This is a genomic window from Pseudomonas sp. Fl4BN1, assembly GCF_009908285.1.
GTDB lineage: Bacteria > Pseudomonadota > Gammaproteobacteria > Pseudomonadales > Pseudomonadaceae > Aquipseudomonas.
Genome location: NZ_JAAARM010000003.1, coordinates 57,672 through 114,842, shown reverse-complemented (window position 1 = coordinate 114,842; position 57,171 = coordinate 57,672). Strand labels below are relative to the sequence as shown.

Below are 57,171 nucleotides of genomic sequence, written 5' to 3'. Positions count from 1 at the left end.
GTGATGGCCAGGGTCAGCACCGGGGTATCCGCGGGGTTGACCTTGTTGTACACCGGCGGTGCCGGCAGGTCCTTGGGCAGCAGGTTGCTGGCGGCATTGATCGCCGCCTGCACCTGCTGCTCGGCCACGTCCATATTGATGTCGAGGCTGAAACGCAGGGTCAGCACCGAGGCACCACCGGAACTGGTGGAGGCCATCTGGGTCAGGCCGGGCATCTGCCCGAACTGGCGCTCAAGCGGCGCGGTGACCGCGCTGGTCATCACGTCCGGGCTGGCCCCGGGGTACAGGGTCATGACGCGGATGGTCGGGTAGTCGACCTGGGGCAAGGCCGACACCGGCAACAGGCGGTAGGCGATCAGGCCGGCCAGGACAATGGCCAGCATGCTCAGGGTGGTGGCTACCGGACGAAGGATGAACAGCCGCGAGAAATTCATGCGCCGACCTTTTGCGCCTTGGCTGCAGCCGACTTGCCATCGGCTGCCGGCGCACTGGCCGGACCGCCTGGCTGGCCTTGCAGGTGTTCGGTCGGAGTGCTCGGCAGCTCGGCGCTGTCGTTGACCACTTCGACATCACTGCCGTCCTTGAGGCGGTCGGTGCCTTCCATCACCACCCGATCGCCAGCCTGCAGGCCTTCCTTGATCACCGTCGAATCGCCGTTGCTGTCACCGACTTTCAACTGCCGGATCTTGACCTTGTTGTCGCCATCGAGGGCATAGACAAAGGTTCCGTTGGTGCCGAACTGGATGGCCGCCGACGGTGCCAGTACCACGTTCTTCAGGGTATCGGCCAGCAGCCGCACATTGACGAACTGATTGGGGAACAGGCCCTGGTCGCGGTTATCGAAGCGCGCCTTGAACTTCAGGGTGCCGGTGGTGGTGTCGATCTGGTTGTCGAGACTCTGCAATACACCACTGGCCTGCAGCTTCACATCACCACGGTCCCAGGCTTGCACCGGCAGCTTGGCCCCGCTGTGGTAGCGCCCGAGCACGGTCTCCAGGCTGTTTTCCGGCAGGGTGAAGGCCACGCTGATGGGTTGGGTCTGGGTGATGATCACCAGCGCGGTGGTGTCGTTGGCGGCCACCAGGTTGCCCACGTCCAGCTGGCGTAGGCCCAGGCGTCCGGCAATTGGTGCGCGGATATTGGTGAATTCAAGGTTGAGCTTGGCGTCGTTGACCGCCGCCTGGTTGGTCTTGACCGTGCCCAGATACTGGCCCACCAGCGCCGCGGCGGTGTCCAGGGTCTGCTTGGCGATACTGTCTTGGGCGTACAAGCCGCGATAACGCTCAAGATCGACTTGGGCGTTCTTCAGTTGGGCCTGGTTCTGCAGCAAGGTGCCTTCGGCCTGGAGCAAGGCATTCTGATAAGGCCGCGGGTCGATCTGCGCCAGCAAGTCGCCGGCCTTGACCATTTGCCCTTCCTCGAAGTTGACCTTGACCAACTCCCCCGCCACCCGGCTGCGCACATTAATAGTGTTCAGCGCCGTTACCGTGCCCAGGGCCTTGTAGTAGACCGCGAAGTCGCCCTGGGTCACCGGCGACACCCGTACCGGGATCGGCCCGCTGGCGCCGCCGAAACCCGGGCGCATGCTGCCGCTGCGCCCGGTATGCCCGGTCGCGGCTTTCTGCCCGGCAGCCTCCTGGTGGGTACTGCCGGCCGGCCAGAATTTCCAGCACAGGCCAGCGACCAGCAGCAGGACAAACAGACCGAACAGCCAGCGACGGGAGTTGCGGGGAGCAGAGGATTGCATGGAGTGATCAACCATTGGGCGCGTGGGAGTCTTCTTTTGAGAAGGCTGAAAGATAAGCACTGAAGCTGTTTTAGCAAAGCGCCTTTACCGGCAATTTACCTTTGACTGACGTTTTAACGTGCAGCGCTAAGCCACTGAAGCACAAATAAAAACGGCCTGGACAGGGCCAGGCCGTGAATAATTGTAAAACCGCTTACTTGAGTACAGCCAACGCCGCGTCGTAGTTCGGTTCTTCAGCGATTTCCTTGACCAGCTCGCTGTGCAGCACGGTGTCATTTTCGTCCAGTACCACCACGGCGCGGGCAGTCAGACCAGCCAGGGGACCGTCGGCAATCGCCACACCGTAGTTTTCGATGAACTCGCGGCCGCGCAAGGTCGACAGGTTCTGCACGTTTTCCAGGCCTTCGGCGCCGCAGAAGCGTGCCTGGGCGAACGGCAGGTCGGCGGAGATGCACAGCACCACGGTGTTGCTCAGTTCGTTGGCCTGGGCGTTGAACTTGCGAACCGAGGTCGCGCAGGTCGGGGTATCAACGCTTGGGAAAATGTTCAGCACCTTGCGCTTGCCGGCGAGGCTGCTCAGCGCAACATCAGCCAGACCGGCGCCCACCAGGGAGAACGCAGGGGCTTTGGAGCCCACTTGTGGCAGCTGGCCGTTGACCTGTACCGGGTTGCCTTTGAGAGTGACTTGAGCCATGAACGGAGTCCTTTATTGAACAGTGATGATGGAACAGCAATGAGAAATTGTTGAGAGGCCGAAGTTAAGCATGAAACGGCGCGAGCACCTATTGCCGGGCGGATAAATTGTCCGACAAGCCCCGTCGACAGCGCCCAGGCGGAGCGCGCAATGATCACCGATCACCGATCGGTAATCGGTAATCGGTAATCGGTAATCGGTAATCGGTAATCGGTAATCGGCATCGGCAATCGTAGGAGCTGGCTTGCCAGCGAAGGCGTCCGCAAGAGCGCCACAAGACTCAAGGGCCCCTTCGCCGGCAAGCCGGCTCCTACAGGTGCGCCAGCAGCAGCTGCGCGACCGGGCCGCCGGATGCCGGGTTCTGCCCGGTGATCACTCGCTGGTCCTCTACCGCAAAGGGCGCCCAGGGTGCGGCGGCCTTCTGGTACAGGGCACCACGCTTGACCAACTCGGTTTCCGTCAGGTACGGCACGTACTGGTCCAACTCGGCAAGCTTCTCCTCTTCGTTGGAAAAACCGGTGACCTGCTTGCCGGCAATCAGCCGCGAGCCATCGCTGAGCTTGATGTTGAGCAGGCCCACCGCGCCATGGCAGACCGAACTGACATAACCGCCCTGCTCATAGATGTCACGGCTCAAGGCCTGCAACTGGCTGTTGTCGGGAAAATCCCAGACTACGCCATGGCCGCCGGCGTAGTAGATCGCCAGATAATCCTCGGCCTTGACCTGCTCCGGTCGCAAGGTTGCCCCCAGGCGGCTCATGAAGGCGCTGTCCTGATACCACTGCCAATCGGTCTCGTCGGCCATCGCCAGGCTGTGGGGGTCAATCGGCACATAACCACCCTTGGGGCTGACATAGTCCACCTGGAAGCCGGCGGCTTCGACTTTCTTCACAAAATGCACCGCCTCCCCCAGCCACAAACCGGTGGCGCGGTTCAGGGTCGGGTATTTGGCCACGCTGGTCAGGACCACCAGAATTTTCTTGCTCACGGCATGCTCCTTGGTATCTGCAAAAGAAGACAAAGAAATGCAACGGCGACTCTCAGCTCAGCAAGCGCAACATGTTGCGATGCCGGGCATCGAAAATGCGCGCCATGTAGACGTCGACCATCAGCCACTCCAAAGGTGCACCGCCAATGGCCCTGTAAGTCACCCGGTCGGTGTACAGGGTGCCTCCTTCAGCGGCCTCGACCCGGTGTTCGTGACGAAAGGCGCGCAACGGGCCCTTGAGCATCTCGTCGACGAAATGACAATCGCTGACCTCACGTATAACCACTGTCCATTTCGCCGGTATGACACCCCACATCCAGTGCAGGAAACTGAACTGGCGCCCGACGCTGATCCGCAGGTCATTGATGTCGACGCCACCGAGAGGCGTGATTCGCTCGGGAAAGATCTTCGGAAAGTTGGCCCCCTCAAGGCAGAAATCCAGCACCTGAGCCGGACTGTAGCCGGCAATAAATGTCCTGCGCTCAACGACTGGCATACCTGAAAGCCTCCTTACTCAGCCAATAAATATAGATAAATCACATTAGAAAATAACTATAAACATATGATTTATAACGTTTTTTATTAATCAATAAATCACATTAACTTAACCACTCAAAATACATGGAAATGGTTACATTCCACATTAAGACAGATCAGCGCCAGCCCCGCCCTCATATACCCCGTGACCGCCAACCAGCAGCAAACCACCGTCTGCTGTGCGATATCCTGTGCAGCCAGAAACGCCACCCTCGACACGGCCAATAGTGCCTGCACCATGAACAAGACGTTCACCGGCCTGGGACTTTTAACCGAGAAACCGCTAGGGTGCGCAGTTTCACCCGGCCATCGCTGGATTTCGCTGTGGGTTTTCATGGAGTCGTACCGCCCAATGAGTTGCTGGACCCTGCTTGGCCTGCCGCCCACCGTTGATACCCGGACCATCAAGCGTCACTACGCCAGGTTGTTGAAACAGACCCGACCGGATGAAGATCCGCAAGGCTTCCAGCAGTTGCGCGAGGCTTATGAGCAAGCGCTGGATCAAGCCCACTGGCTGAGCTCCGAGGACGACCTCGAGACACCGCCCCAGACTACCGCAGCTGATGACTGGCCGGCATTGCAACAGCAACCTCAGCAGTCCCCTGCCCAGCGAGTTGCACCACTGCTGGAAGGCATCCGCATCGACCAGTTGGATCAGCGCCATCAGCAGGCTATCGATACCGACTGCCTACTGGAGTTCGAACTGGGCTTGCTGCGCCACTGCGTGGAGCGGCCCAAGCAATCGGTGCAACTGCTGGCCTGGGCCTTCGCCACCTTTCACTGGCTCAGCGCCTGGCAACGCCTGGAACTGCCGGACTACCTGCTCGAAGCGTTGTTGCAAGGTTGTCGGCAGGCGCTTGAGCAGCCCTTGTTCGAAGCGCTGCAGCAACAGGACGGCGCAGCCTTTGTGCAGCACTATGCCCAGCGCTCGCAGCATGTCTGGCTGAATAGCCTGGATCAGCGCCAGTGGTTCAACCAGCGCTTGGTCGTGTTGCTGCTGGACAGCCCTTACTGGCTCACCGAAGTGTTCGAAGCGGTCTGCGCCTGCCAAGGCTGGCAGGCAGGCGACGACAACGCCTGCCCGGCTCTGGAGTGGGAGCGCTTGCTGGCGCGCCATGAAGCACCGCAGTTCATCGCCCGCCAGCAGGCCCTGGCCGCTGAACCCTTGGCCACAGCAGAGCAACGGGCCGCCTACCTGTTGCTGGCCCCCATCAGCTTCAGTCGGCGTCGGGCATTTGCCCGGCGCTTGCGCAGCGACGACTGGGCCAGTTGTCGCCAGCTCAGCTCGCGGCTGCATGCCAACCACCCCGAGGTATCGGCCGGCATGCCCGGCGGCACCGCGTTTTTCTGGCGCGACTGGGAATTTGCCTTCGATGCCTGGCCGATGTACCTGGGGATCATCATCGCCAGCCTGGTCGGCGCCTTCGCCCGCTATGCCCCGCAAGCCAGCAGCCTGGAGGAGATCATCGGCGTAGCGTTGTTCTGGAGCGCCTGCTTTGCGGCGTTCGCGGCGCTGCTGTGGTGGCTCTGGCAACCCCTGGCCCATCGACTCTGGGCCAGGGACCAGCAGCTCAGTAGCCGCCTGCCGCACTGGCTCGATCGACAGTGCGACGTGCTGATCCTGCAGGACCTGCTGCCGGCCGTGCTGCTCGGTGCGGTCTTGGGGTATTTCTGTGGCGCGGTCAGTGGCGCAACTTATCTGCTGGTGCTGCTGGGAATTTCCATTGGCCGACGCCGGGAGCTCAAGGTCCGGGCGCCCTGGGAACAGGCCGATCCCTGGCAACGGCGCCTGCTGATCGGCCTGGGCTGCATGGTGCTGGTCGCCGCACTGAGCGCAATCAAGCTGGCCAGCAACTACGGCACCGTGACTGCCAACCAGGGCCTGCAGCAATGGAGCGAACGGCTGTGCGCACGGATGCCGATCGACGCCAGTGAATGCGCAGTACCGGCCACCGTCGAACAGTGGTACGGCAAGGAGGATGGCCGATGAACGCCAATTGGCTACTGCCCATCGGCCTGGGCCTGGGCATGACCCTCACCGTGCTGGCAATCACTCACGGGCCGCTGGATCGGCTCGACCTCTGGCTGGACCAGCAAGACAGCCCAGCCACCGCCCAGGCCAACGCCCTGAGCCCGATCATCAACTGCCTGAACCAGATGGACGTACCCTTGCGCCTGGCCCATCAGGCGTACCTGGCCGCAGGCTCACCTCGGGCCACCGCGGCCGGCGCCTATGACATCAGCCCCCACGGCGGCCAGGACATCGACTCGGTGTACCGCTTTGCCTGCCCCGGCAGCATCACCGACAAGCTGAAAATCCTCACGCCCGACAGCCCATTGCTCAGTGCCACCGAGCAATACCTTCAGGTCCTCGGACGCTTTGTCACCCTGACCAAGGGCGCCTACATGCAGCGCAAGGGATATGGCCACCCCCTGAGCGATGCGCAACTCGACCAGTTCTTGAGCCAACTTGAACCCCAGCGCCGGGACTACCTGAAGGCCTCCACCAGCGTCCGCCAGTTGCTTGAGATACTGGACGTCGAACCTCGAAGCGAACAACTGATGCGCCTGGAGCAGCGTCTGGATCGCAATGTCCACTGGGCGCTACTGGACTACATGATCCAGGCACGCAGCACCGTGGAGCTACTTGCCGAAGGCGTCCGGCAGAAGACCCTGACCCCGGAACAACTGGCCGAGACCACTCGGCAGTTGCGCCAGGCCCAGGACACCAGGCAGCAATTTCTGCACATCGAGCAGCCCGACAAGGACACTCAGAAAGCCCTGTATCTCTGGCAACTGATCGCCGAACCCAGCGACCAGTACCTGCACGCCCTAGACAGACTGCACCGGGACTGGCTCGACCACGCCGCGCCACAGCGCCTGAGCGACGACTACCACGCCATCACCCAGGGTTACGACCAGATGCTCTACCGCTACAACAAACTGGCGCGAAAACAGTACTGACGGCTGTCGGCGCACGCCGTCCATGCACAGCACAGGCACTGCTGAAAGCCGCGAACCCACGCAACGCGGGCGACGGCGCAGGCTCTTCGGTGGTTATCGTCCGAGCGGCCTGAGGCAGCGTCCGCAGGGCGTGATTCCCGAGTGTGCGGACCTCAGCGTCGGGTCATTTATTCTTCAGCAGCAGGTAGGACTGGCGCATGTCCGAGGCCCAGCCATCGATAACGTTCTTCACATCGTTGGCCTGCATCACCTGGGTGTCGTTTTCCAGCGGCTTGCCAGTGCCCTTGCGCACCACCTCGGCAATCACCGCGTTATTGCCACCGTCGAGAAACGCCGCCTCGGTTCCCAGGGTGGTCTCCTGGTCGCGTATGCCGGCGGCGGTGCTGACTGCCGCCGCCACCAGGGCCACTGGAATGACTTCATAAGGCTTCAGGCCTTCGGTCTTGCTGCTCACCGCGGTAATCGCCGCACGCACCACCACCACGCCGGGGCCGGGTCCGGTGGCCAGCGGCAAGGACTTGCTCATCTCACGCTGCAAGGCCTGGTCGTAATAACGGGTGATGTTGGACAAGGTGTTTTGCGGAATCTTCACCGTGGGATGCGGCTGCGGATAGAACTGGGTCGGTTCGATGTACACACTGGTGTACTTGCTCAGCTTGAGCTTGGGATCAATCCAGCGCATCACCTCCATCCCGGATGGCGACTTGGCTTCCTTGAGTCGGCTGTAGTCCTGGAGAAACCCGGAGTATTCGTCAGGCTGGGTCACGTTGCTGGAGCAGCCGGCCATCCCGAGAGTGGCAAGGCACAGCGTGCTGAGGGTCAGAGCAAGCTTCATGGGTAACTCCTGTAGGTGCCGCAGCCAGAAACTGGCCAGGGGAAATACAGGTATAGCCAAAAGGTCGCCGCAAGGGACTGTGTTTTTTCGGCAATGCATCGCAGCGGCAATGGGCAGGAGCTGGCGAGCCAGCAGAAACTGGCCGCCAGGCTCGCGCAAGAGCAAGAGCCCCTTCGCCGGACAGCTGGCACCTATGCTGCGGCGCAGCGTCCGTCGCCTAACGACGACGGAACAACGGCCGTGGCTCGATCACCGAACGGCCATAGAGCACGCTCATGCCCGCCAGGCCCTTGAGCGCATCCATGGCGCATTTGTCTTCACGCACGGCAAAGCTATCGAACCCGCATTGGCGCATGTGGCTCAGTTGATCGCGCAGTACATCGCCAATGGCCCGCAACTCGCCCATCCAGCCCAGGCGGGTGCGCAACAAGTACGCCTGGCTGTAACCCCGGCCATCGCGAAAACTCGGAAAATCCACGGCAATCAGCGGAATCAGCTTGAGCCAGGGCTTGAGGCTTTCCACTTCATCGTCCGGCCCGATCCATACCCCATCCCGGGCCGGGTGGTGCTCGATGCGCCGCATCAGCCAGCGGGCCAGGGGCAGGATCAACGGGCCATCGGGCAACGTGTCGTCGACCCCGCGCACCAGGCTCCAGGCATCTTCCTCGACCAATTGGGCTTCACCCTCGTGCAAGCGCAACAGGTTGTTCATGCCATCAGCTCCACGGCCTTGGGATAGACCCGCTCCTTGAACGGCTCCAGGCCAATGCGCTGCAAGGTGTCGATAAACAGCTCGTCGCTCTCGCGGTAGCGCACGAAGGTGCCGATGATGCGCTCGATCACCTGGGGAATTTCCTCGGCACTGAAGGACGGGCCGATCACCTTGCCCAAGGTGCTGTCGCGGCCCTGGGCGCCGCCGAGGGTGACCTGAAACCACTCGGCGCCATTCTTGTCGACCCCGAGGATGCCGATATTGCCGATATGGTGATGACCGCAGGCGTTGATACAGCCAGAGATGTTCAGGCTCAAGTCGCCCAGGTCGTGGAGGTAGTCCAGGTCCTCGAAGCGCTGCTGGATGGCCAGGGTGATCGGGATCGACCGGGCGTTGGCCAGGGCGCAGAAGTCACCACCAGGGCAGGCGATGATGTCCGTCAGCAAGCCGACGTTGGCACACCCCAGGCCCAGTTCACTGGCCCGTTGCCAAAGCTCGAACAGTTGCGACTTGGGCACATCCGGCAGGACCACGTTCTGTTCGTGGGCGATGCGGATTTCGCCGAAGCCGAACTGCTCGGACCAGTCGGCCACCGCGTCCATCTGCAGGCCAGTGACGTCCCCCGGTGGCGAGCTGCCGCCCGGCTTGGTCGACAGCACCACGCTGGTATAACCCGGCATCTTGTGCGGCTGCACGTTGCGCGCTACCCAGCGGGCAAACGCCGGATGCTCGGCCAGGCGGCTGCCGTAGTCGAGGTCGGTGTCCACCAGGCGCTCGTAAGTGGGTGGCACAAAGGCGCTGGCGACCCGCTGGTACTCATCATCGGTGAGCTGCGCCGGACCGTCCTTGATGTGCTGCCACTCCTCCTCCACTTCCTTGGCGAAGGCTTCGATGCCCAGGGCCTTGACCAGGATCTTGATCCGCGCCTTGTACTTGTTGTCGCGCCGGCCGTGGCGGTTGTAGACCCGCAACACCGCCTCGACATAAGACAGCAAGTGTTGCCAGGGCAAGCCTTCGCGGATCTGCAGGCCGAGGATCGGGGTGCGCCCCAGGCCTCCGCCGACGATCACCCGCAGGAGCATTTCGCCGCTGTGGGCGCGGTACAGGTAGAGGCCGATGTCATGCATCATGATCGCCGCGCGGTCCTGCTTGGCCGAGCAGATGGCGATCTTGAACTTGCGCGGCAGGAACAGGAATTCCGGGTTGATGGTCGACCATTGGCGGAGGATCTCCGCCAGGGGACGCGGGTCCAGCCACTCATCGGCGGCGACCCCGGCAAAGGCTTCGGTGGTGATGTTGCGCACGCAGTTGCCAGAGGTCTGGATGGCGTGCATTTCCACCTCGGCCAGGCGTTCGAGGATGTCCGGCACCTGGGCCAGCTCGATCCAGTTGAACTGCAGGTTCTGGCGGGTGGTGAAGTGCCCGTAGCCGCGGTCGAAATCCCGGGCGATGCTGGCCAGGGTGCGCATCTGCCGGGCGCTCAGGGTGCCGTAGGGAATCGCCACCCGCAGCATGTAGGCATGCCTCTGCATATACAGGCCGTTCTGCAGACGCAGGGGCAAAAACTCTTCCTCGCTCAGCTGGCCGGCCAAGAAGCGCTCGACCTGATCGCGAAATTGCGCCACCCGTTCAAAGACCAGGGCCCGGTCATAGTCGTCGTACTGATACATGTGCCTACCTCGTCCTCATCAATGCTCATCGTGCTCTAAGCGGCGCGTGCGGTGAGGGAGCGACTATGCGCTTGCGGCGCAGAACGTTACAGATTCAGGTAAAAACTAAAAAACCATATCAGTAGCTACCGAAGTGCCGTGGACAAACGATAAATCTGATCCGTATTAATGCAGTTTTTCTGAGCCTGTTTTGTTTCCTCGCTGATTCCTACAGTGCACCCCGTGCCAGACCGGGTGGCCTGGCAAGACTTTGCAACCGTGGAAGCATTGACCATGAACTCAGCAACAATCGGACAGGCTTACAACTACAAGGTGGTTCGCCAATTCGTCGTCGCAACCGTGGTATGGGGCGTGATCGGCATGGCCATGGGGGTGTGGATCGCCTCGCAACTGGTGTGGCCGGAAATGAACCTCGACCTGCCCTGGACCAGCTTCGGCCGCCTGCGGCCCCTGCACACCAGCCTGGTGATCTTCGGTTTCGCCGGCAGTGCCCAGTTCGCCGCCAGCTACTACGCAGTACAGCGCACCTGCCAGGTACGGCTGTACTCCGACACCCTGGCCGCCTTCACCTTCTGGGGCTGGCAGTCGGTGATCGTGATCATGCTGATCACCCTGCCCCTGGGCTACACCACCACCAAGGAATACGCCGAGATCGAATTCGCCGGCGCGGTGTGGATGGCGGTGGTCTGGATTGCCTACGCGATTGTGTTCTTCACCACCGTGGTGCAGCGCAAGTGCAAGCACATCTATGTCGGCAACTGGTTCTTCGGGGCCTTCATCGTGGTGATCGCCATGCTCCACGTGGTCAACCACCTGTCGATCCCGGTGGACTGGTTCAAGTCCTACCCGGTGTATGCCGGAGCCACCGACGCCATGGTCCAGTGGTGGTACGGGCACAACGCCGTAGGCTTTTTCCTGACCACCGGTTTTCTCGGGATGATGTATTACTTCGTGCCCAAGCAAGTCGGTCGCCCGGTGTACTCCTATCGCCTGTCGATCGTGCACTTCTGGGCACTGATCACCCTGTACATCTGGGCCGGCCCGCACCACCTGCACTACACCGCGCTGCCGGACTGGGCGCAGTCGCTGGGCATGGCCATGTCGCTGATCCTCCTGGCCCCCAGCTGGGGCGGCATGATCAACGGCATGATGACCCTCTCCGGGGCCTGGCATAAGCTGCGCACCGACCCGATCCTGCGCTTTCTGGTGCTGTCCCTGGCGTTCTACGGCATGTCGACCTTTGAAGGTCCGATGATGGCGATCAAGACCGTCAACGCCCTGTCCCACTACACCGACTGGACCATCGGCCACGTACACGCCGGGGCCCTTGGCTGGGTGGCGATGATCACCTTCGGCGCGATCTATCACATGGTGCCCAAGGTCTTTGGCCGCGAGCAGATGTACAGCGTGCCGCTGATCAACCTGCACTTCTGGCTGGCCACTATTGGCACCGTGCTCTACATCGCCTCGATGTGGGTCAACGGCATCACCCAGGGCCTGATGTGGCGCGCAGTCAACGAAGACGGAACCCTCACCTACTCCTTCGTCGAGGCCCTGGTGGCCAGCCATCCGGGCTTTATCGTGCGCTTCGCCGGCGGCGTGTTCTTCCTCAGCGGCATGCTGCTGATGGCCTACAACACCTGGCGCACCGTGCGCGTAGCCGATGAGCAGCTCGCACTGAACGACGCCCAGATCGCCTGACCCACCCTTCCCACGCCGGCCGCCATGGCCGGCGTTTCCTTTTTCCGGGAACGAGATTGCTGATGGATATCCTGTTCAACCTGCTGGGGGTGGTGTTTCTCTACCTCTGCATCGAGTACTGCCTGCGCCATCAGAGCGCCAAGAGCCTGGATGAGGCCAGCCTGATTCCCTTTGCCGACGACCCGGACGTAGCGCGCCGGGTGGAGTTGACCACGGGCAAGAAGGTCAATGCCGTGGCACCGGAGGAAGCCAAGCCGGGGTGGATCAACCTGGATATGTGAACGAACTGGCGAAGGGGCCTGCAGATTCTGCAGGCTTCTGCAGACCGCCTTCGCTGTAGGAGCCGGCTTGCCGGCGAATCGACCCGCAAGTCTTGCACATGACGGCTGACCGCTTTCGCTGGCCAGCCAACGCCTAAACATGCGGGTGCCGCGCCAGGTCAGGCGCGGTCGCGAGGGATCAGGCTCTGCAACTGGGCAGCAAGCAAGTTGCCGTCGAAGACGAAGATGTCAGGGTCTTTCAGGCCATTGGTCTTGCGCCACTGCCAGGCGCCAGACGCCTCGCCCACCAGCGACACACTGCCCAGGCGTGCAGCGGTCAAGCCCATCACCGCCAGGGAGATCTGCCCATTGGCGCCCATGATGTCCGGCACGATTTCCACCGGTTTCCCGGCAATCACAATGGTCAGCTTTTCGCTCTTGAAGGTCGAGCTTTCCACCGGCACCGCGGGACTGAAAGCCACGTAAGGCTCGCGATGCAGCGCCAGCAAGTCCGGCACCAGCACCGGCGCCAGCCACGCTTCGATCTGCCCGAACAGCTCATGGATACGCGTACTCCAGATCACTGACTGGCTGTCGAACAGCTGCTTCTTGTGGGCTTCGCTTGCCGCGTAATGCCGCAGCATCTCGCCCAGTTGCTGAATGTCATCCATTGCGTTTTTTCCCTGGCATCGACCTTGGGAACAGCAGGTCGCCGGTCTTGATCATGGCAGATGCGCAGGGCGTGCGTAGAGCTGTTTAGCGAACGCCCGACAAAACCTGTGGCCGTAGCCCCAGGCTGCGAGCAACCCGCAAGAGCGCGACATCGGTGAGATCGTCGGCTGCGTATCGCTCGATCACCGACTGCGGCTGTGACGGCCATGGGTGGCGTGATCAGCCTGCGCGGTTGTGGAACTGCAGCCGGTATTGGCGCGGGGTCAGGCCGAGGGTTTTACGCAGGGCACTGCCCAAATGTGATTGATGGGCAAAACCGCTGTCCAGGGCAATCGCGGCCAGGGGCAGGTCCGTCTGCTCCAGCAGGCGCCGGGCCGCTTGCAGGCGAACTTCGCTGATCCAGGCATGGGGCGTCATGCCCACCCCACGGCTGAAGTCCCGCAGCAGGCGCAGCTCGTTGTGACCGTAAGTCACGGCCAGTTGCGCCAGGGACAGCGGTTGGGCGTATTCATCGGCAATCTGTTGCAGGACCTGGCCCAGGCGCAGCGACGCGGCTGAGCTGGCGCGGGTCTGCTGGGGCAGGCCAATGAAGGCCAGGGCGCATTGCTCCAGGGCCAGTTCGTCGGTCTCGGACGCCAGCAGCAAGCGCCGCGCTTCACGGCCCAAGGCCAGGGCGCGGGCATGTCCCGGGCTTTGCAGGCGCTGTTGGCCGGCGATCAACGGCGCTTCGCCCTGCCAGCGTGCCAACAGGTACTCGCCGCCGCTGGCGGATTCGGAAAACACTTCAACGCCCTTCGGAGTCAGGGCCAGGGTACCGGGCCAGGTGTCAAAATCCTCGCGGCGGTCGGAGTCGATCGCATGCACCCCACGCTGGCGTTCCAGGGTCACGCCCAGGGTTTGCCACTGTGCCGGATCGCGGGCGCTGTAAGCAGCCGCAGGCAGCAGTTGCAGAACCAGGCGACCGTCCAGCAGACGGCGTTCAAGCACCTCGGGCATGTGAAATTTCCTGATAGATCGCTACCGCGGGCCACGGGAGACTGAAGGCCATTCAACACCACCCTTCAAGGAGTTGCACATGCGCACCATTGGCCTGATCGGCGGCATGAGCTGGGAATCCAGCGCCGAATACTATCGCCTGATCAATCAGCAGGTTCGTGATCGACTGGGCCCGCTGCGTTCGGCGCAGTTGCTAATGTACAGCGTCGACTTCGGGCCTGTCGAACAGGCCCAGCATGCCGGGCGCTGGGACGTCGCCGCACGGATCCTGGTGGACGCGGCCCAGCGTCTGCAAGACGGCGGCGCTGAATGCGTGGTGCTCTGTACCAACACCATGCACAAGGTGGCCGAGCAGATTCAGGCGGCCATCACGGTGCCGTTCCTGCACATTGCCGACCCCGCCGCGCAGGCTGCACAGCAGGCGACAACCCTGAGCGTGGGGCTGTTGGGCACAGCGTTCACCATGGAGCAGGACTTCTTGAAGAACCGCCTGGCGCAGCACGGGCTGAACGTGCTGATACCCGATGCGCAGGAGCGCCAGGCGCTGCACCGGATCATCTACGAGGAATTGTGCGTGGGGATTATCAGCGAGGCGTCGCGCCGGGTGTATCAGCAGGTGATCGAGTCGCTCCAGGCCCGAGGCGCCCAGGCGGTGATCCTCGGCTGCACGGAAATCGGCCTGCTGCTCAAGCCGGAGCACAGCCCCCTGCCCTTGCTCGATACCACCGAACTGCATGCCCGGGCAGCGGTGGAGTTCGCCCTGGGCAGCGGCACACCGGCAGCACAGTAGCGCTGCCAGTAACCCTGACCTGGCGCAGCGCGATCCGCTCGCGCCAGCGTCAACCCACGCGGCGTGCAACCCTGCAACGCGCTCGCCCGATCAGCGCGACAACATGAACGTCTCGTACTCCAGGTCGTCCAGCGCCGTGGACAGCCGCGCCAGCCCCAGTAACACACAGGCCAACAGCGAGAGGGTAAAGCCATAACCGAAGAAGCTCGGCCCCAGGTACAGGCTGGCCGACGTCAGCACAGCGTTGAGCACCACGAACAACAGGCACAGCTGCAGAACGATCGCGCGTTTGTCGAGGTAGAAAAACACGTTGAGAATCGCCATGAAGACCACCTGGATGCTCACCCCGATCAGGTCGATGTAGAACAACGGCAGGTAGTAGCTGGACATCCCCAGCCATTCCAGCAGCCGCGGACCGAAGAGGAACAGCAACACCACCGTCAGGCCCTGGACCTTGCAGATTTCCAGCAGTCCCTGGCGGATCGAGAAGGTCATCTCGGCCTTGAGCGAACCGATGTGTTGCAAGGTTTCACCGTCACGCACCGCGCGAAACAACCGGTCATACCATTCGGCAAAGTCGGTCTCGATCCTCACCAGAAACACCGCCATCCCCGGAATGATCGCCAGGTACGCCAGGAAGATCGGCAAGTCATAGAGAATCGAAGCCCGCAACGGGCCGATCACCTGGCTGGAGGTGCCCGGGTTGAACCAGAACATGAACTTGTCGATCCAGATTCCCAGGTTGTAGCAGAACCCCGTCACCAACAGGCTGAGGAACACCTGGCGACGCTTGAGGAAGTCGAAAGCCACCAATTTTTCCGCGCGATATTCACGCAGGATATCGTAGAGGAACAGGAACAGCAGAGCGCTGTGGCCCAGCAACAGCGCCATCAGCAGGCCTTCCATTTCCATGTAGCGCAGGAAGAACGCGCTGCCGACCATCAGCGAATAACCCGCCAGCATCACCAGCAGGATGCGGTTATAGGCTTTCATCCCGGAGAGGAAAATGATCACCAGCCACAGGTTGCACAGCACCACGAAGTTGGCCAGCACCAGCAAGCGATAAATCAGCGACTGGTCGAACAATACGGCCAATAGAATGATGCCCAGGATCCCGGAGCCGAGGGTCACCAGCAGCAACACACCAATCAGGTTGGGCAAAATCTGCTCGTACTTGCGCTCGAACAAACGGTCGGAGACGAAGCGGGTGAAAAACAGCTGCAGCCCGCCAGTGAGGATCAGCGACGTGGCCATCAGGTAGGTCACGGTAATCAGGAACTGCCGGATCAGCAGCTCCGGTACCACCAGCCCGAGGCTGATGATCCCCACCAGCATCACGCTGAGAATCGACAGCACCCAGGGCCCGGAGCTGATCAGGCCCGCGTAGACGTAGGCATGCAGTGTCGCCGTGTAGGAGTCGCGCGAGAGAATCTTGCGCAGTTCGAAACCGATACCGGCCATTTACTCGGCCCCCATGGCAGCTTGGTAGAGCGTGCGATAACGATCTAGCATCAATGTCTCACTGTAATAACGGTGCACCCGCAACAAACCCGCCTCTTGGGCCGATTTCCAGCGCTGGGGGCTACGCAGTAGATCGGTGATCGCCTGGCAGGTGGCCTGCGGATCGGCAATCGCCACCACAGCACCGGCCAAGCCCAGGTCACGGTCGGCGGCCACACCGCCTTCGATCAACTCGCGGCAAGAGCCGACATCGCTGCTGACCACCGGCGTACCGGCGGCCCAAGCTTCGAGAATCACCAGGGGCTGAGCTTCACTGATGGACGTCAGCACCATCAGGCCCAATTGCGGCAGGATGTCCTGGATACGCTGAAACCCCAGGAACAGCACCTTGTCCTCAAGCCCCAGGCTCGCCACCAGGCTGCGGCATTCGGCGACATACTCGGGGTCTTCCTCTTCCGGCCCGACAATCCAGCCCTCGACCTGCGGCATCACGCTGAGCACCCCGCGCATGGCCCGCAGGAACGTCTTGACGTCCTTGATCGGCACCACCCGACCGATCAGCCCGACCACCGGCGCAATGCCTTCGGCCCGGGCGCTCAGTGCTGTGGTCCATTGCTCCAGGTTGATGCCGTTGGGGATCACCTGGGTGCGCTCCGGCCGTGCGCCATCCTTGATCTGGCGTTGGCGGTTACCGTCGTACAGCGCAATGATCTGGTCGGCACTCTCGTAGGCCAGGTAACCGATCCGCTCGAAGAAGCGCACCCAGAGCATGCGCACATAACCGGAACCGGCGTCCATGCTGTCGTTGAAGGCCTGCTCGGTGCTCTCGGCGATCCAACTGGCCTGGGCCAGGTCGATCTTGCGTTCCTTGGTGTAGATGCCGTGCTCACTCAACAGGAAACGGCAATTCCACAACTGCTTGAGAATGCAGCCCAACAGCCCGGCGTAGCCGGTGGAGATCGCATGCAGCACCCGCGCCCGCGGCATGCGCCGGGCCGCTTCGGCCAGCATCAGCAACGGCGACTGCATGGTGCGCAGGGTCCAGAAGTAATTGACGAAAGAAGGGTCGGCGCAGTGCTGCTGGTAGCCTTCGGTCAGCGCCTCCCAACTGGGGCGGCTGTAGAGCACGTCATCCAGGGTTATCCGCCCTTGGGCCAGCGACTCGAGCACGCTGAAGCCCAATTCGGCCGCAGGTTTCTCCGGGTTGTGCAAGTACCGATAGAGGTTGCTCAGCTCTTCGAGGGACGCCTGGTGCGCGACTCGCCGATGTTTCGGATTGCGCCAGGCTTCCTCCAGGAACACCTCTTCGATGTGCACCACGTTCGGCGGAATGTCATAGCGGCGCTGGCCATAAGCCTCACGCTGCCCACCGATGAACAGCACCGAAAAGGTCAGTTCCGGCAACCCGAGGATCATCTGGTGGATCCAGCCGGACACGCCGCCTCGGACATAAGGCCAGGTGCCTTCGAGCAGCAGGCAGACATCGGCTATCGGGGTGGTGAGCGGTTTTTTCATCAGGCTCTTCATGTCCAGTTCTTGACCAGCGCAGCAAAGGGTGGCCGCTGCTGCATATCCAGCGGCAATCTTTGCAGCAGCTCCGGGATCTCTGCATAACGCCCGCTCTCAAAGGCGATTTCCGCCCGAAAAGGCAGGACCTTGGCCGGATCCATACCGGCGTCCTGGGCCTGCTGCATATGCAGCCGGGCTTTGTCGGCGTCACCCCGCTCAAGGGCGATGCGCCCGGCCAGCAGCAGCAACTCACCGCCCTCGCCCGCCGCCAGGGCCAACTCGGCGTGTTCACCGGCCTGCCCGAGCACGTGTTGCTGGACACTGCCCTGGGCCAGGCCCAGGTACGTCAGTTCCCAGTACCAGCGAGCCAGAGTGGCGTGCAGCGCCGCGGCCTTCTTCGGCACCGCCGTTGGCAGTTGCGCGAGGGCCATCTGGATCCGCATGTTGATATCGCTTTCCTGCTTGTCGAGCATCGAGTACGCCAGCAAGCGCACGTCATCGCTTGGATCGCCCAGGGCCAGCTTGAGAATCGGCACGGCTTCCTTGCCCGGCATCCGCCGGGTGGCCAGCAACGCTGCCAGGCGCTGGTCCGGATCAGGCGCGTGGCGCAGCACATCCTGCAAGCCGCTGTCGCCGAAGGTCGGCGAATGCAGTTGCACCTGTGCACGGAACGGTAGATCGGGAATGCCCACCGCCTGCCACATCTGCGTCTCGCGCTTGCGCGGCAGGTACAGCGCCGGGAAGATCGCCACCATCACTCCGACCGCCCCGATCAGCGGCACAAAAAAGGCCAGGCTGAAAATGAACAGCGGGCTCCACGGCAACGGCGTGCGATAGCGCGCCGGCATCAGCAGCCAGACCGCCCCGGCGAGCAAAGCACAGGCAATGCCATGCGTCAGTGCGTACAGCAGCGCAATCTGCAGGTCAGGCAGCTGTAATGCGATACTCGCCCAACTGCCCATTTCGAAAAGCAGCGCTCCGCTAAACAACCACTTGCTGATCATTCAGGCCACACTCGTTATGCAGGAAATTACGCAGCCCATCCCGTTGCCGGGCCGACTCCAGATCGTAGAACATGACATTGACACCCAGGCCATCCAGTTCCACCGCCATGCCGAAGTGCTCGTGAATCAACTTGCCCAGCCGTGCCACATAACCTTCGGCGCCTCGTGCACTGGTTAATGGCAGCAACACCAGGAGCAACTCATGGCCGCGCTCGTTATGCAACGGCAGGTGCAGGTCCAGGCCGCGTTGACTGCGCTCGAACAGCCGCGCCAGTTCATCATTGGGCCGGGTCATCTCGAAGGCGTAGAGACAGCCGGACAAGCCGTGCCGCTCGACGTCCATCAGCGAACGCTTGAGCTGGCGAGTGAAATGCTGGGCATCGGCGCTCTCCAGTTGCAGCACCTGGGCATCGTGATGGAGCAAATCGGCGATATGCCCGGCCAGCAAGGCCAGCAGGCTCAGGGTCCGCTCCTGGAACGCGAAGAACGGCATCTGGCGCACCGCCAGGATCGCCAGGACCTGCCCCTCGGTGTCGATCAGCGGGATACAGGCCTGTAACGAAGACACACTGGCCTGGCCACCCGCGTCGATCAGTTCTGCACTGACACTGACCAGCTCATTGCGCTCCAGGCACAGGCTGACCAGCAAGTCCTGGCTGTCCAGCTCGCCCATGACACCGGTCGCGGCCAGTTGCGTCAGTTTCGGCGCTTGCCCGCGCACCGGCTCCACACGGTACAAACCGGCCACCCGCAGCGAGCCATATTGCCCGAGCAAAGTCAGGGCCGGCTCTGCCAGCAACGTCAAGGGATCGTGCCCGTTGGGCACCGCGCGCAAGCGATCGCGCAAGCCCAGCAACGAACTGCGCAGGCTCTGGTCGCTGCCGGCCAGGCGCTGTTCGAGACGATCATGGGACACCCGCAGAATCTGATGCGCCCGGGTAAAATCGTCGAGCCGGTACTGACGGTATTCGTTCGCCATCTGCAAGCGCAGCAGGCGGCGCTCCCACAAGTCCCGCACCTCCCCCACCACCATGCCGCACACCAGCACGCCGACAATATAGGACGGCGCAATCGCGGCGTAAGCCGGCAGCCCCGACTGGCGCAAAACGAAGAAGGCCAGCACCAGCAGACTGGCGCTGATCAGGCCTCGGACAAAACCGTAGCGCACGCCCAAGAGCAACGGCGCCATCACCGACCAGGGGAATTCACCTTGCACCTGCAGCGGGTCTTCAGGCGCCAGCCACACGCCGATGGCGATGACCAGTCCGGTGACCAGGAATGTTTCCAGCCAGGACGCCGGGCCACTGGCACTGGGTGCAAGGCTGTAATCCATGTGTGGAGAATTCATTAAAATCACTCGAGCCGAAGATCACCAATAAGCCTGTCGAGCACTTTCTGTGCGGCGCCGGCAAGGCTTTCACGGGACCAACCGGCACGAGCGCCGCTGTTGCTCCAGAGCACCTTGCCGGTGCTGGCTTCCACCACCCGCAGGCTGATACCCACGGCCGGTTCGCCATCCAGGCCATTCTTGTACTGCCACTCTTCGACGCTACCGGACACCACGTAATCCAGCTTCTGGTCTCGTGCCCAGTCCATGCCACCGGCCAAGCGCTCGCTGTCGTCGAGCAAGGCCGGCTCGCCCTGCCCCGGCGTGCCGGTATACACCTGGGGTTGCAGGCCACGGCTGCTCAGCACGCTGAGCAAGATCTGCTCACTGCGCTCACCGGCCTGGGGCGTCTGCGAATAGTTCACCAGCGGCAACACGCCCCAACGGGCATTGCTGGGTAGTTGTGGACTGCTTTTGCCGGTGAAGCTACTGCAACCTGCCATGAGCAAGGCCGCCATGGCCAGACTCACGTAGCGAATGGATTGCATAAGGGTTACTCCTGTTGAAATGCCATGATCAGCGTCCAAACCGCACGCCATAACTGATACCCACGGTACCGCCGGACTTGCCTGAACCACCCTGCGGTGCCGACTGATAGCCAAACGTCAGCGCCAATTCGTCACCGCCCACCACCTCCATCCCGACACCAGTACTGATGCCGTAGTTGAACGTGCTGTCGGTCCACTGCCATCCCGAACTGACATCCACCAGCCAGGTGTATTGCCCGCGAGTACGGTTCAGTGCGCCCGGGAAGCCGCGTCGCCAGGTACTGCCGAAAAATAGCTGGCCGTAACGCTTCTGCAAGAGCTCCTGAGGCGTCAGTTCAGTCGCGCTGGTGAGCCCAAGCCCAGCCAGGTCGATGCCGCCGCCCTCGCTACTGGCCAGATTATCTAGCGTGCGGTTGTTCAGGCTGTTGCGCTGGTAGTCGATGCCACTGCGCAGTTCCCAGTTCGGGCCCTCGAATTGCAGGGTGTGATCAAACTCGATTTTCAGCGCCTGGCCATTGCCCAGGCTGTCACCGCCGCGGGTCGAGAACGAACGTTGCGACAGGTTCCAGGACAACTGGTCGCGGGCCGAGTAGCGATGCCGCCCGCCGACCCAGACATCATCCTGTTGGCCGAAGGTGCGCATCAGCCCGCTGTCTTCGTTCTTGCGGTGCCAGTCGGCGCCGACATCCAGCTCATTGCCGCTGTCGACTTGCCAGGTACGACTGACGCCCAGGCCGTTGCGATCGTCGTCATCGCGCAGACTGCTGTCGAGGATCAGCTTGTAGTTGCCATCGGCCACTTGCCGTTGCAACGTCAGCAGCGCATTGCGTTCAGTGCCCAGGTTCGACGGATCAAGGCTGTCGCCACTGTACTGGCCCTGCTCCAGCACCAGCGAGGCGTACCAGTTATCGTTCAGGTAATGCGCCATGGTCAGGCGCGGGCCACTGAACACCAGTCCACCGTAGTCCTGCCGCTCCCAGGCGATCTGCGCACCTTGCGGGGTGCGCTCGGTCATCTCGATCGCCTGGCGACGCAGCTGTTCACGCAGGGCCGGCGACTGCTCGTCACCCAGGGCCGAGAGCCCTACCCCCAGGGCTTCGCCTGTTCGTCCCAGACTGTTGAGGGCCTCGACCTGTTGCGCCGGATCCAGCCCACCATTGGCCACCAGACGCTCGAGAGCGGCGCGGTTGGTCGCGCGCAAGGCTTGCTGGATCTGCTCGTAGCCACTGACTTTCAGGCCACGGCTGCGCGCCCAGGCCAGCCAATCATCTTTCTGCGCCGACTGGTTGGTGTCATCCAGGCGTGCCAGCAATTGATCGAACCAGATCTGCAGCATCGGCTTGGAGCCGTCCTGCCATTGCATGGCCTGTTGCTGTGCCTTGCGCGACGAATAACTGCTGGCCAGCAGCCGCAGCCAGGTGGTGTAGCCCTGAGGCGTGGCGCGAATCTGCTCAGGCGTGACCTCGCGGTTGAGCTTGAGCCGCAGGCGCTGGGCTGAATCGGCGGAACCGGCTTCATCCAGGGCATCGGCATACGCCGCCTGTACCATCCAGTCTTGAGGGTTAGCCTGCAGATACAGGCGATACCAGGCCAGCGCCTCAGTATTGCGGCCAATCAACTGACTGGCACTGGCGAACGGCAGCCACAAGCTGCTGTCGCTGCGCGCCAGCGAGCGCCATTGCTGCAGCAACGGCTTGAGTTCAGTCTTGCTCCCCAGGTCCACATAGAGCCACAGCAGGCGCTCACGGAAGAGGTTGTCATCCGGGTAACGGCTCAAGCCCAGCCGATACAGACGCAAGGCTTCCTGGGGCTGGCCTTGTTGCACCGCCAAGGCACCACGAGCGGCCAGCACCTGGGCGTAATCGGCAGCATCCGGATACTGGTCCGCCTCCTTGAGCAAGTCGATCACCAGCGGCCAGTCCTGCAGCTCCTGCGCCAGTTGCAAGGCGCCGATCAAGCGCTGCGGGTTGTGGTGTTCACGCCAGCTGTCGACCATCAACTGCAGGCTCCTGCGCGGATCCCGAGTGCGATAGAGGGTAATCAGCTCGCTTTCGTCGCCGCTATTGAGCGAGCCCTTGATCGCCAGCATTTTTTCCAGGGCCAGCTGCAGCTCGTCGTCCAGCTCCAGGTCCCAGGCCAGCGCAGCTCGGGACTGCCAGTAGTTCAGGTCGTTGATCTTGCTGCCATCAACCGCGGTGATGACCTTCCAGGCCGACTGACTGTCGAACAGTTTCAGGTAGTTGTTGGCCCAGTCCACACGTTCGGTGCTGGTCAACCGAAAACCCTTGGCGAAACGCGTCCAGATCACCAGGCGCTCCGGGTACTGCTCGGTGTTTTCCAGGTTCTGCAACAGACGAACCCAGGCCAGCCGCTGTTTCGGGTACTTGGCCACATAGGCACGCAGCCACTTCTCACCTTGCTCGGGGGTGCCCCGGGACTCTTCGGCATACACCAGGGCGTCGAGCTCGACATCGGTCAAGGCGCGTTTATTCATCCGCTCGGCCAATAACGGAATGCCGCGGTCAAAGTCGTAGACCTGCATCGCCAGGCGCCAGGTGTGTTCGAACTCGGCTGGGTTGTCGCGCAGTGCGCTCAGACGAATCCAGTAATCGAGTGCCGCCGAGCTGTCGCCACGCCATTCAGCCAGGTGCGCCATCTGCTCAAGCAGCGCCACATCATCCGTGCGCAGCGCCAACAGTTGTGCCCCTACCGCATCGGCTTCGGCCAGATTGCCAATCGCCAGAAGCTGCTTGAACTCCTTCGCCATGACCTCCGGGCTATCGGGCTGCAGTTTGCGCCACTCGTTGAAGAACAGCTCGGCCAGGTCCCGACGGTCATGGGCCATCGCGACATCGACCCCCTGATCGAGCAGCACCGGATCAAACTCGGCGTCCGGCTGGGCGCTCAATTCCTTGGCCAACAACTCGGCCGCCTGGGCGCCACGATCTGCCGCCACCAGCCCCTTGAACGCTTCCTGCAAGTGTTGCCGACGCTCTTCGGGCTGCTTGCTGTCGTTGAGCATTTGCACATAGATGTCAGCGGCGCGCCCCGGTTGCTCGCTGGCCATGTACCACTTGGCCGCATCCACCAGCCACTTATCGCGCTGTGCGGGATCGCGCCGCGCCAGCTCGACATAGGCGTCCGCCGCCAATCCTGGAGCCTGGGCGGTCAGGGCCAGCGAGGCCAGGCGTTCGAGTTGTGCCGATGGCAGTTTCTGATAGTCGAACGCCTTGAACCGCTCGGCCAGGGCCTTGAGCTGCGCTGCGTCGGTGCTTTGGCTCAACGCCTGGGCGTCCAGCTCAAGCCGGTAATAGGCCTGCAACGTCGGATCCGGATTCGGCCACTCGGCGAGGTGTTTCTCCGCACGCGGGTAATCGCCCAACTGGATCAACAGGTCCAGCAGCTGGGTGCGCAGCTCGGTGCTGTTCGGGTGCGCCGACAGCAGCACCTCGGCGTAGCTGGCCGATACTTCGTCCGGCGCTCCGCCTTTGGGGCGGAACGCATCTTCATTGCGAAAGGTTGCCCACAGCAGCACGCCGACTGCGATGGCTACCAGCAGCAGCGCCCAAGGGTTGAGCAAACGAGTACTTTTAGTTGCAGAAGAGTTGGCCATCACTCACCTGCTTGACTGGAACCTGGAAATGCCAGAGACCTTGCGCGGATTTGCCTGGATAACGCTGCCCCTGTATTTCGACACGGCAAGTGCCGGCCGAGCGCACCGAGAACTCCAGGTTGAATTCACCGGCGAACGCGAACGTCACTTGTCGATCATTCACGTAACGCCAGTCGCGCAAGGGAATATTCGCCTCCTCCAGCGCCGGGCGCGGATCGCGATCGGCACGCAAGGCCAGCACTGCGCGGTCACTGCTCAGGTGTACATAGCGCCCCTGGGGAAGGTCACGCACACCGGCGACACCCTGGGAACGCCCCAGGTCCGGCCAGCCGAGTTTCGGGTCCAGGCGCAAGGTTCGCAGGCCATCCATGCCACGTACCTGCCAATCGCCATTGGCGGTGCGTGCCAGGCTCGCCTGGTACAACCCATGAACCCGGTTCAGGTAGTCACTCATCCACAACGACATCGGCTGCTGACCGCGCATGAACTGGTAAATCTCGTTCATCGCCTTGATCGACGCCTGCTTGGTCCCCGAATAGAAGTGGTAATAGAGGTGAATACCGCGCAAGCGCCGTGGGCTGTCAGTCAAGGTGAAGGTATCGATCACATCCCGGAAACCGTAGTACGGGCCTTTCCAGAGGTTGGTGTACATGTTCTCGTTGATCACCGGCGCGTAGTACTGCAGGCCGCCCTCGGTAGGACGCAACAAGGGATACAGGCCTGTCAGCGAAGGATTGGCCTTGGTCAAGATGGTCTGTCCGCCATTGACGTTTTTCAGCCCCGCGTCATACGCCATCTTGATCGTCTCGGCGCTCGGCAAGGCATCGCCGGGCCAGAAAATCAGCTTGACCGGTTTTTGCGCAGTGGTCAGGCGGCTGTTGATGTAGTCCCGTGAACCGTAGATTTCTCGCCGATAGTCCAGCTTGTTGTAGCCGGGAATGTTCAGCCGCAGACCGTATTCAGCGTGGAAGTCCTCGTCCTTCCTGGCCTTGTCCGGCTGCATGTAGAACGGGTGGCTGAAGGTATGGGTAGCCACCTCGACCTTGGGGTCGGCAAAGATTTCCTGGGCAATCGGCTCCAGTTCCCGGGCCAGGAACGGCGACATGCCCTTGGGCCCGATCTCCCCTTCGATGATCGATACCGAAGTCAGGAACGGATTGGGACGAATATAGTCATCCAGCACCTGGCGCCCGGAGTACGGGGTGCCCCGGACCTCGGCGTGGGACGGAAAGCCATCACCGTCGATGTGCACGGTGGCGATCCGTCGGCCGTTCTCGGTGGTGGTATCCGGATGCGGTTGTTCAGGCAGGCGCAAGGCCTTTTGAATGAACGCGAACGGATCGAGAATCCATCGGCTGCGCTCGACGTTGGCTTCAACCACATAAGGCGCCAGCGCCATGCCGCCCCAATCGCCGGTGACTACCGCTGCGAACTTGCCGCCCTTGTCATCGCCCAGCAACAACGCCGGCTTCGGCCCATTGGGGAGCAGCGAAACCAGGGTCAGCTCGCGGGTTCTCGGCACCACCGGCGCCTCGAAGGAGCCGATCAGGCTGTTGTCCTGGCTGAGCACATGCAACGGCGCACGGGCCGTAGGTGCGGCAAGGTTCAGGCCCAGGCGCTTGAGCAAGGCTCGGTCCTCGATCGGCAGACCGGCCATGATCGCCACGGGCACCTGCTCGTCGAGGCGCTTGCCGAGCCAGCTATAGAAGGCACGGCTGTTCTGTGGCGGGCCACTGGTCATCCACAACACGACGCCGGCATACAGCCCGCGAAAGTCATGCGTAGGCAAGGAGTCGTCGACCGGCAGGTAGTCCACCCGATACCCCAGGTACTCCAGCAAGCCGCCGAGCATGCGGTGCCCGGCATGGTCGTACAGCTCGCCTTCACGTGGATCGTAGAGCATGGCGATGCGCCGCGGCTGGACTTCCACGGTGCTGATGCTCAGGGCGTTCAGGTCGGGAGTGGTCACTACCGGAATAAAGCCTTCCTGGCTCAACTGCTGCACCAGCTTGCGGGCCTCATCGCGACGATTGGCCGGCAGGTAGTCAATCGCCACCAACGGAATGTTCCGTGCACGCAGGGGCTTGAGTTCACCTTCGAGCCAGTTGCGGTCGGCTTCGGACACCGGACGGTAACGCTTGGCCGAGGCATCCCAACCGGCATGGATCGACTCCACCGCCACGGCGGACGCGACGCCATCGAGTTCACCCAGCACTTCGAAACCACGGTTGAAAAACAGCTTGAGGCTCGGCTGACGGCTGTGTAGCTCACGCAGGAAGGTCACCAGCGCCTTGCGCTGGGGCTCGCGATCGGCTTCTGGCAGCAGCTGAAAGCTGTCCAGGGTGTCGAGGAACAGGCCGGCATAACCCTGGGCCTGCAGCTCAGTGGCACGCTTGAACAGATGCTCGCGCCAGGCGGGAGTCGCAATGTCCATGACCTGGCTGTCCCAGGCCTTGTTGCGGATTGGGCTGGCGCTTTGCGCCAGGGATTGTTTGTCCAGGGCCGAACGATCGCCATCGAACTCACCCACGGAAAGGTAGGCGAACGGCTGGCTGCCAAGTTTGCGCAACGTGGCGACATCGGCAGTGCTCATATGGCCGGATTCGACCACCGCCCATTCGAACTGGGCCAGCTCCGCCAATGGGGGGCGATCGCCATACCAGAACCCGACGCTTGCCGGAGCTGGAACCTGGGCTTGTACCACTGAGTGAGTGACACATAAGGCCAACGCGGTGAACAGACGCATCATCATCTTGCACGTGCGCGTCCTGCGATACTTCATTCCCATAGTTCACTCTTTGATTGTTCTAATTCAACCCAGCATCGGCCAGCGGCCCAAGCCCCGGATATCGGCAATGCGATGCAACTAAAGGCTGCGGTAAAGACGCGATAATCCTTCGGCCACGCTAATCGGAGTACTCAGATCAAAGCGTTCAAGCAAACGGCGGTTATCGGCTTTTGAATGTTTGATATCGCCGGATCTGGCAAGAGCATAGCTGACGTCCAGGCTCTTTCCGCTGATGTCCCCAAGCGCTGCAATCAGGTCGTTGAGCGTGGTCGTGCGGCCGAGCCCGACATTGGTTGCATCACCCTTGGGTTCGGCGATTACCAGCCCTTGGGCGAGGATCTTCACCAGGTCCTCGACATACACGAAGTCGCGGGTCTGCCCACCGTCGCCGAACACCGTGAGCGGTTGGCCGCTCCTGGCGCGCTCGCTGAAAATACTGATCACCCCGGAATACGGCGAAGACGGGTCCTGGCGCGGGCCGAAGATATTGAAGAAGCGCAATACCACCGGTTCCAACGCATGTTGGCGGCGATAGAAATCCAGGTAGTACTCGCTTGCCAGCTTGTCCGCTGCGTAGGGCGTCAGGGGCGACTTGGGAGTGTCCTCATGAATCGCCGTGCCTTCGCCGTTATTGCCGTAAACCGCGGCACTGGAAGCGAACACGATGCGCTTGACCCCAGCCTCGACCATCGCTTCGCAGACCCGCAGAGTGCCGATGAAATTGCTCTGGTGAGTGCGTACCGGGTCTTCGATCGAAGCCTGCACGGAAGCGACCGCTGCCAGGTGAACCACCGCGTCGCAGGAATGCATGGCTTCGCCAACCGCCTGTGCATCAGCAACATCGCCGACCAGCAGTTCAAGGGATGGATGATTGATCGGCAGATTGCCCACCTTGCCGGTAGACAGATTGTCCAGTACCCGAACGGCATACCCCTTGGCCAACAATGTGTCGACAAGGTGCGAGCCAATGAAGCCAGCCCCACCTGTAACCAGTATCCGTTCGGCAGACATAAAGAGTTCCAAAGAGTGGAGAATTCAAAACGATTGTTGCTAAAGCGCCAGCCTCTCAACACCAGGCCCTGCGATTCACTGTAGTCGCACTTGATGCACGCATCGGCGAAAACACCCCAGCGACCTCATTCGTCAACAAAACGTCGAAAAATCAAGCGCTCGGGGTGGGCCATCATCTGATATCAAACAGGCAGCGTCAACATTACGACTAATATTTGTTTTTCCGGATAAAGGCCGGAGATTTAGCCAATATATTGACGAGATAATTTTCCGATAAGACCCTTGTGCTAGAGGCTTTCCGCTGTCCGTTTTTTGACAGGAAAGAACTCATAAGCTTTAGAGGGTCATAATCCGACCCTGCGGAGAAATACAGATCGAGTGAGACGAGCCGGGGCGCCCGCAAAATACGGACAAAATCGTATTAAGGTTTTCCGCGCATCCGTAGCGGGCTGAATTGGCCGGTTTCCAGCTTGCAGCTCTGACGCCAGTCAGGTTTGCGACATGTCCGACGGTACGAGTTCCTGGCCTCCGTGAATCAATCCACCACTGCGCGCATGGTTCAGCAACTTGTCGCCGCCCCGAGCACTTTGTTGACCAACCCACGCGTCGGCGAGCGGCTGGAAGAGTTCGATCCGCGTGATGTGCGGCGATTTCTGGTGGGATATTACGAGATGCGCCATTAGCGCATGGCATCTGGAGAGTTGAGCTATGCCGAAGCGCAAACACCCTGGCGCGTGGTTGAAGCACGACCCTGAGGATTCAGAGCATTCTCGTGCTCCCTTGGGATACGTCCTAATTCAACGGCTTTGCCGTGTTGCTAGTTTGTGCACCAACTAACACCCGAGCCAGGTACGGCGCGGGCTGGGTTTTCTCTCAAGCTTAAGGATGAGCCTATGTTCGCGTCGGCTGACACTGCGCAGTTTGTGCTGTCCATCCCCTCTGTTCGCCACGACTTCAAGGTGCTGGCCTTCAAGGGCCGCGAAGCCATCAGCGAGCTGTATGCGATCCGCATCGAACTGGTTTCGGACAACCCCGAGGTCGACCTGGAGAGCCTGCTCAACCAGCCCGCCTACTTGCAGTTCGGCCTGCGTGGCGAAGGCATCCATGGCCTGATCGACGATGTCGAAGTGGGCGACAGCGGCAAGCGCATGACCCGCTATCGCCTGATCCTGCGACCGCACCTGTACCAGTTGCAGCACCGGCACAACCAGCGGCTCTACCAAAACCTGACGGTGCCGCAGATCATCGCCAAGTTGTTCAAGGAACACGGGATTCTCGCCGACCAATACCGGTTCACTATCGCCCCCAAGCCTTCGCTACCCCGTGTGTACTGCGTGCAATACGGCGAGACGGATTTTGAGTTTCTACAACGCCTGTGCTTCGAAGACGGTATTCACTGGCACCACGAACACAGCCTCGACCGGCACCTGCTGGTGTTTTCCGACAACCAGACCGACTACCCGATCCTGGCCACTGCGCGCTATCAGCAAGGCAGCGGCCTGGCCGCCGAAGACCCGGTGGTCAGCCATTTCGCGGTGCGCTTCAGCACCCGTACCAGCCAGGTAGTCCGGCGTGACTACGACCTGAAAAAGCCCGACCCGCGCAGCGCCTCCAGCGGTGCCAAGCTCGACCCGGTGCCCAGCACCTTGCACAGCGGGGCCGGCATCGAGGCCTTGCCAGTGCTTGAGGACTACCGCTACCCGGGGCGCTACAGCACCGGCGCAGCGGGCAAACAACTGAGCCAGATCGCCCTTGAAGGGCATCGCGCCGACTACCAACTGGCCAAGGGGCAGAGTGATTTGCCGACCTTTCGCAGCGGCCATCTGTTGAGCCTGAGCGAGCACCCGCGCAGCGAATACAACCAGATGTGGCTGCTGGTAGAGGTTGAGCATGAAGGTCGCCAACCGCAGGCGCTGGAAGAATCGGTCACCAGCGACACCAGCACCGATGGCCGCTTCAGCCAGGGTTACCGCAACACCTTCAGCGCTATCCCTAGTGAGACCTTCTTTCGGCCTAAAGAGCCGGCTCCCAAGCCCCGCCTGAGCAGCCAGACCGCGCTGGTGACCGGTCCTGCCGGTGAGGAAATCTGGTGTGACGAGCACTCCAGGATAAAGATTCAGTTCAATTGGGACCGCGAGGGCGAGCGCAACGAGTTCTCCAGTTGCTGGGTGCGGGTGGCCAGCAGTTGGGCCGGTGACGGTTTTGGCCACGTGGTGATCCCGCGGATCGGCATGGAGGTGCTGGTGAGCTTTATCGGTGGCGATCCCGAGCAGCCGCTGGTGACCGGCTGCGTGCCGAACCAGCACACCCCGGTGCCTTATCCGTTGCCGGCGAACAAGACCCGCAGCGTGTTCAAGACCCTCAGTTCTCCCGGTGGCTGTGGTTTCAACGAACTTCGCATCGAGGATAAAAAAGGCGCAGAGCAGATATTCATCCACGCCCAGCGTGACTGGGATGAAAACATCGAGAACGACCAGAAGATCCGGGTGGGCAACGAGCGTCACGACACGGTAGAAAAAAACAGCTACAGCGAGTTCAAAGCTCAAGAGCACCGCACCACTCAAGGTGACCGCAAGGTGGAAGTCAAAGTCGATGATCACTTGATCATCGGCCAGAACCAGCACATCAGGATCGGCACGGCCCTACTCATCGAGGCCGGTCAAGAGATTCACCTGAAAGCGGGCTGCAAGCTGGTGATCGAAGCCGGCGCAGAGCTCACCTTGAAAGCCGGCGGTCACTTTATCAAGCTGGATGCGACTGGAATTACGATGAGTGAGCCCGTGGAAAAGATCAAGCCAAGTGGGGTGCCGGGCCAGGGTTCCGAGAATGCGGCATTATTGCCGGTCATTCCGTTACCGGCGGACTGGGATAAAGCAGGTAAGGCGATGTCTTCCAGGGTTTCGCAATCGGCTCCAGAAGTCATTCACAAACTGAGTGCGGTGTTGAGTCCGCTGCCGGGTATGCCGGGGTATCCAGATGAGCCATATACCCTGTTCGCCGATGGTGCGGTTATCCAGGAAGGACTGACCGGGGCCGATGGTGTCGTGCGGTTCGAGCATGTACCCGGCACTCAAGCCTATGCCGTCGAATTGGTCAATGGTCACCGCTTTGATATTGAAACCAAAGAAGAAGCCAGCGAACCCGCTACCGTGTATCACCAGCTAGGTCGTCAGGGTTATCGCGACTATCAGTCCACGATGGATCAGCTTGAACCGCTGGCTTCGGCCGAAAACTACCGTGCCTTGACGTTGACTCCGACCAACACGCCCAAGGGCCATTGATTGCGGGGAGCCATGGAATGACCACTGACTACAGCGACCAATTAATTCAACTCACACCCACTGAACATCATGGCGCGACCTTGAGCATGGACTGGTACGCCAAAAAAGCCCTCTATCCACCGCGCACCGGGATGTACATCACGCCACTGATCAACGGCCAGCGGGCATTCGGTGCAGTGTATGACGCCATCCTCGTGGCGAACAAAAGCATCGACATCATCAGTTGGGGGTTTGACCCTGCAATGCGTTTCAAGCCTGACGGCGACCGGATCGGGGAAATGCTTGACGTTAGAGGTCGACATGGCGTCAAGACGCGAGTTTTGATCTGGAAAAATCCGCTGGCCAACTTCATGGAAAACACCGTGATCGGTGACGGACTCATGGGCTCGGGTGGCACCGCCATGGGCTCGGGGGTGACCCGTGGAAGCGCTGCTTCCAATAGCGACCGCCAGTATCGTCAGGCTCTGGAAACTCAACGCACCTACTATCAGCATGAGTTGGACAAACTGCAGGCGGCCAAACGGCAAGCGGCTCAAGGGCGAGTGGACGGAGCGGGGTTTACCTCACTGCCTCCTAGCCCCGCACGCGAGCGCGAGTTGGAGAGCCTTCTGGCCAACATCGAACAGCAACTGAACGAGCAAAATAGCTACAACATAATCAAGGGTTCAGGCGCGCCCCAATACTCCCCCGACGAGCAGGAATACACCCGGGAATGGTTCAGCCGCGTGCACGATGGGCGAATGCAGAACGTCGAGTTCCGCACCCGCGACTTTTCCACGGAAATTCCGCTCAATGCAATCCTGCGCGGACCTCAGATGGAGAAAGAAAAGGGCCGTCTGGCGACACTCTATCGCCTGCTCAAAGGCGAAGCGCCCGACGTCAATTTCCTGCACATGATGGCGCTGAGTTTCTTCGCCAGTCATCACCAGAAAATGGTGATGGTCGACTACGAAGACACCGCTAACACCGTGGGTTTCGTCATGGGGCACAACATGCACCGCAACTACTGGGACACCAGCGCCCACCTGTATGACGACGCTGCAGCGCAGCGCAGTCCGGGCTTCGGCCCTTGGCAGGATCTGTCCATGAGGGTGCAAGGACCGGTATTGCATGACCTGAACCATAATTTTTGCACGGCGTGGGATCGGGAAACCTTTTGGATCAAGAAATGGTTTGAAGATGGCCTGCTGGAACAGCGCCAGGCGATCAAGCCGAGTCATTTTCAAGAGGCCGGCACCGTGACCGCGCAGATTTGCCGTACGCAACCGCAAGAAGGCGCAGAAACCTCGATTCTCGAGCTGCATCACAACGCGTTGGGTAACGTGCGCAACTACGCCTACATTGAAAATCAGTATTTCCGCTACGCCCCGTTTGCTCAACAGTTACGTGAATTGGCGGCGGCTTATCGCGCCAAAGGCCGCGACAAAGACCTGTATTTGTTCGTGGTCACCAACAACCCGAACAGCGGCAAATTTTCTAGCACGACCTACGCAGCCTTGCAGGAACTGGGGCAGGAGCAACTGATGCCTCAGGCGCAACGCACCCTGGTGGAAGAGATGGTGCAAAAACGTAGCCGCCTGGGTTATCTGAACACACACCTGAGTGCCGATCCCGGTGTGCAGCGCAATCAGCTCAAGCAGATTGAATCGCTGAAGAGCGACATTGCCCGCCTGGAACAACAGGGCGTCACTCCAGAGTCGGAGAGGCGTCTGGGAGGCCTCAAACCAGAGGACATTCCTCAACTTGGGCAACCGCAGCCGGGCGCTGAGGAACAGGAGCAGGAGCAGGAGCAGGAGCAGGAGCAGGAGCAGGAGCAGGAGCAGGAGCAGGAGCAGGAGCAGGAGCAGGAGCAGGAGCAGGAAAAACCCTACACCCTTAAAGAGCTGCCGGGGCTCAAGGTGGTTATTGCGACGCTCACTGCGTGCACGCCAGAACCGGGCAGTACGCTGCCCGAAGGACGGCAGGCGTTTTTCCGGGACATCTACGTGCACTCCAAGCTGCTGGTCGTGGACGATGTGTTCAGCTTGCTCAGCTCAGCGAACATCAACACACGCAGCATGCACACGGATTCCGAGTTGGGCCTAGCGGCGCCCGATCCGGATCTGGCCCTGCAGTGGCGCGACGAGCTATGGAAATTGCATGCAGACCAGTCATTCAATGATGAACAGTGGCGCTGTGATGCGCCAAAAAACTTCCAACATTGGAATGATGTAATGGATATGAATTGGGAAAAAAAGGGGCGAAAACTTCCTCTTATAGCCCATCTAACCCGTTTTTGGGACGTGGAGACACCCTATGCGCAAGCCGTTGACTAAAGCGTTTTTATCTTTTGGGTTCATTACTACTGTTTTGTTGAGCGGAGCTCCAGCGATGGCTTATCCCACCTTTACCTGTGCCTACGAAAAAGACCATAACCCGCCGCTGGATGCCGAAGCAGAACGGTGGTTTCAACAGGCCCGCGCCTTGGAAAAAGCACGCGGCGTGAAAGACTGGAAAAGCATCCTTGAACTGTATGAAAAAGCCATCGCCAAAGATCATTGGAAGGCCATGCACAACCTGGCGGGCCTCTACCGCACGGGTTGGCCGGGCCAGCCGGGGGTGGAGCAAGATACCAGCAAGATGCTCGACCTCTATGAGCGCATGGTGAAACTCAAGGTGCCGTTGGGGTATTACGACTGGGCAGTAGTGGCTGAACAGGGGCGCGGGGTGCTGAAGTCAGACCGGATGGCCAGTTCATATATGTTCCAGGCGGCACAATTGGGCAGCCCGATGGCACAAGTACAGTTGGGCCGCCATTTCGCGTTTGCGCTGCCACGGGATAGGCAGGATGACGACATGGCGGAACAGTACTATCGCTGTGCAGGTGCTCAAGAAAACGCCGAAGCCGTATCAAAAACTGCCTCGTTTTATAAAAATGCCAAGCAGAATGAACCGCGTGCGCTGCTCTACTACCAACGAGCCGCTTCATTAGGCAGCCCAACAGGGTTTCGCGCTCTCATTGGAGCCTTCGAGGCTCAACCAATACCCATGTATGATTTTGGATATTTACCCGATGAGAAACTGCATGCGTTTTACTCGGATCTTGAGAGGCAATTTGAGGCGAATCCTCAATTACGCTTCCCGAACCTGATGAGCGACCATCCACTGCCTGCTCACCCCAAGCAGGGTTTCGATGCGGAACACCCTGATCGACGGCCAGAAATTTAATGGCGGCCATTGCGAGCTACGACGGGGGGAATCTCCCCCGTCGTAGTTCTCCTTAGACGTCCAAGGCCTGCTTACGCAGGAACCCACCCTTGAGTGCAATCCGCTGCCAGCGATGGACGCTGCCGGCCTGTGTCAATACCTGTCGCCGTTGGGCTGGGAGCACATCAACCTGCTTTTCGAATTCAGCGGGCTCCCCGAGTCGGTCTGCTCGATGCCGTCCAGACCTGATGGGAGGAGCAAATAGCCTGCCCGGGAAGCGATTTGCCCGGGTCAGTGCATCGAAGCAGAGAGGGCGAAAAGCGCGGGGCCGCGACACTTGTGCGGCCCTTGCAGGGCGAGTCGATCAGGGCATGGTGCGCAAGCGAGCCATGCTCAGGACATCGACATACTGGCCGCCACGAATAGCGTAATCACGCAGTTGGCCTTCGGTCTCGAAACCGAACTTCTGGTACAAACCGATGGCCGCCTGATTGTCGGCATACACCGTCAGTTCCACCCGGCGCAGGTTCATCCAGTTGTCCGCCACCTCCAGCACTGCGGCCAGCAGGCGACTGCCGATACCCTGGCGCTGCCAGGCCGGCGACACTCCCATGCCGATGCCCGCGCAATGGGCACGGCGTACCCGGGAGAATTGTTCAAGGCTGCAGCTGCCGATCACCGCCCCCTGGTGCAAGGCCACCAGGGACACCTGCCGCTCGTTGTCCACACGCTGCGCCAGACGCTGGCGCCAGAGCTCACGGGACTGATAAGGCATCTGCAGGGTCTGGGCCGCCACGCTCGGCTCGCTGTACAGCGCCGTCACGCCGTCGAGGTGGGCTTCGTTGAAACGTTCGATGACGATGGTCGGATAGGAATGGGGCATGGCGAGGTCGTCCTTGAAGTCGAAGTGGCCATTGAGTGTAAGGCCCTCGGAGCTGTTCTGACGAGGCGGCTGACCGCCAGACACCACTCGGCGAACAATGACCAGCATCAAGGTCTTTTTGAGAGTCACACCACGGAGTCCACATACCCCCCTGTCGGCTTATCTTCCTTTGAGCTGACCGTAACCCCTCCTTTAAACAAACCACTCCTGGCGTTCGCTGAAGGTGTTGAGGATCAGATCCGCCAGTTGCTGTACTTCGGCTTCGTGTTGCACCTGGGCGTTCACCGCCAGCCAGGCGCGGCGCTGCATGCTGTCGGCGAACAGCCCGGGCAAGGCAATCAGGCCACGGTCGTAGCTGCTGATGTAGCGCGGCAGCAGGCCGATGCAGGCGCTGCAACGGATCATCTCCAGCATCAGTTCATAGGAGTGCACGTGCACCACCCCGGCCAGGCGCTGCTCCACCAGCCCATTCCACGGCCGGAACGGCTCTACCTGGCGGTCATGCTGCCACTGCACCAGCATGTAGTCGGTCAGGTCGTCGAGGCTGTCGGGGCGCGCCGCGGCCCGGGAATAACGCTTGGCGATGTGCGGCAGATAGTCGATGCGCGCCAGGGGCACCGGCTCGCGCGTGGCGAAACTGGGGCCCGGCACGGGCGAGTCCTCCCCCGCCAGCCACAACACCAGGTCGGCACTCAGGGCCTGCAACGACAGGTCGCTGTCGATGGAGATGATTTCCAGGCGGGCGCTGGCGTTGCGCCGCAGCAGGGCGATCAAGTCACGGCCGAGGATGTCGTGGAGGATGGTTTCCGCCACGGCCACGCGGATCAAGGGTTGCTCGATCACCGGCAACCGCCGCTGGTTGGCCAGGGCAATCAGTTGTGCCTGCAACTGCAGGCCTTCGCGACTCAGGCTCAAGGCATTCCCCTGATAGCAGAACAGTGAGCGCCGCAGGTGCTCCTCCAACAGCGCCAGTTGCTTGCGCAACAGCGTGGCCTTGATGTTCAGGCTGCGGGCCGCCTGCATGAAGCAGCCGCAGCGGGCGCTGACCAGAAAATACTGGGCAACCTCCGGGTCGATCCCGGCAGCCAGGGTCAGCCAGGCTTCCCGGGGTTCCTGGGGGGCGATGTAGGCGGCGCCTACTAGGAGTGGAGCGGGTTCGAGAAATGCCATGGGTGACTCCCTGTCGTGGTGGTGTTGCTTCCTTGGCTTGCAGGCGGTGAACCGCGCAAGTTTGCCTTCGCAGCAGGCGCTAGCTTGCCGTCGAAGCAGCCCGTAAGGCTGCCTGCGCCGGCCGCGGCTAGAGTTTTTCCTCCAGGACCTGGTTGAGCATCGCGCCGTCGATGCTCAGGGTCGCGGTGTTGAGCATGCCTTCCAGGTAAGCCTTGGCAATCTGCTCCTGGCGTTGCGCGCGCAGGGCCTCGGTCAAGCGATCACGCAGCTCATCCAGGCTGGCGGTCCGGGCCGGTTGTTGCGCCGTGAGCTTGAGGATGTGAAAACCCGCTGCGCTCTGCAGCACTTCCGAAACCCCGCCGACCTTGAGTCGCGAGACCGCGTTGCGCACTTCCGGCACCAGTTGCTGCAGCGGTTGCAGGCCGGAATCCCCTCCGCGCTGGGCACTGTCCTGGTCCTGGGAGTATTGCGCGGCCAGGGCGGCGAACTCTGCAGGTGCCGCCTGGGCCCTGCGGCTCAGTTCCAAGGCTTGCCGGCGCACCTGCTCGGCGGCTTGTGGATCAGCGACACCGAGGAAGATCTGGCTGACCCGGTACAACGGCGGGGTCATCCAGGCCGACTTGCCACTGTCATAGGCCTGTTGCAGTTCCGCAGCACTGGGGTAATCCGCCGGCACCTGGCTGACCGACTGCAAGTAGTCGCGAAAGACAATCTGCTCGGTCGCATCGCGAGTCTGCTGCTGCACTTGAGGACGCTGGCCCCAGCCCTGGGCATCGGCCTGTTCCAGCACCGCCTTTTGCGCCAGGCGTGAACGAATCCAGGCTTCCAGGGCCGGGCGATTGCCCCGCAACTGCTCGCGGGACGCTTCGGGCAAGCCGGCAAACAGCGCCTTCAGCTCCTCGGCCGCCACCTGCTGGGTGCCCAGGCGGGCCACCGCCGGGCCGCTGGCCACGCTCTGTGGCAACACCGCCAGCGCCGGTTGCTGGGCCGCCACCGGATCGTTGCCCGGGCGCAGGCTCAAGCCCACCGCCAGCCCGAGCAGCGCCAAGGCCCCGGCGCCGACCACCAGGGTTGGCTTTTTCACAGGGTCGCCGCCTCTTCACGGGGGCTGGCGGAGGCCGCGTCGAGTGGCAGCTCTGATTGCTGCTCCGGCGGTTGTTCGGCCTGGGCGCGCAACTGCGCAGCCTGCTGGCTGTATTCGCGCAGATAGACGATGAACTCCTGGAGCAAACGGTCCCAGAGTTCCAGGTTGCCGCGCAGGTGAGTCTCACCCACCCCGGCCACCACCACGTCCATCTCCATCACCAGGAACTCGCCCTGCAGCGACAGCCGGGCAAAGCGTCGCGAGGCGTTCCACAGTTCCGCCAAACCGCCGGGCAATTCGCCCTGGACCCGCAGCGCGCAGCTGAAGGTAAAGTCCACATAGTGGCCCGGCTCGGCCGTCGGGTTACCGAAACGCACCGCGTAGCCGATGCCCTGGCTGGCGCTGAGCAATTGCACGATGCCGTTCTGCTCGGTCTGGTTGACTCGGTAACCGGCGCCTTGCAGCAGCTCGGTGAGGCTGTCGATGGTCACGCTGTCGATCAAGATGGTCTGCGTCATGAAGCAATCTTCCTTGTGGTCAATCAATGGGCTTGCGCTGCGCTGCGCGCGTCAAACTGGGTCTGGTAGAGGTCATCGCCAAAGCCCTGGGCCAGTTCCTCGAACTTGACCCGGGCGCTGCCGGCGAACGGCTGGCGGATTTTCACCACCTCGGCCACGTCGATTTTTTCGTAGGCCGTGAGAATCTCCTTGGCGATGCCGTACATCTGTTGATTCTTGACTGCACATTGCTGCACTTGTGTGTCACGTTCGGCCAATTGCACCTGCAATTTGGCCCGCTCGGCTTCCTTGCCTCGGGCCAGCACCAGCAACTCGTCGTAGGCCTTCTTGAACTTGCCCAGTTGCTCACCATTGGCGGCGGCCTGGGCCTGGGCCTGGCTTTGCAGCGTCTGCTGCTGGCCCACCAGTTGCTCGGCCACGCCCCGGGTCTTGGCCAGTTCGGCGCTCAGTTGCTTGATCTGCGCCTGGGCGTCCTTGGCCGAGTTTTCCGCAGCAATCCGTGCCGCGCTGGCCTGGGCCTGTTCGCTCTGCAACGCCTGCAACTGCTGGGTGGTGCTGCGCAACTGGGTGCGCAGGCGCTCCTCCATGCCTTCGGCCGAGGCCTGGCCGGCAGTCAGCACGCCCCAGGCCAGCAACCAGATGGCCCCTGCCCTCGCTCGGGTGTTCATACCGTCATCTCCCTGCGCTTTAGAAACGCGTGTTGAGTTCAAGCTGCATGACGTCGACCTCGAACGGCGCGCCATAGACTTCTGAAGCGCTCAAGTAACGGGCGCTGGCGTAGATGTTCTTGTCGATGCCGTAGTTGCCGCCGATGAAATAACCTTTGGCGTTGGTCCCGCCGAGGTGGAACGAAGAGTCGTTGAAGCCGTCCGGCAAGGCGTCCGGCTGGATGTACTTGTAGCCAGCCAGCAGGTTCCAGTCGCCGGTCTTCTTCATCTCCAGCGCGTTGCCCAGGGTGAACTGCACCAGCAGCGCATTACCGCCACTTTCGAACTGGCCATTGCGGTTGATGTTGTTGACGATCTGCCCCTCGCTGCGCTTGAGCATTTCGCCCTTGTCGTAGGCCAGGTTATGGATGAAGTTGCCCTGGCTGCGCAGCTTCAAGTCATCCGGCAGTTCGGTGTCCCAGGCCAGGTTGAGGTCGAGCACGTCGAACTTCGAGGCCAGGCCGACAAACTGCGGCTGCGGGGTCAGGCCCGGCGTGGCCGGGTTGGGGGTGATGTCGCGCAGCAGGAACACGCTGTTGCCTTTTTGCATGAACGCCACACGGCTGGTGTCGGTGTCGCAGCCCGGGTCCCCGGCCCATGGCGAGCAAGGGCTGGAGCGCTGGCCCTCGATGTCGTCGAAGCGGTAGTAGGCCACCGCGCCCTTGAGGCTGTTGCTGCGGTTGATCTTCCAGTTGGCGCCGATCTGCCCGCCGAACAGCCACTTGGTGTCGCTCTCTTCCTTGTCCCAGCCGTTGCTGCTGGCGGTGTCGTTGGTGTACTCCACCGGGAACACCCCGAGCGTGCCGAACAGGCCCCAGTCGCTGTTGAGCTTGTGGTTGAAGATCGCCGCCACGCCGTCGAAATTCAGGTCGTTGGAATACATCATGTCGGTGGAATAGAACGGGTTGGCAAAACGGCCGCCGGTCAGGGTCAAGTCCGGGGTGGCCTTCCAGGTCAGGTAGCCCTGGTCGAGCCAGATGTCCTTCTTGCCAAAACCACCACCCAGGGTCTGGGTGGTGGACACCGGGTTGTTGTCCGAACCGGTGCCGATGCGGATGCCGGCGGTCCATTCCGGAGCGATGATCGCCTTCATGCCCAGGCGTGCCCGCAGGCGAAACAGGTTGTCGCGGTCCTCACGGGTGTTGAGCAGCGGCGGCAGCTTGCTGTTGGTGTTCTTGTTGACGTCGTAGGGCCCGCTGTCATTGAGCTTGGCGTAGTCGGTGATCTGGTTGTTGTTGTTGTCGGAAAAGAACCGCGACTCGCTGCGCAGGCGGATATCGCCATCGAAGCTGATGCGCGACACCCAATCCGGGAAGGTGTTGGGCTGGGCCCAGTTTTCCTGCTTGGCGGTGGCCATGACCTCGGCCTTGACCTGGTCGCGGATCTGGTCACGGACGATGGCCGGCACGTACTGCACCCGCACATCCCCCGGCGCTGCGGCGGGCCCGGTGGCCGCCACAGCGGTGGCGGCACTGGTCTGACGGGCCTGCTGGGCCTCCTTCTCGGCCTGGGCGATCAGGCCATCGGCCTGCTCCTGCTTCAATACCCCCTGCTGCACCAACAGACGGATCAGGTTGATCGTGGCGTTCTCCGAGGGCGCGGCCGCAGCGGCCACGGCCGAGCCGGCCAGGGTCAGGGCGACCAGGCCGAGCGCCAGGGTCAATCGATTCACGGTGGAAATCATCTGCACACAACTCCTGTAGAAACTGCAAAAGAGGTTCGATCAATCCGGACGCCGGCCCTTCAGGGACAGGCGCACTGGCAGGGTCAGGGAAGCCGGGACCCGTTCCTTCAAGCGCGGTGTAGCGCGCAACGCGGCCAGCACCTGCTCATCGGTCTGGGCATCGCCGCTGGAATTCACCAGCTCGGCGCGGGTCACCTGGCCCTCGGCGCCGAGCCACAGATCGGCCTGCACCGCATAGGCTTTCTTGCGCAACTCCGGGTCTTCGCGCAGGGCCTTCTGGAACATCGAGGCCAGGTATTGCTTGTAGGTCCCAGTGCCCAGGCCGCCACCACCGGCGCCGGCCATGCCGCCGCCCTTGCCGGCGCCGACGTTGAAGCCGTCGTTGCCAGACTGCGCGTCACCATCGATCTGCATCGGGTTGGCCAGGTCATCCGCCGGCGAAGGCGGCGCCTCGTCCTCGGGCTTGACCTCCTCCGGAGTCGGCGTAGGTTCGGGTTCCGGGATCTTTTCTTCCACCGGCTCCGGTTCTTTGGGTTTTTCCGGCGGCGGTGGTGGCGGAGGCGGTAGTGGCGGCAACGGGATGATGGTCGGCACCTTCGGCGCTTCCCGGCGCACCCCGGCCATGTCATTGGCCCACTGCCACAGCAGCCAGGCGGCGACGGCGCCGAGCAGCAGCCCGGCGCCCCACTTCAACAGGCGCACGAGGTCTGGCTTGCGCTGCACCGGCGGTAGCTGGATTGGTTGTTGTGCGGTCATGACTCAGCCCTGGCTCGGTTTGCCGGTGACCAGGCCAACCTGGGACAACTCCAGGCGGCGCAACAGGTCGAGGACTTCGATGACCTTCTGGTACTGCACCGTGGCATCGCCGCGGACGATGACCGGGAAGTCCGGGTTCTGCGCCTTCTCGATACGCAGGCGCTCCTCCAGCTCGCCGAGGGTCACCGGGTAGGCATCGAGGAACACCTGGCCGCCGTCGTTGACTGAAATCGCCTTGGTCTTGGCCTCCGACAACGACACCGAGGCGCTGGCCTTGGGCAGGTGGATCTGGATGCCCGAGACCTGGGCAGTGGCGGTGAGGATGAACATCACCAGCACCACCATCAGCACGTCCACCAGGGGCGTAATGTTGATGCTGTCGACGGCCGCGTCGTCTTCGTCATCGTGGGACGCATTCACAGAAGCCATGGCAGTTCTCCTCAGGCCGGAACCGACGCGTTGCTGTGAGCCACCCGCCAGTGCGCGGCCTCGCTGTGCTGGCTCTCGCCATGCAGCTCCGCCAGACGCGTGATGAACTCATCGACGAACACCCGCATGTCGGCGCCCACTTCCTTGTTGCGGGTAATCAGGCGGTTGTAGCCAAACAGCGCCGGGATCGCGACGAACAGGCCCATGGCGGTGGCCAGCAAGGCCGCGGCCATGCCCGGGGCGATGGCGTTGATGTTGACGTCACCGGCCATGGCGGTGCCAAGGAACACCACCATGATCCCCAGCACCGTGCCCAGCAGGCCGATATAGGGGCCGCCGGCGATGGCGTTGGACAGGGTCGAGAGCTTGGCGCTCAGCTGCTGGTTTTCCCGGGTGCGCACGCCGTCCATGGAGCAGCGGATGGCCTCGATGGTCGCCGCCGACACCGACGAGGTATCGGCGCCCTGTTCGCGGCGGGTGCGGATCTCCTTGACCGCCACCTGGTACAGGCGCCACAGCGAGGAATGCTCCAGGCGCTGGGCCAGGGCCTGATCGTCAGCGAACATTTCCAGGCGCGTGCCGACCTTGGCGAACTGCTCGCGAAATACCTGATTGGCAGCGCTGACCCGGCTGACCATGCGGTTTTTGCGCAGCATGATGATCCACGACTGGACCATCATCCCCACCAGCACCAGGATGATCACCCAGGCGTCCACCGGCACCGCCTTGAGCAGGAAGCCCAGGCTGCCGAAACCGAAGCCCGACTGCTCCTCATCGACGCCGTAGACCACCAGCTTCGACTCCGCGCCCTGGGCGCTGGCATCCGCCAGGATCAACGCCGCCGGACGTGCAACCTTGGACAGGCGCAGCTCATCCAGGGCCCCGGTGAACGGCAGGAACGGGCTGGCCTCGGCCCCCGCCGCCGGCGGCAGGTCGGCACCGATGGCCAGCACCGAATTGAAGCCAGGAATGGCCTGGGCCAGGGTCGCGGTTTCCCGGCCATTGACGTACAGCGCCAGCTTGCTGCCCTCGCCGCTCAGGGCCAGGTGCTGCCATTGTCCCGGGTTCAGCGGTTGGCTCGACGCCGCACGCTGACCGTCCACTTCAACGAACGGCATGCCCTGGTTGATCCCCAGCAGCAGGCTGCCGGCGCCTTCACGACGGGCCAGGATCAGCTGCTCGCCGCTGGCCTGATCCAGGCGCACCCAGGCGCTGAAGGTGAAGGCGCCGCCGGCGTTGTGCTGCAACGACGGGCTGGCCGGCAGCAGCAGCGGCTGGCCGCTGAACTGCAGGGCCCGGCCGATGACCCCGTCGATGGCCGCGCCGGTGGCGTTCTGTGCAGTGTTGCCGTAGGCGGTGGTGTCCTTGGCCGGCGTGCCGTTGCTGCCGTCGAAGTGATAGATCGCGGTGTAGCCGGGGTCAAAGGTCACTTGACCATTGCTGGTGCCCGGGGCCTTCTGGTTGCCGTAGTACATCCAGATGTCCTGGCGCTGGCCGCCTTCGACCTTGGGCACATCGACCCAGATCAGCGCCATGCCCATCAGCGGGTCGAAGCTTTCGATCTGGTGGTTGAGCACGGTCTTGTCATCGGCGGCGACAAAGCGCAGGTCGGCGCCGTCGTCCTTGACCCCGTCAAAGGTGAAGTTGCCGGTGTGCAGGCGCACCAGCAGCGCGGTGCGGCCCAGGGCTTCGTTGATCGCCGCGCCTTGCGGGGTGGTGTCCACCGAGATCTGCTTGCGGTAATGCCAGTCGTCCTGCCACCAGGCATGGGCCGTGGCCGGGAGCACGAAGCCCAGGCAGATCAACAGGCTCAGGAATAAGCGTTGCATGTGAAGGGTTCTCCGAAAAAAGGCGTCAGAACGTCGCCTGCACACTGAAGTGCACGCGCGGGTCGTATTTCTGGGTATTGGGTCCGTCCAGCAGCGGGTAACCCCAGTCCAGGCTGCCGGACAGCCACTTGCTCAAGCTGGCGCGGGTACCCAGGCCAACGCTGGCCAGGCTGTACTGGTCTTCCTGCTCCACCATCGGTTCGTGCAGGCGCATGCGCGCACCTTCGGCAAAAGCGTAGAAACGCCACTCCTGCACATAACTGCCGAGAAACTTGGCCAGGGACGGCGTGCGCAACTCCTGGGACAGCAGGTAACCCTCATCGCCCGTGCGCTCGGCGGCCAGGTAGCCGCGTACCGAGGTAGCGCCACCGGCGGAATACTGCTCGTTGGACACCAGCGGCCCCGAAGCCAGCTGGAACGCCCCCTTGGACGCCGACTGCCAGGCGTTGGCGAAGGTGTAGGTGAAATTCAGGTCGCCCTTGAGCACCGAGAAACTGGCATTGGCCTCGTCGCGCTTGTACTGGAACTCCTTGGCGTCGCTGCCGTAGCCGAAGAAGCGCCGGGTGCCGACGATCAGGTTCAGGCCCAGGCCCAACTGAGCTTTCTCGCTGTAGCGGTAGCCGTTGTAGCCAAAGGTCAGCGGCGCGTACTTCAGCGGGATCTGGTCGCTGCTGCGGCCAAAGCGCATCTCTTCGTCGAAGTCCTTGAAGTCCACCCCCACCGACAGCGAGTTGGCCCAGTTGCCGGCCGCAGGCAAGGTGTAGATCGCCGACACCCCGTAGGAATGACCCTTGCCCAGCACGTTGCTGCCGCCGATGGTGGCGATGTTGCTGTCGGACTGGTAGCCGGAGAACTGCAGAGCCCAGCGATCGCTCAGGGGCGCGGTGTAGGAACCGGACCAGACCTTGGCGTTGTCGGTGTCCTGGGGCGCGGTGAAATAGGTCAGGGAAATGCTGTGGCCCAACTGCCAAAGGTTGTCGTAACCCACCGTCGCCACTGTGCGCAGCTTCTCGGTGTCGGCGCTGTAGTCGTTGTTCAAGCCGATGCTGGCGTGCCAGGGACTTTGGTCCTCCACCTGCAGATCCACATCCATGGTTCCCGGCCGCTGGCCCTCGCGCACCAGCGGCATCACCTGGCGCCCGGCACTGCGATTGAGCCCGGACAACTGGTTCTGCACCGTGGCGAAATCCGGCACCTGGCCTTCTTTCAGCGCCGGTACCTGGTCGCGGATCTCCACAGGCGAATAATGTTTGGCACCCACCACCCGCACCCGGCCGACCTTGGTTTCACTGACCTGCAAATAGACGATGCCGTCCTCGACCTTCTGTTCCGGCAACTCGACGAACACCGACTGATAGCCGCGGGCCTGATAGACCTTCTGCAGCGCATCACGCGCGCCCTCGATATCCCCCAAGGCCTTCTGCGGCCCCAGGAACGGATACACCGCCTCCTCGATGGCCCGCGCATCGAGCACGGTATTGCCGCGCACAAAATACTCATTGACGTCCACCAACCGCGCCGGCGCCGCCGCCTGAGTAGCCTCGGCCGCCACCGGTGCGCCCTCTTCGGCCTGCACCGCCGGCACCAGCGCCAACAGGGTCAACCAGCCGCACAACGGCCACCAACGCCCGCTACTGCCCGGCCATCCTGAATTCAACAGATGCTCCACACCGCCCCCTAGATGACTGAAGATTGGCGCCCACGCGCCCTGGACCGTCGCCGACTTCACGGCGTTTGGCCGACTCAATGACTGGCTGTCGAGGTGGTTTCGTGGCGGGCCAGCCAGGTGTGCAGAAGCGCGAAGTTCAGCGAGAACTCCGGCATTTGCAGCAAGGCGCCGCAGAACACTTCACCGATGATTTTCTGGATCAACTGCACCGCCCGCGGATTGTTCAACAGCGTGGCGATCTCGCGACTGAGGACATTGAAACTCCAGACCTTCTGATTCAGGTCCAGGCCGACGAACCAGCGGAACAGCAGGTTGTAGCTGAGCTGCTCATACAACTGCTGCTCGCTGGGCACCGAATACAGCAACTGCAGCAACAGAATGTGCATCACCGTGCGTGGTGCAATCAGCATCCCCGGCTCGGCGTTGAGGGCCAGGAACAGTTGCCGATGCTGATCCAGCAGGTCCTCGATCTGCGGGCGCAGCAGCACCAGCGAATGGCCTGGCGGGATATAACTCGCCACCTCCTTGGACGCGCCCTGCCAGTCATCCTGGGAGACAATCCAGACCCACGGCGCGCCATAGCGATAGACCGACACCGGCTTCTTGCGCGCGGCCTCGACAATCTTCGACAGCCGTTGATCCAGCTCCTGCATGCCCACTTTCGAGTAGCGTTCCATAGTCCCCATAGCCTCACTCCCGGCGTCCCGCCTCGGCTTAAAAAAGTGGCCTTGCGGCCCCCTCAAGCGCGTTACATACCCAAGACTTGCGTGGCCATGTGCTACCGAACTTTTGTCATAAAAGCTTCATTCACAAAGGCCAATGGAAGGACAAACCACGACCTGCAGAAACCTTGTAGGAGCCGGCTTGCCGGCGAAGACCTGCGCCAGGGCAGCGCTGAACTGTGTTTATTCCGCGCACGACCAGACCGTCCTCTTCGCCGGCAAGCCGGCTCCTACGGGAGGAGAAACTGATTGCTTTAACAAGACAGAAAAAAGCGCCGCCCGGACGGGCGCGCCGCTTGCCGCGGCTCTGGCTCTGGCTTTTGCTCTTGATCTTGATCTTCAAGCCCCTTCCCAGCAGGCCGAGCGCAGGCGTTGCGTAGGGGGCAGCTCGGCAAGGATGCCGAGCTAGCCGCCCCAGGCCATGGATGGCCTGTGGCGGCGTGCCCCCGGAGCGGCGCCGGAGTGAGGGAACCCCGAGCCCTAGCGAGGGGCCCATGGAGGGGCAAGCGTTTTTGGTTCCTTTTTAGGCGTTTGTAAAAAGGGACTCGCCGTAAGGGCGAAACCCTAAGTGGTCGTTACCGCAGCAACGGATATGTACCCCCCCCAAAAAAACTGGCCGGCTCTCAGGCCGCCAAGTCCCCCTCCGCAATCCTACAAAACTTACAGACGCGTCTGACTTGTCCCCCCAAGACCCAACGCCCATAGTCCCCACTCGCCCAAACGGCGACCGGGTTTGGCGACTTGGCTACTCACCCACAGGCAGTCCCGCTTGCAACTATTGCCGCTGAACCCTTATGTTCACGGCGATCTTTCATGGCGGCTATACGCGGGAGATCCTCGGATCTGCCGATTATTGTGGGATGAGTCGGCTCGCCAACCCGCGTATAGCTGCCACCTACTCGACTGGCGACGACAGGACAGCTCCCTTACCCACAAGCGGAGGTTTCCATAACTCAGCAATACATCCCCATCACCGACATCGACTGCCTGATTCCCAGCCTCTTTATCGACAAGAACGCCCCCTCGACGTGCTGCATGCCAACGGTGCCGCACGTTTACTGGCCGTGACTCAACTGCTGGAAAGCCTCTCCCGCGCAGAGCTGAAGAGTGCTGACGATACCGATCTGCAACATATCCCCAACGCAGCGGCGATTCTGTTGCGTGACAGTTGCGACCTGTTGGGGGTTATGGGCTGGCGGCTTCAAGCCTGACTCCTGGGCGCTCCGCGCTGCTTGGTGGCGCGGAGCATTTCTTATGGGGTCGGGGGATATGTTTTTTGGGGGCGAGAGGTCTTTTAAAATTGACTGCAATCGACCCAATACAGCCCTTCTTATTTATTGTGTCTGTAACTGTCGGCTCTCCACAGACCCGGCGCATCGGGCCTGCATTGAACTACTTAGGCTTCAATTGCTGCCGGGACTGTTTCATTCGAAAGGTCAGGTCAGGACTTAGGATGCGGCTGAGCGATTTTTTCCCTGCGTACACGGATTAAAAATCTGATGAATACTCTCGCTGGTTCCTACATAAATTTTGGTACCTGGTACCGCCACAGCCGAGTAATTTTTACGATCGGTGACCTGAATGAAATTTCCTTGCGCAGCTGTGAAACTCTCAGTGTTTGGCGGCACTAGCACGCTCAGGAACTGGGCTTTCTTGTCGAGGGCCAAGGCACCTCCCACGGTAATTGGCGCCAGCATGGCGGCCCAACGTTCACTGAATAGGTAGAAGGTATCAGCTGCGGTTCTGCCACTTTGCAGGTGGGCACACTGCACATCGCTGGCGTTGATTACTTCAGCCTGCTGGTAGATGCCGCCCTTATAGAAGGCCAGCACTAGCTTGCTCTTGGTCAGCACACCCAGGCCTTGTTTGGGTCTGCACACTTGCAAATCACCATAGGGAAACAAGCACCAGTTGGTTTCGGTGATAGTGACGATTTCGTCTGCGCTGAGCTTCAGATCGCGCTCAATACTGGCGCGGGCTTCCGGGGTTTGGTAGGGGATGGCGCATGCGCTCAATAGAGTTGCGAGGGTCAGGGCGAGTAGCGGGGTTCTCATTAAGCGTCCTTTGCTGTTGGAAGGTATATGTAAATACGGCCAAAAGGAGTCACTCATGGCATCTACTAAACTGGGGCGATTCATGTATCAATCAAAGGACGCCAAGGTTAGATATTGATTTATCTCAGTAGAGCTTGACAATCCGGGAGGGTTAGCAGCTGGGATGGAAGTCAAAATCCATATACCCATAATTCATTAAATACATATTCAGGATCAAGGATGTCGCTGAGACTTTCAAAGTCGTCAAGCTCTTCAGGAAGAGATAGCCCAACTCCGCGAAGCTGGTCTACTTGAACAAAACCTGACCACGCCATTTGTGTTTTTGAGTTGGCTAGCACCTCTGAAACGGTGATTCCAGGCCATAATTTATCCATGTACTTCCCTTGGAATTTTTCATTGCATGATACTGCCGAAATTATACCTTCGCTGTCATGGTATGCGGTTATTAATCCATTATTTATGATTAATGCATTCGGTGTTTTTTCAAGAAGGTATTCGCTCTTTAATATTGTTTTGGCTATGTTCTCTATCTGCTCGCCAATCGATACTCCCCCAATGGATACTCCGGGGATGATGATGTTGTTTATTTTCATGGTTGCCCTCTATTTTGGCGAGTTAGCCAGGACTTCATTAATAAATACAGGGCTATCTACTATTTTCTCGTATCTTACAAAACCCTCAGGGCTTATGCGGCCTTGTACTTCATTGTTTCCATACACCTTCCAACTGCATGCCATAGGCGTGGTGGAAGCCGGCGCCGCCACCAAGACCTTCTACCTCTCGAACTACTTCCCTGCGGATCATCACCTGGTGATTGAATTCACCTCGGGCCTGATTCTGCGTTTGCAGGCGCAGGATACGCAGTGCGCCTTGTTCTTCTAATGCACCAAGAGGAAATTATGACAGTCCCAGTGGAACGGCCCCTGCCCCTTTCCCTACCATCCAACTCGCAATATGCACGACTTCCAAGTCGCCATGAGCGCAGCAACGGATATGTCCCAGAAAACTGACCAGTTCTCAAACCGCCAAGCCCCATAACGCAATCCTACAAAACTTGCAGACGTGTCTGACTTGTCCCCTCCGGGACCCAACGCCCATAGTCTCTCTCGGTTCGCCAACCCGCGTTTCAAGCGCCTCTCGCGCACCGGAAAATGCTGACAACACCAACCAGCAGCACATCGCCAAGGTCGCAGAAATCCCTCTGCGCGACAGTCGTAACCTGCTGGGGAATAGCCCCCGCAAGGTGGAACCATTAAATCCCAGGCTGCCGACAAACCGTAGTTGTCAAAAAACACAACCAGAGTAGCATTGGCTCAATGACAGGGAAGCCTATGGACATTCTCACGCCATCACGTTTTGCCGACGCTGCGATTTTGTACCCGAACGACAAGGCCGGGCTTGATCGTTGCCTGCGGATTTTGAGGATGGCACGCCCGAATGGATTCGCGGACCTGCAAAAGCTTTTCGGTGCGCAAGGGATCGACTTGTTCAAACCCAGAGCCGCAGCGAATTGGGTCGTGATCGACGTAGGCGGCAACAATCTCAGGGTGATCGGCGGAGTCAACTACGCCCGGCAGAAGTTCTACGTCAAACACATCTACACCCATGCCGACTACGACCTTGCCAACGCCTGGTATGCACGAAACAAAGGGGTAAAACGATGAGCACAGCCCGGAACCAACTTCAAACCGTGATCGCAACGCTAGGCGAGCTGCACGCGGTACTGGAGCGCTTGCGCGGTGAGTTTGTGCACGGCATCAAGACCCCTGCCGACTATGAGCGTGCGACCGACCTGCTTGATGAGCTCACTGACGGGCGCGAACTGAGCAAGGTCGAAGAAAAAATTCTTGCCGAACTCGAGGATGAAATTCTGGCCTACCAGCGCCACTCCGAGCAGTTTCGCGAATCGAACGCTGCTTTTGAGGCGACCTACACCCCTGTCCAGTTGATCAGGGATCTGATGGAGACGCTCGGGCTCACAGGCTCTGACTTCCCTGAAATTGGCGATAAAACAGCAGTGTCCAAGGTGCTCAGTGGGAGTCGGCCCATCAGTCACAAGATGGCATACGCGCTGGCGGAGCGGTTTTCGATGGAGCCCAGTGCTTTCGTGTCGCCAGCCTCAGAAAAGGCAGCAACTCTCGAAACCGTTTGGCCCAAGGCCAAAAAAACGCCAGCTCAGTACCGCGTTCGCAATATCTCCTGGAACGTGCTCCCAGAGAAAGGTGCCGACGCTGGTGAATCCAAACTGGTAGCTTCCAAGCGCCGCAGCCCCTTGGGTAAAGCTCCGGCCAAGGGATAGGCATGTCCATCCTGCCTTTCTGACCATCCGCTTGATCAAAGACGCTGGCTATCTAATTGCAGCGCATTAGCGTCGGTACAACTGCTCAGCACCAGCTGGATCATCAACCTTGGGTTCCGTACCCAAGCCGAACGCCTCTTGAGCAAATGTCTCTAGCCTTGCCGCCGCTTTCGATAGTGCGGTATCGCACTACCCCAACTGCAAAAAGAACCGGCCAATCCCCGCGCCGGTTCTCTGTGAAAAGTCCTCATCCAGAAACAGATAACCCATGCCGTCCGAAAGTATGCCCTTGTGACGCGCAAGCGCCAGATCCAGGTCGCCCCCATAAATAGCGACCCGCCTGCGTCCTGACGCAGATGCAACAGGCGACTGCAACCAAGCGTCCACGCCATCCAGCTTGGAGGCCAGGTTCTCATCATCGTCCGCGTCGCAGTTCAGCCCCAGCCGCACCGCACCGCGATCTGAAATCTGCTGGGCAGCCTCATTCCGCTCGCTACTGGCTCGAACATAGCCAACGACAACCGCTTGCGAACTACCGCTAATGGCCCGCAGCTTTCGATAGTGGCCGACCTCGCCCGGCAGGTAAGGCACAAACACCGAGACCCAATAGTCCCTGTCGATCAAGGCCGCTGAAAACCAGTGCCCAGGAAAGGCCAGTAAGTGTGTCAGCGGCGCGCCGTCCGGTGCACAGGGCCAAGCCAGATCGTCGGGCAGACAGGCCCCACCACCGGCATAGGCGTCCTCTTTTGCAGGTGCTTCACAGGTAAAAATCAGCTCGTTGAACATCCGTCTCTTTCCACTCAGTCACAGGTTGTGCCGCAGTCGTTGAGCGTCTCTGGCAACTACGTGCGTCAAGACTTCAATCCATAGAGCGCTCGTCGACAATCCACCATCAGCTCCTCCAGAAAGGGTCGCAACTGCTGCTCCTCCATCAACCCCAACAACTGCCTGGCAGCCTCCCGCAGCGACTGCCACTGCCCATGCCCGAAGATCTCCCGGTCGCCACAATGAAAGGCCGCCTCGGACAAGCCATTACATAGGTCCCAGAGGTTTTGTACCCCAGCCCGGACTTCACCCGGCAAGGCACTCGCACACGTTGCCAGCAGCGCCTGCAACGGCAACATCGCCATGGACCAGGCCTCACAGGCGGCGCAATCAGGAATGCTGGCCTGCTGAGCCCCCGCATCCAGTGCCAGGAACCCAAGGGCATCGATGGCCTCTCCCACCGCCAGCACCCGCTTGTACTCATCCTGCCCGTACCATTCCCAGACAGTGGTGGAGAACCCCATTTTCAAGCTCCAAATCCAGATACTTCAAACCTGAGTAACGCATCAAATAGTTGGAAGCGCCTCCACTAAAAGATAGAGTCAGGCCACATTGAAAAACTGATCAATCAAGGCGCACCTGATGCAATTTCTTTTTGCAGTTGAAGACGTCTTCAGCATAACGGGTCAAGGTTGCGTGCTCGTTCCCGGTGTTCCACATGATTTTGCGCACGAACTAAAAAGCGGAGCGCCTTTGCTTATCTGCACACCACAAGGCGAGCATATTCACACACATATTGAATATTTTGTGTCAGTCAGGAGCACACGTACCCTGAACCATATCCCCTTCTCTCTACCCGCCATGATCAACAAGGAACACATTCCCACAGGCTCCCAGGTCTACCTTCAGGATGATGTAAAAAAATAGAGCAACTTGTTCGCGCATCACATCGAACACACTACAGTCCCTTCCTGGCTTCGCTGACGATTGAAAATCATGGATGACACTCACTTCACCCCCGAACAACTGGCCAATAGAACCGGCACTGCCGAGGCAGACAAACAGGCGCGCAAATGGCTGCTAAGCCTGCCCACTCCCGAGCGAATCGATTTCCTCAAGCGCCTATGGCCCCTTAACTTCCGGTACACGCTGGTACTGCTCCAGGCCGCGCAGCTACCCCGGCAGGACAACGAGCAACTGTTCAGGCATTGGCTGCACACCGGGCACCACAACGCGGTGCAGGAACTGATCAAGCGCGTTCAACCGCTGCTGGGGGATACCCGGTTCTGGCGCATTGCATCGCAGGAAACCCTGACCGCACCGATGCGGGACTTTCTGAACTACCATGGCCGCGGGCGCCTGGAGCAAGTTGAGGAGAGTGAGTCCTTGAACGTGTTACAGCAAACAGGCTCCCCGCCCCTTTGACCACGACGCCCATCCCCATGAACCCACGCCTCGCCCAGCTTGTATGCGACTACCAGGCCAGCGTCCGCTGCGCCGTCGAGTTGATGCAGCAATGCGCCATCCCCCTTCCTGCCAGCAACAGCGACTGGGCGGGGCTCGATATTCCAGAGCAAGGGCAGCTGACTGGCGGCATTCGTTACTTCAAGCACGGCTATGGCTGCGCCGTTCACCTGCCAACGGCAACGGTGAGCTTCGACTTTGGCGAGCAGGGAGAGATCGACGGCGTCACCCTGTCCAGGCTCGCCGGCTTTGCCAAGAACCGGCTCGCGCAGTACGGTTTTACCGATGAGGATGAACTCAAGCAGTGCTTTGAGCATGAAGTGGCAGCCGGGGCTTTGGTGTATTCGGGCTACATCCTTTACTACGTCGTGGCGGCTGAGTCCCGGCCACGCAACCGAGTCGATGGCCACACACCTTCAGCCTGAAGCGCATACCGACCTAGCGCTCCACGCACTGTCGGTTCAGGCGTGGGGCGCCGGCCGTTGGGCGATCACCTCAAAGCGGTGCCAATGCTTGGTGCCACGCAGGCTGGGCCCATCGCACTCATGCGACTCGAAGCGGATCAGATCGAGCCCCTGCAACAAACCACGGGCCTGTGACTCGGAATGAAAGGTTCTCGACGGGTCGCCCGCCCAATCATCCCGGTTGCCGAACAGTTGCCCAACGAAGAGGCCTCCCGGCAGCAGAGCAGCCCTGACCTGGGCCCAGAATTTCTCGAAATGCTGCGGATGACAAAAGGGTATCGACATGCCCGCGTGAATCAGCGAGGCGGCCGGCAATATCGCGAGGCTTTCAAACTGTTGCGCGCGGGTTTCCAAGCAGACGCCCGGGAAGTCCGCGCGGATGGCGCTGACCATTTCAATTGCCGCGAGCTCCTGGTCAATCGCCAGCACATCCCAGCCCGCCGCCAGTAGGGCGCGGGTTTCATTGCCGCTGCCACAGCCCAGATCAATGGCCTGCCGCCAGTTCGCCTGAGGGCTCAGCCTATCGAGCGCTGCACCTAGAAGCGATGATATCGGCCGCTCTCTGTGGTGCGCGTAGTAAGCTCCCCAACCTGATGGCCGGCCTGGATCTCGCGATTGCATTCCTTGAACCTTCGTTGATGACCATGGACTCATTGAACGCCACGGATACTGACAGAGCTCTGATACGGTTTCATGGATCAGAGCCCCCTATTTGATCACCCGCGAACCCCGGAACAGCAGCATGAAATTCACCTCAGCCGGCCAACTCATCGACCCACGAACCGTCGGCTATCGCAGCCTGGGCTTCGGCGAGGCGCTGTCGATCCCTGCAACGCCCTATGAGCTGTGCGTCAACCACAGCGACCTGCCACCACGCTTTGTGGAGTGCGCAGAAGCTTTCATTGCCGAATGCAAAACCGACGATATCGCCCAAGGCTATGTCGACATTCCGGAGCTCGCAGCGCTGGGCTACCCCAGTTTCAGCACGCTCTTGCAAGACCATTGCGACCTCGCGGCGTGCTTGGTCCAGGACTACCTGTATTTCGAGCTGTTCTTTTCGCTGTTCCCAAATTCAAGCGTTCTTAAAGTGGTGATAAACAACATCACCAGCGTCTGCTCAAAAGAGGCGTCCATCAGGATCACTGGCGAGACATTCGCCGCCAGGAACATCTGCCCATAAGGGGCATTTAGCTGCAACACAGGCAACCACTGATCAGCGGTTGATCGGGGTCGTTTTCAAGAAAGGCGACCCTGACCTCCACGCCGGGTCGCAGTGGCGCCAGTTCACAACGCCAATTGGCCACGCCCTCCAGCCAGCAGCTGCTCTTGTCGTCAAACCGACCTTCGCGATCCCAGGGAAACTTGACCTTGACCCTTTTGAGGCGTCGATCACACGGGCTCGCCTGGTCTTCCAGCGCGATGACCAGCGCCGTCTGGTTACCTGGCGCCCGAGGCTTCTGGTGAACCAAAGGCGGGAGATCGCAGGGGTCCAGCGCAAGCGATGGGAAACGGTTGCGATAAGCCGCCCGGTCATCGCCAAAGACCAGTACATGGCCTTGAGCGCTGTGCTGGAAGTGAAAGTGAATCCCCTCCTCTTCGCACAAGCGCTGAACAAAGTGCAAATCGGTTTCATCGTACTGGGTGCAGTAGTCGCGCGCAGGGTAGGTCGAGCCCAGCTCAAATCGGTAGGCGTCGCCCAGAATCCCATGTTCTTCAAGGATCAAGGCGACGATTTTCGGCACCGAGAACTGCTGGTAGATTCTCTGATTGATGCGGTGGCGCAGGTAGGACAGATGCGGAACCAGGGCCAGATTGTAGTGCGTCAAACCCTGAGCGTTACTGCCTCGGGCAATGTGATAGATGCGCCCATGAATGCCATTGCCCTGTGCATCCAAAGCCAGGAATGCCTGCGCATCGAAGAGGCGTTGCAGATCCAGGTCCGGCCGTTGCCCAACAAGCTCCACGTTGAAGAAGTAAGGCTTGCTGATCGACTCTTCCCCGCTGAATGCGAGCACTTGAAAGTCATGTTCGAAACCGTCGATGGTCAAACTGAAGTGGGTCTGATTGGCTGGGCTTAACATCCACTGTTCTCTTCTTGCATAACCTGTTGAACGGACGCTGTCGCATACCGCCTTGCGGAAAAGATCATCTTCCGCAAAGCGAGTACATTTCACCGAGTGTTTTAAACAATGAGTTAACACGCACTAAAAAGCGCATGAAACAGCAAGCGAAGAGTCAAGCCAGATCAGATACTGCTCTTCACCTTAGTCCAGACCCGCGTGCGAATCCTTTCCAGCTTCAATGGCAGCGGCTCAAGCGGAACCAAGGTCGCGACAGTTTCCTTGTCTGGGTAGATCCAAGGGTTTTCGCGCAACTTCTGCTCAACAAACTCAGTGGCATCTTTATTAGCATTAGGATACAGCGTGTGATTTGAGGTTTTGGCAATAACCTCCGGCCGCAACATGTAGTTGATAAACGCCATACCTTCCTTGGGGTGGGGGGCGTCTTTTAGCAGAACCAGATTCTCCGACCAGACCAGCGCACCTTCGCGAGGAAGGCTGTAGGTAATCTTGCGTCCCGTGTTGGACTTTTCGTTGATGGACTGCGCAGCGAGGGCACCATTGGCCCAGCCCACAACGGCACAGATATTGCCATCCGCCAAGTCAGCGTCGATTCTGGACGAGTCGAAATAAAGGATGTAAGGACGAATCTTCAACAGCAGCGCTTGAGCTTTCTGGTAATCATCCGGGTTCTTGCTATTGCTAGGGAGCCCAAGATAATTCAAGGCAATCGAAATGATCTCGCTGGGCGAGTCGAGCATTGCCACACCACAGGACTGCAGCTTGCTGATGTTCTCTTCTTTGAAGATCAAGTCCCAGCTATTGACCGGAGCGTTATCACCCAATGCCGCTTTGACTTTGTCAACGTCATAGCCAATCCCGGTAGTGCCCCATAAATAGGGCACAGCGTAGCGATTACCAGGATCGTTGACCGCGAGCTGGGACAAGATATCAGGATCGATGTGTGAAAAATTGCTCAGCTGATCAGGATCCAACGGCTGAAGCACGCCCGCCTGAATCAGGCTTGGCAACACATTGGAGGTCGCCACAACCACGTCATACCCCGTGCGCCCAGCCATTACCTTGCTCTGCATGATTTCGGCGCTGTCGAAGGCATCCATATGAATTCTGGTGCCGGTTTCCTTTTCGAACTCCTTTGGGGTCTGCGGTGCGATAAGCCCGAACCAGTTATACAGGTACATCCCAGGCTCTACCGCCGCCGCTGATGTGCTTATTCCGGCACAGAGAAACGCGACCGAAAAAATGGTTCGCAAATGAGACTTTCTCATGCAACATCCTTGTCAAGACGACACGCCCTCATGGCCATCGTAAACCCTGACAGCGAATATACCGGGCATTACCCAATAGTAAATACCTACGATTACTTACCTCTGACCTACGAATCCCTAACCCTAAAGGGGTAGAAAATGCCACTCGACCTTCATAGCCTGGCTTGGCACCGATCGATTGGGAAGCTGATCATGCAGTTGAACCGTCCAGAATTCTGGAGTTCACTTATTCGCACACTAAATGAATATGTACAGATCGATAACTGGGTTGTATTAATCTTTAGCAACCAACACGTACAAGTTGTCAGCCTTCCCGAAATAGCAGATGCCGAAGAGGTAGATGCGTTCATTCATCTCTATGTGAAGGGTCTTTATCTACTCGACCCATTTTATATAGCCAATCGAGAAAACCCACAGAGCGGCTTCTTTCACCTGCTTGATATTGCGCCTGAGTACTTTCTTGAAACCGAGTATTATCATAAATACTTTGCACAATATATTTCGGCCGACGAGGTGCAGTATAACGTTCAACTCGACGCCAATAGAACCTTGTGCGTCTCCATTGGCAGCAACGCCCACTTCAATCAAGAACAAATTACAATGCTTGATATTATCAAGCCATGGGTCACTGCATTAATGCATCAGCGCATGAGTTTTGAGATTGACGTAGAGAAAAGTCTCGCCGAACCATCGCTATGCCCAGAAACGATTAGCCAGTTCGGCACACAAATAACAACGCGCGAAAGTGACGTACTCAGATTGTTGCTTAGTGGCTTCTCCAACAAGGAGATAGCAGGAAAACTTTCCCTCTCGGCAGAAACGATAAAAGTTCATCGCCGCAATATTTACGCAAAATTGAACATCAAGTCGCAGTCCGAATTATTTGCCCGATTTTTCATGCCAAAACGGGATGTTTTCTCTCCAAGTTGAAATGCACGCTTTCGTCTGGAGATAACCTCCAAGAGGGTTTAGACACAACAAACTAAACTTGCCACTCCTGCTGCCTACACAGCCTTGAAGTCATGCCCTGA

The 57,171-nt window shown here is 60.5% G+C and carries 54 protein-coding genes and 1 pseudogene (1 of these 55 cut by a window edge); 18 read left to right on the top strand and 37 right to left on the bottom strand.

The features are described from left to right. The 5 genes from GV818_RS04410 to GV818_RS04390 form a co-directional block, all read right to left on the bottom strand. A protein-coding gene (locus GV818_RS04410; protein ID WP_161775878.1) for an MdtB/MuxB family multidrug efflux RND transporter permease subunit crosses the window boundary here: on the bottom strand, positions 1-434 show its 5' portion. 2,665 nt of this gene lie to the left of the window's left edge; only the first 434 of its 3,099 coding nucleotides appear in the window; the start codon lies at positions 432-434; its stop codon lies off the left edge, out of view. Further along, positions 431-1,762, bottom strand: coding sequence for an MdtA/MuxA family multidrug efflux RND transporter periplasmic adaptor subunit (locus GV818_RS04405; protein WP_161775877.1), 1,332 nt, complete (start codon positions 1,760-1,762; stop codon positions 431-433). The genes GV818_RS04410 and GV818_RS04405 overlap by 4 nt, the downstream gene beginning before the upstream one ends. Before the next feature lie 178 nt (positions 1,763-1,940). Next, positions 1,941-2,441: a thiol peroxidase gene (gene tpx / locus GV818_RS04400; RefSeq protein WP_161755057.1), complete on the bottom strand. Its 501-nt coding sequence runs from the start codon at positions 2,439-2,441 to the stop codon at positions 1,941-1,943. 310 nt (positions 2,442-2,751) lie between these two features. Further along, positions 2,752-3,429: a type 1 glutamine amidotransferase domain-containing protein gene (locus tag GV818_RS04395; RefSeq protein WP_161775876.1), complete on the bottom strand. Its 678-nt coding sequence runs from the start codon at positions 3,427-3,429 to the stop codon at positions 2,752-2,754. Positions 3,430-3,481: 52 nt separating this feature from the next. Continuing rightward, the gene (locus tag GV818_RS04390; RefSeq protein ID WP_161775875.1) at positions 3,482-3,925 is read right to left on the bottom strand and encodes a polyketide cyclase; all 444 of its coding nucleotides are present in this window, start codon (positions 3,923-3,925) and stop codon (positions 3,482-3,484) included. A 393-nt stretch (positions 3,926-4,318) separates the two neighbouring features. Between GV818_RS04390 and GV818_RS04385 the strand changes: the two genes are divergently transcribed. Then, positions 4,319-5,956: a J domain-containing protein gene (locus GV818_RS04385; RefSeq protein ID WP_161775874.1), complete on the top strand. Its 1,638-nt coding sequence runs from the start codon at positions 4,319-4,321 to the stop codon at positions 5,954-5,956. Further along, complete coding sequence (locus GV818_RS04380) at positions 5,953-6,930, top strand: DUF3829 domain-containing protein (protein WP_161775873.1); 978 nt, start codon at positions 5,953-5,955, stop codon at positions 6,928-6,930. Before GV818_RS04385 ends, GV818_RS04380 begins: the two co-directional genes overlap by 4 nt. A 163-nt stretch (positions 6,931-7,093) precedes the next feature. On the opposite strand, the gene GV818_RS04375 is transcribed toward GV818_RS04380, so the two are convergent. From GV818_RS04375 to GV818_RS04365, 3 genes are all read right to left on the bottom strand, one after another. Beyond that, positions 7,094-7,765: a DUF3313 domain-containing protein gene (locus GV818_RS04375; protein WP_161755068.1), complete on the bottom strand. Its 672-nt coding sequence runs from the start codon at positions 7,763-7,765 to the stop codon at positions 7,094-7,096. Positions 7,766-7,982: 217 nt separating this feature from the next. Continuing rightward, the gene (locus GV818_RS04370) at positions 7,983-8,477 is read right to left on the bottom strand and encodes a DUF934 domain-containing protein (RefSeq protein WP_161755070.1); all 495 of its coding nucleotides are present in this window, start codon (positions 8,475-8,477) and stop codon (positions 7,983-7,985) included. After that, complete coding sequence (locus GV818_RS04365) at positions 8,474-10,147, bottom strand: nitrite/sulfite reductase (RefSeq protein ID WP_161775872.1); 1,674 nt, start codon at positions 10,145-10,147, stop codon at positions 8,474-8,476. Before GV818_RS04365 ends, GV818_RS04370 begins: the two co-directional genes overlap by 4 nt. Positions 10,148-10,420: 273 nt before the next feature. Between GV818_RS04365 and ccoN the strand changes: the two genes are divergently transcribed. Together ccoN and GV818_RS04355 are read left to right on the top strand one after the other, a co-directional pair. Continuing rightward, entirely contained in the window at positions 10,421-11,848 is a 1,428-nt protein-coding gene (gene ccoN, locus GV818_RS04360; protein ID WP_161755074.1) for a cytochrome-c oxidase, cbb3-type subunit I, read from the top strand. A gap of 62 nt (positions 11,849-11,910) precedes the next feature. Further along, on the top strand, positions 11,911-12,129 hold the full coding sequence (locus tag GV818_RS04355) for a cbb3-type cytochrome c oxidase subunit 3 (protein WP_161775871.1): 219 nt from the start codon (positions 11,911-11,913) through the stop codon (positions 12,127-12,129). Between the two features lie 158 nt (positions 12,130-12,287). On the opposite strand, the gene GV818_RS04350 is transcribed toward GV818_RS04355, so the two are convergent. Both GV818_RS04350 and GV818_RS04345 read right to left on the bottom strand, forming a co-directional pair. Continuing rightward, entirely contained in the window at positions 12,288-12,779 is a 492-nt protein-coding gene (locus tag GV818_RS04350; RefSeq protein WP_161755078.1) for a hypothetical protein, read from the bottom strand. Between the two features lie 220 nt (positions 12,780-12,999). Then, complete coding sequence (locus tag GV818_RS04345) at positions 13,000-13,776, bottom strand: helix-turn-helix domain-containing protein (RefSeq protein ID WP_161755080.1); 777 nt, start codon at positions 13,774-13,776, stop codon at positions 13,000-13,002. Between the two features lie 79 nt (positions 13,777-13,855). Here GV818_RS04345 and GV818_RS04340 point away from each other — a divergent pair, with 79 nt between their 5' ends. Further along, entirely contained in the window at positions 13,856-14,566 is a 711-nt protein-coding gene (locus GV818_RS04340) for an aspartate/glutamate racemase family protein (RefSeq protein WP_161755082.1), read from the top strand. 90 nt (positions 14,567-14,656) lie between these two features. Here the strand turns inward: GV818_RS04340 and pelG are convergent, their stop codons facing one another. The 8 genes from pelG to GV818_RS04300 all read right to left on the bottom strand — a co-directional run bounded on the left by pelG (position 14,657) and on the right by GV818_RS04300 (position 27,827). Continuing rightward, positions 14,657-16,027, bottom strand: coding sequence for an exopolysaccharide Pel transporter PelG (gene pelG, locus GV818_RS04335; RefSeq protein ID WP_161755084.1), 1,371 nt, complete (start codon positions 16,025-16,027; stop codon positions 14,657-14,659). After that, positions 16,028-17,542 (bottom strand): GT4 family glycosyltransferase PelF, encoded by a 1,515-nt coding sequence (pelF, locus tag GV818_RS04330; RefSeq protein WP_178124720.1) that lies wholly within the window; start codon positions 17,540-17,542, stop codon positions 16,028-16,030. 8 nt (positions 17,543-17,550) lie between these two features. Further along, complete coding sequence (locus GV818_RS04325; protein ID WP_161755086.1) at positions 17,551-18,540, bottom strand: tetratricopeptide repeat protein; 990 nt, start codon at positions 18,538-18,540, stop codon at positions 17,551-17,553. Then, positions 18,518-19,888 (bottom strand): PelD GGDEF domain-containing protein, encoded by a 1,371-nt coding sequence (locus tag GV818_RS04320; protein ID WP_161775870.1) that lies wholly within the window; start codon positions 19,886-19,888, stop codon positions 18,518-18,520. The genes GV818_RS04325 and GV818_RS04320 overlap by 23 nt, the downstream gene beginning before the upstream one ends. 5 nt (positions 19,889-19,893) lie before the next feature. After that, entirely contained in the window at positions 19,894-20,415 is a 522-nt protein-coding gene (locus GV818_RS04315) for a penicillin-binding protein activator LpoB (protein WP_161755090.1), read from the bottom strand. A 28-nt stretch (positions 20,416-20,443) separates the two neighbouring features. Continuing rightward, positions 20,444-24,028: a tetratricopeptide repeat protein gene (locus tag GV818_RS04310; protein ID WP_161775869.1), complete on the bottom strand. Its 3,585-nt coding sequence runs from the start codon at positions 24,026-24,028 to the stop codon at positions 20,444-20,446. After that, positions 24,006-26,816 (bottom strand): bifunctional glycoside hydrolase 114/ polysaccharide deacetylase family protein, encoded by a 2,811-nt coding sequence (locus tag GV818_RS04305; protein ID WP_161775868.1) that lies wholly within the window; start codon positions 26,814-26,816, stop codon positions 24,006-24,008. Before GV818_RS04305 ends, GV818_RS04310 begins: the two co-directional genes overlap by 23 nt. A gap of 78 nt (positions 26,817-26,894) precedes the next feature. After that, positions 26,895-27,827: an NAD-dependent epimerase/dehydratase family protein gene (locus GV818_RS04300; RefSeq protein ID WP_161775867.1), complete on the bottom strand. Its 933-nt coding sequence runs from the start codon at positions 27,825-27,827 to the stop codon at positions 26,895-26,897. A 494-nt stretch (positions 27,828-28,321) separates the two neighbouring features. Here GV818_RS04300 and GV818_RS04295 point away from each other — a divergent pair, with 494 nt between their 5' ends. From GV818_RS04295 to GV818_RS04280, 4 genes are all read left to right on the top strand, one after another. Beyond that, positions 28,322-28,510 carry a hypothetical protein gene (locus GV818_RS04295; RefSeq protein WP_161775866.1) on the top strand — a complete coding sequence of 63 codons (189 nt, stop codon included), beginning with the start codon at positions 28,322-28,324 and terminating at the stop codon, positions 28,508-28,510. A 210-nt stretch (positions 28,511-28,720) separates the two neighbouring features. Further along, entirely contained in the window at positions 28,721-31,108 is a 2,388-nt protein-coding gene (tssI, locus tag GV818_RS04290; protein WP_161775865.1) for a type VI secretion system tip protein VgrG, read from the top strand. 17 nt (positions 31,109-31,125) lie between these two features. Continuing rightward, positions 31,126-33,423, top strand: a complete 2,298-nt coding sequence (locus GV818_RS04285; RefSeq protein ID WP_161775864.1) for a phospholipase D-like domain-containing protein — start codon at positions 31,126-31,128, stop codon at positions 33,421-33,423. After that, positions 33,404-34,315: a tetratricopeptide repeat protein gene (locus GV818_RS04280; protein ID WP_256679412.1), complete on the top strand. Its 912-nt coding sequence runs from the start codon at positions 33,404-33,406 to the stop codon at positions 34,313-34,315. Before GV818_RS04285 ends, GV818_RS04280 begins: the two co-directional genes overlap by 20 nt. 343 nt (positions 34,316-34,658) lie before the next feature. On the opposite strand, the gene GV818_RS04275 is transcribed toward GV818_RS04280, so the two are convergent. The 12 genes from GV818_RS04275 to GV818_RS04220 form a co-directional block, all read right to left on the bottom strand. Beyond that, on the bottom strand, positions 34,659-35,177 hold the full coding sequence (locus GV818_RS04275; protein ID WP_161755290.1) for a GNAT family N-acetyltransferase: 519 nt from the start codon (positions 35,175-35,177) through the stop codon (positions 34,659-34,661). Positions 35,178-35,369: 192 nt separating this feature from the next. Next, entirely contained in the window at positions 35,370-36,347 is a 978-nt protein-coding gene (locus GV818_RS04270; protein WP_161755104.1) for a LysR family transcriptional regulator, read from the bottom strand. 127 nt (positions 36,348-36,474) lie between these two features. Continuing rightward, on the bottom strand, positions 36,475-37,431 hold the full coding sequence (locus tag GV818_RS04265) for a peptidylprolyl isomerase (RefSeq protein WP_161775863.1): 957 nt from the start codon (positions 37,429-37,431) through the stop codon (positions 36,475-36,477). Beyond that, a complete protein-coding gene (locus tag GV818_RS04260) occupies positions 37,428-37,949 on the bottom strand; it encodes a YbjN domain-containing protein (protein WP_161775862.1) in 522 nt (173 codons plus the stop codon). Before GV818_RS04260 ends, GV818_RS04265 begins: the two co-directional genes overlap by 4 nt. Positions 37,950-37,972: 23 nt before the next feature. After that, positions 37,973-38,617 (bottom strand): DNA repair protein, encoded by a 645-nt coding sequence (locus tag GV818_RS04255; RefSeq protein WP_161755110.1) that lies wholly within the window; start codon positions 38,615-38,617, stop codon positions 37,973-37,975. 19 nt (positions 38,618-38,636) lie between these two features. Then, positions 38,637-40,340, bottom strand: coding sequence for a putative porin (locus tag GV818_RS04250; protein ID WP_161775861.1), 1,704 nt, complete (start codon positions 40,338-40,340; stop codon positions 38,637-38,639). A gap of 39 nt (positions 40,341-40,379) precedes the next feature. Further along, positions 40,380-41,096 carry an energy transducer TonB family protein gene (locus GV818_RS04245; RefSeq protein WP_161775860.1) on the bottom strand — a complete coding sequence of 239 codons (717 nt, stop codon included), beginning with the start codon at positions 41,094-41,096 and terminating at the stop codon, positions 40,380-40,382. 3 nt (positions 41,097-41,099) lie between these two features. Beyond that, the gene (locus tag GV818_RS04240) at positions 41,100-41,525 is read right to left on the bottom strand and encodes an ExbD/TolR family protein (RefSeq protein WP_161755116.1); all 426 of its coding nucleotides are present in this window, start codon (positions 41,523-41,525) and stop codon (positions 41,100-41,102) included. Positions 41,526-41,536: 11 nt separating this feature from the next. After that, complete coding sequence (locus GV818_RS04235) at positions 41,537-43,354, bottom strand: DUF2341 domain-containing protein (RefSeq protein WP_161775859.1); 1,818 nt, start codon at positions 43,352-43,354, stop codon at positions 41,537-41,539. A gap of 25 nt (positions 43,355-43,379) precedes the next feature. Beyond that, positions 43,380-45,011, bottom strand: a complete 1,632-nt coding sequence (locus GV818_RS04230; RefSeq protein ID WP_256679411.1) for a ShlB/FhaC/HecB family hemolysin secretion/activation protein — start codon at positions 45,009-45,011, stop codon at positions 43,380-43,382. A gap of 86 nt (positions 45,012-45,097) precedes the next feature. After that, the gene (locus tag GV818_RS34905) at positions 45,098-45,709 is read right to left on the bottom strand and encodes a transposase (protein WP_178124718.1); all 612 of its coding nucleotides are present in this window, start codon (positions 45,707-45,709) and stop codon (positions 45,098-45,100) included. A gap of 121 nt (positions 45,710-45,830) precedes the next feature. Further along, positions 45,831-46,088, bottom strand: a complete 258-nt coding sequence (locus tag GV818_RS04220) for a hypothetical protein (RefSeq protein WP_161775858.1) — start codon at positions 46,086-46,088, stop codon at positions 45,831-45,833. Positions 46,089-46,693: 605 nt separating this feature from the next. Between GV818_RS04220 and GV818_RS04215 the strand changes: the two are divergent. Then, a pseudogene (locus tag GV818_RS04215) lies at positions 46,694-46,956 on the top strand (short-chain dehydrogenase). Positions 46,957-47,193: 237 nt separating this feature from the next. On the opposite strand, the gene GV818_RS04210 reads toward GV818_RS04215, so the two are convergent. Further along, positions 47,194-47,856 carry a hypothetical protein gene (locus tag GV818_RS04210; RefSeq protein WP_256679410.1) on the bottom strand — a complete coding sequence of 221 codons (663 nt, stop codon included), beginning with the start codon at positions 47,854-47,856 and terminating at the stop codon, positions 47,194-47,196. 113 nt (positions 47,857-47,969) lie between these two features. Further along, on the bottom strand, positions 47,970-48,392 hold the full coding sequence (locus GV818_RS04205) for a hypothetical protein (RefSeq protein ID WP_161775857.1): 423 nt from the start codon (positions 48,390-48,392) through the stop codon (positions 47,970-47,972). Positions 48,393-48,504: 112 nt separating this feature from the next. Here GV818_RS04205 and GV818_RS04200 point away from each other — a divergent pair, with 112 nt between their 5' ends. From GV818_RS04200 to GV818_RS04190, 3 genes are all read left to right on the top strand, one after another. Further along, a complete protein-coding gene (locus tag GV818_RS04200; RefSeq protein WP_161775856.1) occupies positions 48,505-48,681 on the top strand; it encodes a hypothetical protein in 177 nt (58 codons plus the stop codon). A 449-nt stretch (positions 48,682-49,130) separates the two neighbouring features. Continuing rightward, positions 49,131-49,463, top strand: a complete 333-nt coding sequence (locus GV818_RS04195) for a type II toxin-antitoxin system HigB family toxin (RefSeq protein ID WP_161775855.1) — start codon at positions 49,131-49,133, stop codon at positions 49,461-49,463. Continuing rightward, a complete protein-coding gene (locus GV818_RS04190) occupies positions 49,460-50,098 on the top strand; it encodes a helix-turn-helix domain-containing protein (RefSeq protein ID WP_161775854.1) in 639 nt (212 codons plus the stop codon). The genes GV818_RS04195 and GV818_RS04190 overlap by 4 nt, the downstream gene beginning before the upstream one ends. Before the next feature lie 189 nt (positions 50,099-50,287). On the opposite strand, the gene GV818_RS04185 is transcribed toward GV818_RS04190, so the two are convergent. Both GV818_RS04185 and GV818_RS04180 read right to left on the bottom strand, forming a co-directional pair. Beyond that, entirely contained in the window at positions 50,288-50,884 is a 597-nt protein-coding gene (locus tag GV818_RS04185; RefSeq protein WP_161775853.1) for a hypothetical protein, read from the bottom strand. Positions 50,885-50,949: 65 nt separating this feature from the next. Beyond that, the gene (locus tag GV818_RS04180) at positions 50,950-51,387 is read right to left on the bottom strand and encodes a hypothetical protein (RefSeq protein ID WP_161755132.1); all 438 of its coding nucleotides are present in this window, start codon (positions 51,385-51,387) and stop codon (positions 50,950-50,952) included. 118 nt (positions 51,388-51,505) lie between these two features. Here GV818_RS04180 and GV818_RS04175 point away from each other — a divergent pair, with 118 nt between their 5' ends. The 3 genes from GV818_RS04175 to GV818_RS04165 all read left to right on the top strand — a co-directional run bounded on the left by GV818_RS04175 (position 51,506) and on the right by GV818_RS04165 (position 52,752). Continuing rightward, entirely contained in the window at positions 51,506-51,790 is a 285-nt protein-coding gene (locus GV818_RS04175; RefSeq protein WP_161775852.1) for a hypothetical protein, read from the top strand. A gap of 69 nt (positions 51,791-51,859) precedes the next feature. Beyond that, entirely contained in the window at positions 51,860-52,288 is a 429-nt protein-coding gene (locus tag GV818_RS04170) for a hypothetical protein (RefSeq protein ID WP_161755136.1), read from the top strand. 17 nt (positions 52,289-52,305) lie between these two features. Further along, on the top strand, positions 52,306-52,752 hold the full coding sequence (locus tag GV818_RS04165) for a DUF6896 domain-containing protein (RefSeq protein ID WP_161775851.1): 447 nt from the start codon (positions 52,306-52,308) through the stop codon (positions 52,750-52,752). Between the two features lie 36 nt (positions 52,753-52,788). Here GV818_RS04165 and GV818_RS04160 read toward each other — a convergent pair whose 3' ends face one another. Further along, the gene (locus GV818_RS04160) at positions 52,789-53,412 is read right to left on the bottom strand and encodes a class I SAM-dependent methyltransferase (protein ID WP_161775850.1); all 624 of its coding nucleotides are present in this window, start codon (positions 53,410-53,412) and stop codon (positions 52,789-52,791) included. A gap of 91 nt (positions 53,413-53,503) precedes the next feature. On the opposite strand from GV818_RS04160, the gene GV818_RS04155 reads away from it, so the two are divergent. After that, positions 53,504-53,971, top strand: coding sequence for a hypothetical protein (locus tag GV818_RS04155; protein ID WP_256679409.1), 468 nt, complete (start codon positions 53,504-53,506; stop codon positions 53,969-53,971). Between the two features lie 7 nt (positions 53,972-53,978). On the opposite strand, the gene tssI (GV818_RS04150) is transcribed toward GV818_RS04155, so the two are convergent. Together tssI (GV818_RS04150) and GV818_RS04145 are read right to left on the bottom strand one after the other, a co-directional pair. Beyond that, on the bottom strand, positions 53,979-54,872 hold the full coding sequence (gene tssI, locus GV818_RS04150; protein WP_161775992.1) for a type VI secretion system tip protein TssI/VgrG: 894 nt from the start codon (positions 54,870-54,872) through the stop codon (positions 53,979-53,981). A gap of 164 nt (positions 54,873-55,036) precedes the next feature. Continuing rightward, on the bottom strand, positions 55,037-56,140 hold the full coding sequence (locus tag GV818_RS04145) for a polyamine ABC transporter substrate-binding protein (RefSeq protein ID WP_161755144.1): 1,104 nt from the start codon (positions 56,138-56,140) through the stop codon (positions 55,037-55,039). Positions 56,141-56,278: 138 nt separating this feature from the next. Here GV818_RS04145 and GV818_RS04140 point away from each other — a divergent pair, with 138 nt between their 5' ends. Continuing rightward, positions 56,279-57,070 carry a response regulator transcription factor gene (locus GV818_RS04140; protein ID WP_161775849.1) on the top strand — a complete coding sequence of 264 codons (792 nt, stop codon included), beginning with the start codon at positions 56,279-56,281 and terminating at the stop codon, positions 57,068-57,070. Positions 57,071-57,171 lie beyond the last annotated feature (101 nt).

Coding starts and splice junctions, on each gene's coding strand:
- GV818_RS04365 (WP_161775872.1), bottom strand. CDS start 10,147: ATGTATCAGTACGACGACTATGACCGGGCCCTGGTCTTTGAACGGGTG.
- GV818_RS04385 (WP_161775874.1), top strand. CDS start 4,319: ATGAGTTGCTGGACCCTGCTTGGCCTGCCGCCCACCGTTGATACCCGG.
- GV818_RS04245 (WP_161775860.1), bottom strand. CDS start 41,096: ATGACCGCACAACAACCAATCCAGCTACCGCCGGTGCAGCGCAAGCCA.
- GV818_RS04310 (WP_161775869.1), bottom strand. CDS start 24,028: ATGGCCAACTCTTCTGCAACTAAAAGTACTCGTTTGCTCAACCCTTGG.
- GV818_RS04275 (WP_161755290.1), bottom strand. CDS start 35,177: ATGCCCCATTCCTATCCGACCATCGTCATCGAACGTTTCAACGAAGCC.
- GV818_RS04320 (WP_161775870.1), bottom strand. CDS start 19,888: ATGAATTCTCCACACATGGATTACAGCCTTGCACCCAGTGCCAGTGGC.
- GV818_RS04250 (WP_161775861.1), bottom strand. CDS start 40,340: ATGATTTCCACCGTGAATCGATTGACCCTGGCGCTCGGCCTGGTCGCC.
- GV818_RS04405 (WP_161775877.1), bottom strand. CDS start 1,762: ATGGTTGATCACTCCATGCAATCCTCTGCTCCCCGCAACTCCCGTCGC.
- tssI (WP_161775992.1), bottom strand. CDS start 54,872: ATGTTAAGCCCAGCCAATCAGACCCACTTCAGTTTGACCATCGACGGT.
- GV818_RS04370 (WP_161755070.1), bottom strand. CDS start 8,477: ATGAACAACCTGTTGCGCTTGCACGAGGGTGAAGCCCAATTGGTCGAG.
- GV818_RS04170 (WP_161755136.1), top strand. CDS start 51,860: ATGGATGACACTCACTTCACCCCCGAACAACTGGCCAATAGAACCGGC.
- pelG (WP_161755084.1), bottom strand. CDS start 16,027: ATGGCCGGTATCGGTTTCGAACTGCGCAAGATTCTCTCGCGCGACTCC.
- GV818_RS04345 (WP_161755080.1), bottom strand. CDS start 13,776: ATGCCCGAGGTGCTTGAACGCCGTCTGCTGGACGGTCGCCTGGTTCTG.
- GV818_RS04180 (WP_161755132.1), bottom strand. CDS start 51,387: ATGGGGTTCTCCACCACTGTCTGGGAATGGTACGGGCAGGATGAGTAC.
- GV818_RS04140 (WP_161775849.1), top strand. CDS start 56,279: ATGCCACTCGACCTTCATAGCCTGGCTTGGCACCGATCGATTGGGAAG.
- pelF (WP_178124720.1), bottom strand. CDS start 17,542: ATGAAAAAACCGCTCACCACCCCGATAGCCGATGTCTGCCTGCTGCTC.
- GV818_RS04375 (WP_161755068.1), bottom strand. CDS start 7,765: ATGAAGCTTGCTCTGACCCTCAGCACGCTGTGCCTTGCCACTCTCGGG.
- GV818_RS04185 (WP_161775853.1), bottom strand. CDS start 50,884: ATGTTCAACGAGCTGATTTTTACCTGTGAAGCACCTGCAAAAGAGGAC.
- GV818_RS04285 (WP_161775864.1), top strand. CDS start 31,126: ATGACCACTGACTACAGCGACCAATTAATTCAACTCACACCCACTGAA.
- ccoN (WP_161755074.1), top strand. CDS start 10,421: ATGAACTCAGCAACAATCGGACAGGCTTACAACTACAAGGTGGTTCGC.
- GV818_RS04315 (WP_161755090.1), bottom strand. CDS start 20,415: ATGCAATCCATTCGCTACGTGAGTCTGGCCATGGCGGCCTTGCTCATG.
- GV818_RS04350 (WP_161755078.1), bottom strand. CDS start 12,779: ATGGATGACATTCAGCAACTGGGCGAGATGCTGCGGCATTACGCGGCA.
- GV818_RS04190 (WP_161775854.1), top strand. CDS start 49,460: ATGAGCACAGCCCGGAACCAACTTCAAACCGTGATCGCAACGCTAGGC.
- GV818_RS04305 (WP_161775868.1), bottom strand. CDS start 26,816: ATGGGAATGAAGTATCGCAGGACGCGCACGTGCAAGATGATGATGCGT.
- GV818_RS04260 (WP_161775862.1), bottom strand. CDS start 37,949: ATGACGCAGACCATCTTGATCGACAGCGTGACCATCGACAGCCTCACC.
- tssI (WP_161775865.1), top strand. CDS start 28,721: ATGTTCGCGTCGGCTGACACTGCGCAGTTTGTGCTGTCCATCCCCTCT.
- GV818_RS04380 (WP_161775873.1), top strand. CDS start 5,953: ATGAACGCCAATTGGCTACTGCCCATCGGCCTGGGCCTGGGCATGACC.
- GV818_RS04355 (WP_161775871.1), top strand. CDS start 11,911: ATGGATATCCTGTTCAACCTGCTGGGGGTGGTGTTTCTCTACCTCTGC.
- tpx (WP_161755057.1), bottom strand. CDS start 2,441: ATGGCTCAAGTCACTCTCAAAGGCAACCCGGTACAGGTCAACGGCCAG.
- GV818_RS04195 (WP_161775855.1), top strand. CDS start 49,131: ATGGACATTCTCACGCCATCACGTTTTGCCGACGCTGCGATTTTGTAC.
- GV818_RS04145 (WP_161755144.1), bottom strand. CDS start 56,140: ATGAGAAAGTCTCATTTGCGAACCATTTTTTCGGTCGCGTTTCTCTGT.
- GV818_RS04340 (WP_161755082.1), top strand. CDS start 13,856: ATGCGCACCATTGGCCTGATCGGCGGCATGAGCTGGGAATCCAGCGCC.
- GV818_RS04270 (WP_161755104.1), bottom strand. CDS start 36,347: ATGGCATTTCTCGAACCCGCTCCACTCCTAGTAGGCGCCGCCTACATC.
- GV818_RS04325 (WP_161755086.1), bottom strand. CDS start 18,540: ATGATCAGCAAGTGGTTGTTTAGCGGAGCGCTGCTTTTCGAAATGGGC.
- GV818_RS04300 (WP_161775867.1), bottom strand. CDS start 27,827: ATGTCTGCCGAACGGATACTGGTTACAGGTGGGGCTGGCTTCATTGGC.
- GV818_RS04240 (WP_161755116.1), bottom strand. CDS start 41,525: ATGGCTTCTGTGAATGCGTCCCACGATGACGAAGACGACGCGGCCGTC.
- GV818_RS04165 (WP_161775851.1), top strand. CDS start 52,306: ATGAACCCACGCCTCGCCCAGCTTGTATGCGACTACCAGGCCAGCGTC.
- GV818_RS34905 (WP_178124718.1), bottom strand. CDS start 45,709: ATGGGGACTATGGAACGCTACTCGAAAGTGGGCATGCAGGAGCTGGAT.
- GV818_RS04205 (WP_161775857.1), bottom strand. CDS start 48,392: ATGAAAATAAACAACATCATCATCCCCGGAGTATCCATTGGGGGAGTA.
- GV818_RS04235 (WP_161775859.1), bottom strand. CDS start 43,354: ATGCAACGCTTATTCCTGAGCCTGTTGATCTGCCTGGGCTTCGTGCTC.
- GV818_RS04175 (WP_161775852.1), top strand. CDS start 51,506: ATGCAATTTCTTTTTGCAGTTGAAGACGTCTTCAGCATAACGGGTCAA.
- GV818_RS04280 (WP_256679412.1), top strand. CDS start 33,404: ATGCGCAAGCCGTTGACTAAAGCGTTTTTATCTTTTGGGTTCATTACT.
- GV818_RS04390 (WP_161775875.1), bottom strand. CDS start 3,925: ATGCCAGTCGTTGAGCGCAGGACATTTATTGCCGGCTACAGTCCGGCT.
- GV818_RS04255 (WP_161755110.1), bottom strand. CDS start 38,617: ATGAACACCCGAGCGAGGGCAGGGGCCATCTGGTTGCTGGCCTGGGGC.
- GV818_RS04210 (WP_256679410.1), bottom strand. CDS start 47,856: ATGAGTGACTCCTTTTGGCCGTATTTACATATACCTTCCAACAGCAAA.
- GV818_RS04160 (WP_161775850.1), bottom strand. CDS start 53,412: ATGCAATCGCGAGATCCAGGCCGGCCATCAGGTTGGGGAGCTTACTAC.